Raw genomic sequence first — 56,093 nt, 5'->3', positions numbered from 1 at the left:
AGAACGGCCGGCTGCCGAAGAACCCGCGCGAGGCACTCAGCGGACTCGGGTGCGCCGACGCGACGACCGGCGTGTCCCCCAGGAACGGCTGCACGGACTTCGCCTGCGCGCCCCAGAGCACCGCGACCAGCGGCTGCTGCCGCGCGACCAGCGCCCGGACGGCCTGTTCGGTCACGCGCTCCCAGCCCTTGCCCCGGTGGCTGCCCGCGTCGCCGGCACCGACGGTCAGCACGCGGTTGAGCAGCATCACGCCACGCTCGGACCACGGCCGCAGGTCACCGTGAACGGGCGGGGTGAGACCGAGGTCGTCGTGGAGTTCGCGGTAGATGTTCGCCAGGCTGCGTGGGACGGGCCGCACGTCGGGGTCGACCGCGAACGACAGGCCGATCGGGTGCCCGGGCGTCGGGTACGGGTCCTGCCCGATGACCAGCACCTTCACCTGGTCGAACGGGTACGTGAACGCGCGGAGCACGGCCGGACCCGCCGGCAGGTACGGGCGCCCGGCTGCTGTCTCCTCGCGCAGCCACTGGCCCATGCGGTGGACGTCGTCCTCGACCGGCGCGAGCGCGCGGGCCCAGCCGGGGTCGACGAGCTGGGACAGGGGTGCCGGTTGCATCGGGTGGCGCTTCCGTGCCGGTCGGGGCTAGGCGCCCATGGTTGCGACCGAGACCGACTCGTCCCCGGAGACCACGCGCCAGACACTGCCGGAGCCGCGGACCTCGAGCGCGCCCTCGCCGACGACGAGCACGGTGTCCTCGTCGATGGCCAGCCCTGCCGTGACGAACTCGGCCTCGGCGCTGGCCACGAGCCGCGCGAGCGTGCCCGCCTGCACCGCGTGCACGTCGATCGTCAGGTCGACCAGGCCGAGCCCCTCGCGGAGCTCCACCTCGTCGAGTCCCTCGGAGGCACCTTCGGGGCAGACCTCGACGCCGCCGACACGCCATCCGCCCACCAGGGCACGGTCGGCGGCGATCATCGCGCCGGCCGAGTAGCCCAGGTACGGCAGACCGTCGGCGACGAGCAGCCGGATCTGGTCGACGAGCGGGGCGATCGCGTCGAGGTAGTCGGGCGTGCGGCCACCCCCGATGACGAGTGCGTCGACGTCGCTGAGCACGCTCGTCGTGAAGGGCTGGCCGGGCGCGACCTCGGTCACCAGCACGTCGGCCGTGTCCGACAGCACCGAGGCGATGTCGGGCGTCGACGACGGGGTGGTCCCGTCGGCGCTGCTGACCGACAGCAGTCCGATGCGGGGCGCGCTGCGGCCGACCGCGGCTGCACGGGCGGTCGCCTCGGCGAGGAAGGGCGTGGCGGCGTCGGACGCGGCGAAGGGTCCGCCGCCGACCAGGTGGATGCTCACGACTCGGCCGTCACCGGTGCGAGGGCGCTCCAGGGGAACGTGATCCAGCCGTCGACCCGACGCCAGACGTGGTCGGGCTCGAGCACGGTGCCGGGCTTCGAGTACAGGCACGCGGTGCGCACGTCGGCACCCGCGCGGGTGATGATGTCGACGACGAGCGCCAGGGTGCGTCCGGAGTCGGAGACGTCGTCGACGACCAGGACGCGCTTGCCGGCCAGGCTGGGGGCGTCGAGCGCGGGGGCGAGCACGACGGGTTCCTCGAGCCGCTGTTCGACGTCGGTGTAGAACTCGACGTTGATCGAGCCGCACTCCTTGGTGCCGAGCGCGTAGGCGACGGCACCGGCGATGATCAGGCCACCGCGGGCGACGGCCACGACGACCTCGGGCTCGAAGCCGGCGGACAGCACGTCCTTGGCGAGCAGGCGGGCCGCGTCACCGAACTCCAGCCAGCCGAGCACCTCGGGGCCGCTCGTCACGGTGACCACAGCTGGCGACGGGGACTCGGCGGGTTCGCTGCTGATCGGCATCCGACCACGGTACCGGCAGGGGCGCCACCGCCGCGACCTGCAGTTGCCGCCCGGGCGCGTGCGGGCGGGTGCGGGCGAGCGGGTGCGGGCGGGTGCGGCTACGCCTTCGGCGCCAGGGCGCCGCGGGCGAGCTTGTGCTGTGCCGACTGGGCCACCGGACGGATGGTGATCAGGTCGAGGTTGACGTGCGGGGGCAGTTCGACGCTGTGCACGATCGCCTCGGCCACGTCGTCGGCGCTCAACGGGTCCTCGACCCCGTCGTAGACCGCAGCCGCCTTGGCCGCGTCGCCGCCGAAGCGCACGAGTGCGAACTCGTCCGTCTTCACCAGCCCCGGCGCGATCTCGACCACGCGGATCGGCTCGCCGTTCAGCTCCAGGCGCAGGGCTCCGACCAGGGCGTGCTCGGCGGCCTTCGCGGCGTTGTACCCGCCGCCGTTCTCGTACGACACGAACCCCGCGGTGCTGGTCACGGTGACGATGTCCGCGCTGCCCTCGGCCCGGGCGCCGTCCCGCAGGTGCGGCAACAGCGCGGCGACGACCCGCTTCGTGCCGATGACGTTCACCTCGAACATCGTGCGCCAGTCCTCGACGTCGGACTCCTCGACCGTGGCCGACCCGAGCGCACCCCCGGCGTTGTTGACCAGCGCGTGGACACCCCCGGTCGCGGCCACATGGGCGGCGAGCGCGGCGACGTCGTCGGCCGAGGTGACGTCGACCACCATCGTCTCGGCGCCTGTCTCGGCGGCGAGCGCCGCCAGCCGGTCGGCGCGGCGGGCGACCGCCAGCACGTCCCAGCCCTGCGCGCGGAAGCGGCGGACGGTCGCTGCTCCGATGCCCGAGCTCGCTCCGGTGACGACGACGCGACGTGCCATGTGGTTCCTCCAGCTGTCCGGCGGTGGCCGACCGGTCGGGTCGGCGTGGTGACGTGGCCACCGTACCGACACCGGGCGGCTCGGTTCCCGGTACCGTGACCGTCGATGACGACCGACGCAGCTCCCCCGGCTCCCTCGGCCCCGGCGACCAGCCTGGAGCCGGGCCGCGCCCGCGTGCGGATCCCGATGTGGGACACCGCGCGGTTCCTGGCGGTCACGCTCGTGGTGATCGGGCACGCCATCCAGCGCCAGACGACCGCGAGCGAGCACGCGCTGGCGCTGTACACGTTCATCTACGCGTTCCACATGCCGGCGTTCGGTGTGATCAGCGGGTACTTCTCGTCGGCGGACACCCCGACGGCCAAGCGGATGCGGCGGACGATCACCGACATCGTCGTGCCGTACATCATCATGCAGACGATCTGGACCGTGGTGCAGGGGATCGTCGAGGGTGGCAAGACGTTCAACCCGACCCAGCCGACGTGGACACTGTGGTTCCTGCTGGCGCTCGGGATCTTCCGGCTGATCCTGCCGTACCTGGCGCAGCTGCGGTGGCCGCTGTTCTGGGCGGTCGTGTTCAGCATCGGCGTCGGGTACTTCGACAACGTCGACTCGACGCTCTCGTTGTCGCGGGCGATCAGCCTGCTGCCGTTCTTCCTGCTCGGATGGCAGGTCAAGCAGTGGGGCGTGTTCGACCGCTGGTACGAGGCCGGTCGCCGCACGGTGGTCCGGGTGCGTCTCGCGGCGGGGCTGGTCTTCCTGGCGTGGGCGGTCTCGTGCGTGGTGTGGATCCCGCAGTTCAAGGAGTTCGACCTGCACCACTGGTTCTTCTACGACGACTCGTACTCCGGCCTGGGCGAGGACGCCTGGTGGGCCGGGGCCGTCCGCTTCGGGCTGATGCTGCTGGCGACCCTGCTGACGGCGTCGTTCCTGGTGCTCGTGCCGCGGCGGAACGTGTGGATCACGCAGTTCGGTGCCGCGACGATGTACGTCTACCTGCTCCACACCTTCGTGCTCTACCCGATCCGCGAGTCCGGCGTGCTGGCCGGTCCGCACTCGGCATGGCCGTTCGTGCTGCTGATGGTGGCGATCGCGTGCGCGGTGAGCCTGTTCCTGGCGCAGCCGTTCGTGCGCCGTGCCATGCGGTGGTTGCTCGAGCCGAAGGTCGGCTGGCTGTTCCGGCAGTGACATCTCCGCGCAGGCGGTCGTCTTCGCTGCGCTCAGTCGGCAGCGCGCGACGTCGCGGCAGGCCGCGACCGATCCCCCGTGGTCACCGCCGACGGACGAGCGCACCGTGCGAGGTTTGCGGTACGTGCGAGGTTGACGGTACGTGCGAGATTGCCCGCCCCGTGCACGGCAACAACCGCGCACCAGCCGGCCAGGTGCGCACCACACGCCAGGCGCGCACCGTGCGCGCGGCGGACGGGAGGCCCGGCTCGCGCCCGCAGCGCGCGTTACGTCACGAGTCGGCAGCGCTGGTGCCCGCCCGGCCACGTCCGTAGCGTGAGCCGCGACGCGCACGTGATCCGAGCCTCCCGGCCGGGACGCCAGCAGACGGACAGGAGCCCGACATGACCGACAACGACGCCGCCCAGTGGCGCTTCGAGACCACGCAGATCCACGCCGGCGCGCAGCCGGACCCGACCACCGGGGCCCGTGCGACGCCGATCTACAAGACGACCTCGTACGTCTTCCAGGACTCCGACCACGCGCGTGACCTGTTCGCGCTGGCGAAGCCGGGCAACATCTACTCGCGCATCATGAACCCGACGAACGACGTCCTCGAACAGCGCATCGCCGCGCTCGAGGGCGGTTCGGGCGCGCTGCTCGTCGCGAGCGGCCAGGCGGCCGAGACGTACGCGGTGCTGAACATCGCGCAGGCGGGCGACCACATCGTGTCCTCGTCGTCGATCTACGGCGGCACGTACAACCTGTTCAAGTACACGCTGGCACGCCTGGGCATCGAGACCACCTTCGTCGAGGACCAGGACGACCCCGAGGAGTGGCGCCGCGCCGTCCGCCCGAACACCAAGCTGTTCTTCGCCGAGACGATCGGCAACCCGAAGATCAACGTGCTCGACATCACGACGGTCGCGGGCATCGCGCACGAGGCCGGCGTGCCGCTCATCGTCGACAACACCATCGCGACGCCGTACCTGATCCGTCCGTTCGAGCACGGCGCCGACATCGTGGTGCACTCCGCGACGAAGTTCCTCGGCGGGCACGGCACGGTCATCGGCGGGATCATCGTCGACGGCGGCACGTTCCCGTGGTCCGAGCACCCGGAGAAGTTCCCCGAGTTCAACACGCCCGACCCCTCGTACCACGGGGCCGTCTTCGCCGAGGCGGTGGGCAACGCGCTGGCCTACATCATCAAGGCGCGGGTGCAGCTGCTGCGCGACCTGGGCGCGTCCAACTCCCCCGACACGGCATTCGCGCTACTGCAGGGCATCGAGACCCTGTCGCTCCGCATCGAACGGCACGTGCAGAACGCGCAGGAGATCGCGGAGTGGCTCGACGCGCACCCGGACGTCGCCACGGTGGCGTACGCGGGCCTGCCGACCTCGCCCTGGTACGGCGCCGCCAGCCGGTACGCACCGAAGGGCGTCGGCGCGGTGCTGTCGTTCGAGCTCAAGGGCGGCGTGGACGCGGGTCGTGCGCTCGTGGACAACCTGACGCTGTTCTCGCACCTGGCGAACATCGGCGACGTGCGGTCGCTCGTCATCCACCCGGCGTCGACCACGCACTCGCAGCTCACGCCCGAGCAGCAGCTGACCACCGGGGTCACGCCGGGTCTGGTGCGCCTGTCCGTGGGGCTCGAGAACGTCGACGACCTGAAGGCGGACCTCGAAGCCGGGCTCGCGGCGGCGCGTGCGGTGTCGCAGGCGGGGCTGCGCGCGTAGCTCCCTCGCTGGCGCCGCGCTCGCGCTGCCGGCGGAACGACGATGCCGCTGTCGCACGACAGCGGCATCGTCGTCTCCGTGGGACACCTCCGCTCGTGCGACAGATCCGATGTCGGACGACGTCCACGGTGTCGCACCGGGCGCGACCCGACCACGCGCCCCGGCGGACGTAACACGGCGGCGCCCGGGCCGCCCGTCCACGAGAATGGACGCACCATGGACTGGCAGACGACTCCCGAGGACTCCGTGCCGTCCACCCTGGTCCCGGGCACCGCGCTCGGCACCCTCGGCAAGCCGCCCGTCACCGGAGCCTGGCGTCCGGGCGACCACCCCGGATCGCGGCGGTTCGTGTCGATCGGCGAGCAGTGGGTCCGCGGCGGCCGCCTGCCGAGCGTGCGGATCGCCTACGAGACCTGGGGCGAGCTCGCACCCGACCGCGACAACGCGATCCTGGTGTTCCACGCACTGACCGGCGACTCGCACGTGACGGGCGACGCCGGCCCCGGCCACCGGACCGCCGGGTGGTGGGGCGACGTCGTCGGGCCGGGCCGGGCGATCGACACCGACCGCTGGTTCGTCGTCGCGCCGAACATGCTCGGCGGCTGCCAGGGTTCGACCGGGCCCTCGTCGGTGGCGCCCGACGGGGTGGAGTGGGGCTCGCGCTTCCCGTTCGTGACCGTGCGCGACCAGGTGCAGGCACAGGTCCAGCTCGCCGACGCGCTGGGGATCGACCGGTTCGCGGCCGTCGTCGGCGGGTCGATGGGCGGCATGCACGCGCTCGAGTTCGCGACGGTGCACCCCGAGCGGGTCGAGCGGCTGGCGGTGCTCGCGAGCACCGCACAGACCACCGCGGACCAGATCGCCGCGAACTCGCTGCAGCGGGCCGCGATCCAGATGGACCCGGGGTTCGCCGGTGGCGACTACTTCGAGGCCGACGCCGGCGAGGGTCCCTCCCGCGGGCTGTCACTCGCCCGGCGGATGGCGATGATGACGTACCGCGCCTCGGACGAGCTGAACGGGCGGTTCGACCGGTCGTGGCAGTCCGACGTGTCACCGCTCGGCGACGACGGCCGGTTCTCGGTGGAGAGCTACCTCGACTTCCACGGCAACAAGTTCACCCGCCGGTTCGACGCCTCGACGTACGTCACGCTGACCCACGCGATGGACTCGCACGACCTCGGGGCGGGGCGCGGCGGGGTGGCGGCCGCGCTCGGCCGGATCTCGGCGCGCACCCTCGTCGTCGGGATCTCGAGCGACCGGCTGTTCCCGGTCGAGGACCAGCACCGGATCGCGGCCGGGGTGCCGGGAGCGATCGACGGTGACCGTGCGGCGGTCATCGCGAGCGAGTTCGGGCACGACGGGTTCCTCATCGAGCACCAGGCGGTCGGGGAACACCTGCGCCGACTGCTCGACTGAGCGCGTGCGGTGACGACTCCATCGCGCCCGCGATAACGACTTCGTTGCCAAACCCAACGACCTGGCGCGCCGAACGACCCCCATCGGGTGTCCCCCGTGGAATGATGGCCGAGTGTCGGTCACGACCGAGGCTCGCGTTTCCCAACCGCTCGCGAACCCGAACGGACGGGCACCGGAAAGAGCAGCACCTGCACCACCGCGTGTCGACGACGACACGCGTCCCACGACGACCGACGACATCTCTCTCAGGACACCGATGGAACTCATCGCACAGGAACGTGACCGGCTCCTCCGGTCGACGACCCGTGTCGTCGGCATCGTCTGCACGCTGATCAGCCTGGTCAGCGTCCTCTGCTCGTTCGCGGTGCCGGCCGGTCCCCTGGCGATCGGCGTCGCCTGCATCGTCGTGATGATCGGCGCGCTCGTGGTCTTCGGCTGGAACGGCGCCGTCTGGTGGACCGCCCTGGCGCAGGTCTCGGGCCTGTCCGCACTGCTCGTCCTGACCACCGCGACCACCGGCGAGGACCGGCTCGTCGTCGCGAGCGGCCTGGTCCCGCTGGCTGCCGGTGGGCTGTCCTCGCTGTTGATGGCGCAGCGCGGGCACCTGGCCGGACTCGGACTGTCGGTCCTCGGCGGTGCGGCGTCCCTGGCGATCATGGTGCACGCGACCGGGTCGGTCCTCAACACCACGGTCGGCGGCACCGCGCTCGGCTGGATCCTGACGGCGGTCGTCGCGTACTGGATCTCGCTCAGCATCCCCCGGGTCGCCCGCCGCATCTACAGCATCGGCACCGCCCACCGCGCCGAACGTCAGGCCAGCGAGACCGAGGCCCAGCGCCGACAGGGCGCCCGGCTGCTGCACGACACGGTCCTCGCCACGCTCACCCTGCTGGCGCACTCCGGCCGTGGTGTCTCCGAGCAGGCCATGCGCGAGCAGGCAGCCGAGGACGCCCGCCTGCTCCGGCACCTGCGCCTCGGTGCGACCCCGCAGCCGCAACAGTCCGGCGACTACTCCCTGACCCGCGCCGAGGAGTCTCCGCTCGGGCAGACCCTCGAGTCGGTCAAGCAGCGGTTCGGCCGGATGGGCCTCGAGGTCAGCTGGCACGGCACCGGGCAGGTCCTGCTGCCGTCGCACGTGCTCGATGCGTTCCTGCTCGCGCTGGCCGAGTGCCTCGAGAACGTCCGCCGGCACGCGGGTGTCGCCGAGGCGCACGTCACGATCGTCCACGACAACGACATGGTCCGTGCGATGGTCACCGACTCCGGTGTCGGGTTCGAGATCGGCGCCATCGACGAAGAGCGCCTCGGCTTCAAGGAGAGCGTCGTGAACCGTCTGCGCGAGGTCGGCGGTGACGCGCGGCTGTTCTCCGCGCCGGGCTCCGGCACCACGGTCGTCCTGGAGGCACCACGATGAGCCGACTGCCAGAGGACACCATCAACCGCGGACTCCCGGGCGAGCCGCAGCAGCCCGCTCCGCGGACCCGACGGGAGGCCCGTGAGCGGTACCGGGGCACGGAACGTCGGCAGGCGCGCGGCCTCCCCTCCACCTCCACCGGCGCACGCTCGCTGCGGCAGGCCGCGAAGCCGGGGGCGTCACTCGGTGCGGGGCACCTCGGCCTGGGTGCCGCTGTCCTGACCGCGGTCGAGGCCGTGGCCGGCATCGCGCTCTTCCTGACCCGGTGGAACGACTACTCGATGCCGTGGCTGCCGGCGGCGGCCTGGATCCTCTTCGCCATCGCGTCGGTCGGTGTCGCGCTGAGCGTCATGACGTACGGCGAACGCCTGACCGGTGTCGCGTTCGTGCTGATCTGCGTCGTGCTCGCGTGCGTCGTGACGCTCGACTTCATCGGCGTGTGGCCCGAGCACGACCTGGCCCACACGGCGACCGCGTCGGTCGCGGCCGGGTTCGCCCTGCTGCCCGTCGCGACCCTCCGTCCGGCGCGCGAGGTCGCGACCGCGATCACGGTGCTCGGGCTGGCGTTCGTGGCGATGTCGATCGCCTCCACGCCGATCACGGCCGACACGATCCCGGGGCTGTTCTCGATGCTCGCCCTGGTCGTCGTGCCGCCGTCGGTGGCCATCTTCGTCACGCACCGCTTCCGGCAGCTGGTGCAACGCGAACTCGACCGGGTGCTCGTGCAGTCGAACGTCACGGCACCCCAGTTCGCCGTCGGGATGCTGGCGTCGGACGAGCTCGCGCGCCTCGACCTGGCCGCCGAGAAGCTCCTGGACGCCGTCGCCAACGGGACGGACCCGCTGCCCCTGTCCGACGCGTCCTCGTCGGTCGCCGCCTCACTGGCCACCGAACTCCGCCTGCACCTGATCGAGGGCCGCCGTGAGACCTGGCTCTACCACGCGATCACCGAGTCCGACCACCTGGGACGTGCGGTCAGTGTCGCCGACCCCGGGTCGCTCGCCGGTCACCTGACGCCGGCCCAGCGTGACGGACTGCTGCAGGCGCTGTGGCAGATGGTCGGCGACGGACGTGGACTGCAGCCCGGGGTCCCGATGGTGTCGGTGACGCTCGGGCCCGTCGGCAGCGACGGTCACCCGGTGACCGACGACACGATGGACGTGCCGATCGTCATCGAGTCCCGCGGGATCCCCCGTCGGCGACTCGGACCGGCGACCTGGAGCGGTCTCGCCCGGATCGGCCCGTACACCGACACGATGCGGGACGGCGCGGTCCACGTCCACGCCCACTGCGTCGTGAGCCGGCACCCCACGATGTGACGTGTCCCGACGCGCTTGCCGGACACCCGGACAGCCTGCGCCACCCGAGTGCGCCCGCCACCTAGGCTCGGCCACGCAGACCACGAGAAAGGACGCCAGCATGGCGACTCCAGAGCAACCGATCCGACTCGCCCTCGTCGACGACCACAGGATGCTCCTCGGCGCGCTCACCGAGTGGATCCGCGGTGCCGCCGACGACATCACGCTCGTCGCCGCCGTGACGACCTGGCCCGAGCTGCTCACCAGCCCGGCGTTCCCGGTCGATGTCGTGCTCCTCGACCTCGACCTGAAGGACTCGATCCCGGTCTCGTTGAAGATCTCGACGCTCAAGACCGCCGGTGTGAAGACCGTCGTCATGAGCACGTACTCCGAGCCGAACGTCGTGCGCGAGGCCCTCGGGTCCGGAGCGCTCGGCTACCTGGTCAAGAGCGAGGACGCCGAGATGATCGTCGAGGCGATCCGGTCGGCGCAGCGCGGCGAGCAGTACGTGTCCGCCGAACTCGACCTGGCGATCAACAGCGGCGACGTGGGTGGTGTCCCGAAGCTCAGCGCGCAGGAACGTCGTGTCATGGCACTGTACGGCGGCGGCGAGCCCGTCAAGAGCGTCGCGTACCAGCTCGGCATCTCGGAGGAGACCGCCAAGAGCTACCTCAAGCGCATCCGCGAGAAGTACCGCGTGGCCGGCTTCGACGTGGGCACGAAGGTGGCACTGCGCAAGCGCGCCATCACCGACGGCATCATCTTCGAGGACGGCAGCCCGCACGGGCTGTAGCCCCCGCGGCTCCTGTTCGGCAGTTTCTCCCTCTCGATCGGCCCCGACTGGTCACGACTCCCCGCTCGCCTTCGCCGAGCGGTCACGGATCGTCGGCCGGACCGGGGCCGATCGACGTTCTCCGACCACTCGGTGCAGCGCGGACGGGGTGTCGCGACCACTCGACGGCCGGGTTGACGGGTCGCGCGGCCCTACGATCGAGTCGTGGCACCATCGAACCCGCCGGACGGCACCCGCGGACCCCGACGGCGACCTGCGGCCAGACGACGACACACCGCTTCCACTCTCCGTCGACGTCACCCCGTCGTCACGGCGCTGGCGATGGCCACGTACCTGGTCCTCGCCGCGGTCACCGTCGCGTGTGTCGCCATCACCGTCGCCGAGCGGGCGTCCCTTCGGGAACCGGTCCACTGGGGCACCTTCACGGCGAAGCACGTCTCGTGTGAGCCCGCGCGGTACGGCGAGACGTGCACGGCGTTCGGGAACTGGACCGCCGACGACGGCAACCGCACGCTGCACGACGTCAGCCTGGACGACGGCGGGTTCTCGCCTGACGAGGTACCGACTGCACCGGTGCGCGCCGGGTGGCGCGACGTCGACGCTGAGGACGACGGTCTGCCGACCATCGTGTACGACCGCGAGTCGATCGATCTCGGGTGGGTCGGGCCGGCGCTGACGGCGGTCGGGGTCACCGCACTCGGCGTCTTCCTGGCCGGCCGGTGGGGCGACCTGCAACGGCTCTGGCGGCGATGGCAGCGCCCGCGACGCCGCGGCGCCACAACAGCGTGACCCAGCCGTCCGCTGCTCAGGCGGTGGGGACCGGCGCCGTGATCGGGCCCGTCGACGGGTGCCGGCTGGTCAGCCGCGCGCGCCGGGTCGTCCGACGCTCGACGCTGTAGCTGACCGCCGTCATGCCGACACCGAGGAGCGCCAGGCCGATGCCGAGCCACCCCGGCGCGACGAACCCGAACCCGGCGGCGATGACCGCGCCACCCAGGGCCGCGCCGAGCGAGTTGCCGATGTTGAAGGCCGAGTGGTTCAGCGCCGCGGCGATCGTGCGCGCATCACCCGCGACGTCCATCAGCCGCGACTGGACGGCGGGCGGGATGGCCGACGACGTGGCGCCGAGCAGGAACGCCCCGACGAAGACGCCGACGGTCCACTGCGCCGTCAGCACGATGAACAGCAGCGACGCGATCAGCGCCAGCATGCCGATGTAGATCGTGCGCTTGACGCTGTGGTCGGCCAGGTGCCCGCCGAGGATCCCGCCGACCACCATGCCGAGCCCGACCACGACGAGCACGAGCGGCACGACGGCTTCGGGCAGTCCGGTCACGGTGGTGACCAGCGGCGAGATGTACGAGTACACGGCGAAGAACCCACCGAAGCCGACGGCCCCGAGCCCCATCACGAGCCAGACCTGCGGCACACGGAACGCCCGGAGCTCGCGGCCGATCGACGCGGACTGGTCGCGGGCGGAGCGCGGCACGAACGCGGCGACGGCCAGGAACGTGGCCACGAAGAGCACGGCGACGACGCCGTACGCCACGCGCCAGCCGGCGTTCTGCCCCACCCAGGTGATGGCCGGCACACCGATGACGTTGGCGACGGACAGCCCGAGCAGCACCATCGCGATGCCCTTGCCGCGCTTGCCCGGCCCCATGATGTCGCCGGCGACGATGGACGCGATGCCGAAGTAGGCGCCGTGCGGCAGGCCGGCGACGAATCGTGCCAGGAGCACCAGGCCGAACGAGGGCAGCAGTGCGCTGGCGATGGTGGCCAGGACGAAGCCGATGAGCAGGACGAGCAAGAGGCCCTTGCGGGGGAACTTCGCGCTCATCGCCGCGATGGTCGGGGCACCGACGACGACGCCCAGCGCGTAGGCACTGACGAGCCACCCGGCGTGCGCGATCCCGGCGTCCGGGTCGGCGGCGTACTGCGTGGGCAGCAGCGCCTGCGCGATGTTCGGCAGCAGCCCCATCGCGACGAACTCGGTCGACCCGATGGCGAACCCGCCCAGGGCGAGTGCGGTGATGGCGAGCGCGCGACGCGCCGGCGAGAGCTGGGACATGTGCCTGGTCTTCGAACGTGGTTGGCGGTCGGGTCCGTACCGGGCCCGTCAGGCGGGGTACCCGGTCAGTGTAGACCGCTCCAACGCGTCGATGGAAGCCCCGGCCGAATCGATTCGACCAGAACCGAAGGGCCGTCCTGCAGCAGGACCGTCAGGCGGCGCGGCGCTCTTGCTCGTGCTCGACGACGCGGTGCTCCGGCGAATCGTCACGGTGCACCCACCCGGCACCACACTCCGTGCACGTCGCCCAGGCGCTGCCCGACGCGGCGTCACGATCGACGACGACCGTCTGCGTGTCGCAGTCGTCGCACCAGCCGTCGTGCATCTCGTCGTGCAGCATCGCTGACTCCTCGCCCTGTCGGCGCCACCGGTCGTGACTGCCTGCGGCCATGACACACCCGACCACCGACATCACCGGCAACCCGGGCGGCGTGTCGGACGAGGACTCAGGAACCGTCCCCGAGCGCGGCTTCGAGACGCGACACCTTGCCGTCGAGCTCCCCGGTCCACCCCGGGCGGATGTCGGCCTTCAGCACGAGCGACACCCGCGTGCCGTACTCCCCCACGGCCTCGGTGGCGCGCTTGACGACGTCCATGACCTCGTCCCACTCGCCCTCGATCTCGGTGAACATCGACGACGTGCGGTTCGGCAACCCGGAGTCGCGGACGACCCGCACGGCTGCCGCGACGGCATCGTGCACGGACCCGTCGGACTGTGCGGACGGCCCACCGGAGGGAGCGACGGAGAAGGCGACGATCATGCGTCCATCCTGCCCCTCGGCGGACGCGTCCGCGCAGGACCGTCCGCACCAGACACGCCGTCCGAGCCAGCCGCGCCAGCGGCGGCAGCCGTGCCAGCACCAGCACCGACGCGCCCCCGCGTCCCTCCCAGCCCCATCCGCACCACCGCGACGACGGCCCACACCAGCAGCGCGACCTCGAGCACGTTCCGGAGCGTCAGCACGACCAGGATCCACGGCTGCACGGTGAGCACCTGGTCGTAGTAGCCGGGGTAGATCACCTGCGTCAGCAGCGCCATCGGCACCGCGGCGATCGCGACCGGCAGGAACCGGCGGGCGCTGCCCCGTCCGGCGACCAGTCCCCACACGATCGGCACCGCGAACCACCCGACGTACTGCGGCGACCCGACCTTGTTCGTCGCGATGAGCGCCGCGACGAACAGCAGCGCGAGCACCGGCGCGACGTCCGTACGACGAGCGCCACGGCCGACCGCCCACGCCGCCAGCAGGACCCCGCCGAGCACGACGACCGTCATCAGCGGTGTCGAGAGCGCCGCGGCCAGGTGGGTGCCGGCGCCCGAGACCTCGAAGGTCAGGATGCCCGTGTCGTAGTAGACCGCGGCACCGGGCACGTGCGCGGCGGCGGCCCACATGAACGGCGTCGCGAGCGGCGACTCGATCTGCAGCGCACGGCCGGACTGCTGGCCGACGAACGACAGCAGGTACGCCGCGCCGCCGAACAGCACGTCGACCAGCACGACGACGGCGGTGACGGTCAGCGCCCCGACGACCACACCGCGACGGTGGCCGCGCCGCAGCACCAGCAGCACGCCGACGAGCGCCGCGGGCCACACCTTGACCCACGCGGCGGCGGTGAACACCGCGGAGGCCACGGCCGGCCGGGTCGCGACGAAGCACACGCCGATCATCGCGACGGCCGTCGCGACGGTGTCGATCCGCCCGAGCCCGATCGGCCCCAGCGCGAGCAGGAAGAGCAGCCACCACCACACGACCCGGACGCCGAGCGCGCGGAACCGCCAGAGGAACACGCAGGCGACCGCGTCGAGCACGACCATGAGCGCGAGCCACCCGGTGGCGATGTGCTCGACACCACCGATCGCCGCGGCGGCCATCGGCAGGATCGCCAGGATCGGGTAGACCCAGGCGGTGTCGGTGCCGACCCAGACGTGGTCGGTCAGCCCGGTCGCGATCCACCGTCGGTAGGTGATCTCGACGTCACCGATCGGCTGGTTGGGCAGCGTCGTGGCGAGCCACCACAGCACGGCGTGGACCGCCAGGAACGCGACCGCTGCGCCGACGGGCGCGAACCACCTGGACTGCTGCACCGGACGAGCGTAACTTCCCCGGTGCACGAGACGGACTGGAGGCGCGGTGCCAGCTGGCACCGCGCCTCCTGTCCGTCTGCTGCCGCGGTCGGGCCCGCCGGCCGCGCGCCGAGACTCGGCCCTGCGGACATCCTGCGGGTCGCGCAGGGTCGAAACTGTCCGCCAGACCGAGACTCGGCGCCGCCCCCGCGGCCGCCGCCGCCGTCAGGCCGCGTCGGCGGGCTCGGGCTCGCGGCGCTGCACGCGCTGCCCGACGACCGCGGAGACGCCGTCCTGGCGCATCGACACCCCGTACAGCGCATCCGCGATCTCCATCGTGCGCTTCTGGTGCGTGATGACGATGAGCTGTGAGGTCTCGCGGAGCCGCTCGAACACCGTCAGCAGACGACCGAGATTGGCGTCGTCGAGCGCTGCCTCGACCTCGTCCATGATGTAGAACGGCGACGGCCGCGCGGTGAAGATCGCCACCAGCAACGCCACCGCCGCCAGCGAGCGCTCACCGCCGGACAGCAGCGTCAACCGGTCGATCTTCTTGCCGGCGGGCCTGACCTGCACGTCGATGCCCGTCGCCAGCAGGTTCGTCGGGTCCGTCAGCGTGATCGACCCCGAGCCGCCCGGGAACAGGATCGGGAACACCTCGTCGAAGGCGTCCCGGGTGTCGTTGAACGCGGACTCGAAGATCGTCTGCATCTTCTGGTCGAGCTCGTCGATGATGGTCATCAGGTCGGTGCGGGTCTTCTGCAGGTCCTCCAGCTGCTCCGTCAGGAACGCGTGCCGCTGCTCGAGCGCCTGGAACTCCTCGAGCGCCAGGGGGTTCACCTTGCCGAGCTGCCCGAGGTCGCGCTCGGCGGCCTTGAGGCGTCGTTCCTGCTCCTGTCGGTCGTACGGCACGGTCGCCACGTCGGCGGGGTCGACGTCGTCCGTCGCGTCGAACTCGGGCAGCGCCGGGCCGCCGGGCAGGGTGGACTCGACGGCGAGTTCCGGCAGATCCTCGTCGACGCCATCTGCGTCGAGGTCGTCAGCCACCGCATCGGCCGCCGCCTCGGCGCCGGACTGCATCGCCGCCGCGGCCCGCTCGGCATCCCGGTGCCGCCGTGCCAGGACCCTCGGGTCGATGAGCACGTCGACGGGCACCGGCACGTGGGGTCCGTACTCCGCCACCAGCACGGCCTCGACCAGCCCGAGCTCGCTCTGCGCACGGTCGAGCACGCCGGACACGTGCAGCTTCTTCTCGTAGATCTCCATCTCGAGCGAGAGCACACCGTCGGTGATCGACTGCAGCCGGTCCCGCAGCTCCCGTTCCTCGTTGCGGATGGTCTGCAGCTCGGTGTTGCGCCGGGACCGCTCGGACTCGGCGGTGGCGAGCTGCACCCGGGCGTCGGCGAGCGACCGGTCGACGGCGCCCAGCACCGCCGGCAGGTCGGCCAGCACGCTGTCGGCCGTCGCGATCTGCGCCCGCCGGATCACCGCGAGCCGCGCGGCCTCCTCGGCCGCAGCACGCTCGGCCTCGAGCTGCCGGTCCAGCTGGTCGGCGCGGGTCCGCTCAGACCGTGCCCGCTCGCGCACGGTCTCGACCTGGATGCGCTGCTCGATCTCGGCGGCGCGCGCCTGCTCGAGCGCGTCGAGCAGCGCCGGCCGCGCCGAGGCGTCGACCGTCGGACGTGGTCCGGCAGCGTGTGCGTCACGCGCCTGTTCAGCGGTGGCCAGCTGCGCGTCGGCAGCCTCGACGGCACCGTCCGTCTCGGCCAGGGCCGCACGGAGCCGCTCCACCTCGGCCGCGGCGTTCTCCGCCCCCGCCCGCACGCTCGCGCTGCGACGGTCGTACTCCGCTGCCGCCGCCGCGGACGCGCGGCTGGCACGGTCGGCGTCGTCCGCCTGGCGTCGCGCCTCGTCCGTCGCGGTGCGCGCAGCCTGGAGGCTCGTGGCCGCGTCCTCGGCATCGCTGCGGATCGCGTCGCGCCGGGCCACCGCATCGTCGCGCTCGGCCACCAGCTCGATGCGGGACGTGGTCCGTTCACCACCGCCGGTCACGCGGACGGCCCGCACCAGGTCACCGGAGCGGGTCACGACCGTCGCCTGCGGCGCCGCGGCGAGCACCGCGTCGAGGTCGACGTCGTCCGTCTCGGCGATGAGGGTGTCGGCCAACACCGCGGACAACGCCGGCGGCCCGGACACCAGGTCGAGCGCGCGACGGACGCCTTCGGGGACGGGCGTGTCCGTCCTCGACGCTCCGGCATCCGCGACCACCACGTCGATGCGCCCGATGTCGGCGGCGCGGGCGTGGGCGACGGCGTCGAGCGCGACAGCTCGGTCGTCCGCCAGGACCGCGTCGGCCAGGCCGTCCAGGGCCGTGGCGATCGCGCTCTCCCACCCGGGCGTCACCGTGAGCTGGTCGGCCAGGCGACCGGTGATCCCGGCACGCCCGGCATCGATGAGCGCCTGCGAACCGTCGCGCACGTCGATCGACATGCCGAGCGCGGCGACCCGGGCGTCGAGGGCGTCGCGTTCACGCTCGAGGGTGTGCAGTCGGTCGCGCGCGGCGTCCCGTGCGGTCTGCGCCTGTTCGAGCCGCGCGCGGGCGGCCTCGAGCGCGCGCTGGAGTGCTTCGGGGTCGGCGTCGACGGACGGGTCCCGTCCGACCTCGGCCAGCGCGGCCTGTGCGGCACGGGCACGGTCGGTCGCCTCGGCCAGCGCGCGTTCCCGACGCTCGCGGTCGGCGACGGCGGATCCGCGCCGCGACCGGGCGACCTCCACCGCGCTGGCAAGTCGTTGCGCGTCGAGGTCGTGCTGGGACACCTGCGCTGCCTGCGCTGCGATCTGCTCGTCGAGCGCGTCGAGCTCGGCCCGGGCGCGCTGCACCGCCTGGGCGGCGGCAGTCTGGTCCCCGGCCATCGCCGTGGCCCTGGCGTCGAGGCGCTCGGCCTCGGCCCGCACACCCGCGACCTGTTCGGCGGTGACGGTCGGGCCCTGCTGCGGGGCGTCGGCCTGCTGCGCCAGGAACATCAGCCGCTGGTTCGCCAGGCTGGACAGGCCGCGCAGGCGTTCCTGGACGCTCTCGAGCCGGTGCACCACGGTGCGGGCCCGGTCGACGTCGTCGCCGACCATGCTCTGCTCGACGTGCTGCTGGCGCGCCCGGGTCTGGTCGAGCCGCTCGGTCAGGACGATGCGCTCGGACTTCCGGCCGGCCTCGACCTCCTGGTGCTCGTGGAGTTCGCGGCGCAGGCGGACCACGTCGTCGGCCAGGATGCGGGCCTTGGCGTCACGGGCGACCGCGGCGACCGACTGGGCCTTGCGCGCCACCTCGGCCTGCCGCCCCAGCGGCTTCAGCTGGCGACGGATCTCCCCCGCCAGGTCGGACAACCGGGTCAGGTTGGTCTGCATCGCCTCGAGCTTGCGGAGCGTCTTCTCCTTGCGCCGGCGGTGCTTCAGGATCCCCGCGGCCTCTTCGATGAATCCGCGGCGGTCCTCCGGGGTCGCGTGCAGGACCTTGTCGAGCTGCCCCTGCCCGACGATCACGTGCATCTCGCGACCGAGACCGGTGTCGCTCAGCAGTTCCTGCACGTCGAGCAGACGGCAGTTCTCACCGTTGATGGCGTACTCGCTGCCCCCGTTGCGGAACAGGGTGCGCGCGATCGTCACCTCGCTGTAGTCGATCGGCAGCAGCCCGTCGGTGTTGTCGATCGTCAGCATCACCTGCGCCCGACCGAGCGGACCGCGGGTCGAGGTGCCAGCGAAGATGACGTCCTCCATCTTGCCGCCGCGCAGGGTCTTCGCGCCCTGCTCCCCCATCACCCAGGCCAGGGCGTCGACGACGTTGGACTTGCCCGAGCCGTTCGGGCCGACGATGCACGTGACACCGGGCTCGAATGCGAACGTCGTCGGCTGCGCGAAGGACTTGAACCCCTTGATGGTCAGGCTCTTCAAGTACATGCGGTCTCCGGTGGTCCGGTGGTGCTCCGGGTGGCTCGTGGCTCGCTGTTCGGGCGGTGCTGGGCGTCAGGCTAGCGCGTGCGGAGGCGCGGGCTGGGTTGGCACACGGGGCAACGGTGGCTGGAGCGGTTCATGAAGGCCTCGCGGACGATCGTGGTGCCGCACCGGGGGCACGGCTTGCCCTGCTGCCCGTAGACGTTCAGGCGCTGCGAGAAGTACCCGGACTGCCCGTTCACGTTGACGTACTGCGCGTCGAAGCTCGTGCCGCCGTCCTCGAGGGCCCGTCGCAGCACGCTCCGCACCTCGTCGAGCAACAGCTGCACGGTCGCCCGGGGCAGGCGGTCGGCGGGGCGGTCGTGGTGGAGCTTCGCCGCCCACAGGGACTCGTCCGCGTAGATGTTGCCGATGCCGCTGATGACGCCCTGGTCGAGCAGCACGCGCTTGATGCCGCTCGAGCGCTTGCGGGCCATCTGGACGAACCGGGCGTCATCGAAGGCGGCGTCCAGCGGGTCGCGGGCGATGTGCGACACCTGGCCGGGGATGCGTCGTCGCCACGCGGCGTCGGGCTGCTGCAGGTCGACGACCCCCGCCGATCCGGCCGGAGCGCCGTCGACGGTCGGCACCATGCGGTCGATCGCCATCGACCCGAACGTCCGCTGGTCGACGAACTCCAGCTCGACCGGCGACTCCGGGAAGCCGTCGCGGGTGGTGCCCGCCGGCTGGACCTGCAGCAGGATCCGACGATGCCTGGCGGCCGGTCGATCGCGGCCGAGCAGGATCTGACCGCTCATGCCGAGGTGCGCGACCAGGGCCTCGGGTCCGTCGGCAGCGTCGTCGAGCGGCATCCACAGGAACTTGCCGCGGCGGACCGCAGCCTGGATCGTGCGCCCGGTCAACCGGTGCGCGAAGTCCTCGCCGGGGCCGTCGTGCCGGGTCAGGGCTCGCTCGTCGACGACCTGGACCGCCGTGATGCGGGCGCCGCTGACGGCGGGTTCGAGGCCGGCGCGGACGACCTCGACCTCGGGGAGTTCCGGCACGCCCTAGGCCTCGGCGGGCAGGACGGCCGGGGTGTCGATCGTGCGGCCGGACAGGCGCGTCCACGAGTCGAGCGCGGCGGCCATCTCGGCGGTCTTCTTGCTGGTGCCCGAGCCGGTCGCGATGTCCTCGCCCTGCAGCACGACGGTCGCGTGGAAGACCTTGTCGTGGTCAGGGCCCTCTTCGGTCACGCGGTAGACGGGGTTGCCGAGGGAGAGCGACGAAGCCAGTTCCTGCAGGCTGGTCTTCGGGTCCATCGCGGCACCGAAGCGGTCCGGGTCGATGAGCAGCGGCTGCACGAGCCGCAGGACGAGCGCGGTGGCGTCGTCGGGACCGGCGGACAGGTAGGTCGCACCGATGACGGCTTCGACGGTGTCGGCCAGGATCGAGGACTTGTCGCGGCCGCCGGTGAGCTCTTCGCCCTTGCCCAGGCGGACGTAGGCGCCCAGGCCGATCAGTCGGGCGATCTCGGCCAGCGCGACCGTCGACACCAGGCTCGCCCGGCGCTTGGCCAGGTCGCCCTCGTCGAGGTGCGGGAAGTCGCGGTAGAGCTTCACCGTGACGGCCTGACCGAGGATGGAGTCCCCGAGGAACTCGAGGCGTTCGTTGTGCCCGATCCCGCCGTGCTCGTACGCGAACGAGCGGTGGGTCAGGGCGAGCTGCAGCAGCTCAGGGTCGACCTGCACGCCCAGCAGGGCCTGCAGACGAACGACGTCCGACCCCACGGGGTTGGACCCCGCGGAACCGGACGTCGCCTTCATGCGTGTCGTCACTCAGACGTCGGCGACCTTGCGGCCCTTGTACTCCATGTACAGGGGGGTGCCGGCCGAGTCCTCGACGACCTTCGCGCGGTGCGGGAGGCTGTAGGTGACCTGACCGTTCTCGATCGTCTTCACGAGCTGGACCGGCGCGGCCTTCCACTGCGAACGACGGGCGTGCGTGTTGGCACGGGATTGCTTGCGCTTGGGAACGGCCATGGTGGTTCTCTTTCGGTTGGTCGGTGGTCAGTCGGTGGAGGTGCGGTCGGTCTCGTCGAACGTGAGTCCGTCGAGCGCGGCCCAGCGGAGATCGGTCGGCGCGGACGCCGGGCGATCACCCAGATCTGCCAGTCGCTCACCCGTCACCGGGTCGAGTCCTGGGCAGTCCGGTCGGCAGACCGGCTGGAACGGCAGCGACAGCACCACCGCGTCTCGAACGACCGGTTCACAATCCACGTGGTCTTCGTGAACATGGAAGTCGAAATCCTCCGAGGGATCATACGCGAACAGCTCGGCGAAATCGACCTCGACGGGCTCGGCGATGTCGATCAGGCAGCGCGAGCACTGCCCGGTGGCCTCGGCCGAGGCGTGCCCGGAGACGAGCACCCCTTCGTGGAGCCCCTCGAGCCGGAGCTCGATGTGCATCTCCGCGCCTTCCTGGACCGCGACGACACCGGCACCGAGGGCTTCGGGGACGGTGATGTCGAGCGTGTGCTCGCGCATCTCGCCCGGGCGGTGCGCGAGGTCACGCACGCGCAGGGCGTAGGGGCTGGTCACGGGGGAAGACACGATCGACCATCCTAGCGCGGACCAGAGCAGACGTCGAGGAGCGGCGTGGCGCGCGCGTCGTCAGCCCAGGCGCCGACGGAGCGCCTCGCCGACCACCGCGGGCACGTACGGCGTGACGTCGCCGCCCAGGCTGGCGACCTGGCGGATGAGCGAACTCGACACGTGGGCCCGTGCGGCGTCGGGCAGCAGGAACACCGTCTCGACGTTCGCCAGGTGCCGGTTCATGATCGCCATCGGGGTCTCGTAGGCGACGTCCTCGCCGGAGCGCACGCCCTTCACCAGGACCGAGGCCCCGACCTGGCGGCAGTAGTCGACGAGCAGCCCAGCCGTCCACTCCCCGACCCGGATGTTCTCCGGTGCACCGACCTCGGCCAGGGACTCCTCGATGAGCCGGACGCGGTCGACGGCGTCGAACATCGCGGTCTTCTTGTCGGGGTTGTGCACCACGAGCACGTGGACCTCGTCGAACAGCCCGGCCGCGCGCCCGATCACGTCGAGGTGCCCAAGGGTCACGGGGTCGAAGGATCCGGGGACCACCGCGATCTGCGTCATGGCAGCGACGATACCGAACCGGGCTCTGCTAGTTCTTGCCGAGGAACGCGGCGTCCGACTCGTCGAGGCGCCGGGCCAGCGCGGCGCGGAGCTCCGGCTGGTCCTGGAGGCCCGGGTCGCGTTCCAGTAGCCGCTCGGCTTCCTCGCGTGCGTCCATGATGAGGTCGGCGTCGCGGACGACGCGCAGCAGGTTGAGCGAGGACCGCCCACCGGACTGCCGCTCGCCCAGCACGTCGCCCTCACGCCGGAGCTCGAGGTCGACCCGGGCGAGTTCGAAGCCGTCGTCCGAGGCGGCCACCGCGTCGACACGCTCGCGCGAGGTGGTGTCGGCCTCGGCGGTGGTCACGAGCAGGCACACGCCCGGCCACTGGCCACGGCCGATGCGGCCGCGCAGCTGGTGCAGCTGCGAGACCCCGAAGCGGTCGGCGTCGAGGATCGCCATCATCGACGCGTTCGGCACGTCCACGCCGACCTCGATCACGGTCGTCGCGACCAGGACGTCGACGTCGCCGGACGCGAACGCCGTCATCACGCGGTCCTTCTCGTCGCCGGACATCCGGCCGTGCAGGACCTCGATCCGGCGCCCCTGCAGCACGGGCATCGTGCGCATGCGTTCCGCGGTGGCCAGCACGGTCGCCGGCGCGCGTTTCGGTGCCTCGTCGTCGCCGTCGGGAGCCCCCTGCTCGCGGACCAGCGCAGGGCCGTCGTCCTCGGCGTGCGCTTCGTCGATCGCGGGACAGACCACGAAGGCCTGCCGTCCCGTGCCGAGTTCCTCGGCCATCCGCGTCCAGATGCGGGACTCCCACCCGGGGTGCTCGGCGAGGCCGACCGCGTGGGTCTCGACACCGGCGCGTCCGGACGGCATGCCCGCGATGGTGGAGACGTCGAGGTCGCCGAACACGGTCATGGCCACCGTGCGCGGGATCGGCGTCGCCGTGAGCACCAGCACGTGCGGCGGGGTCTGCCCCTTCGTGCGCAGGGCCTCGCGCTGTTCGACCCCGAACCGGTGCTGCTCGTCGACGACCACCAGCCCGAGTTCGGCGAAGTCGACCCGGTCGCCCAGCAGCGCGTGCGTGCCGACGACCAACCGCGAGCCGCCGGAGGCAGCGGCCAGCAACGCGCGCCGTCGTTCGTCGGTGGACTGCGAGCCGGTCAGGATGACGGGACGGAGCTCGGCCGCCAGGTCGGGGCCCAGGAACTTCACGATCGACCGCAGGTGCTGCGCGGCGAGGACCTCGGTCGGCGCGATGAGCGCGGACTGCCCGCCGGACTCGGCCACGGTGAGCATCGCCCGGATCGCCACCAGGGTCTTGCCCGAGCCGACCTCGCCCTGCACCAGCCGGTGCATCGGCCACGACCCGGCCAGGTCGTGCGCGATCTCGGCCCCGACGCTCTGCTGGTCGTCGGTCAGGGTGAAGGGCAGGGTGGCGTCGAACCGTTCGAGGATGCCGCCGGGTGACGCGGTGCGCGACGTCGAGGCGGTGGCACGGGCCGCGATCCGCCGCTGGACCAGTGCGGTCTGCAGCACGAACGCCTCGCGGTACCGCAGTGCGTCCTGTGCGCGCTTGAAGTCGGCGACCTTCTCGGGGCGGTGCAGCAGCTCGAGCGCGCGACGGAACGGCACCAGGCCCAGCCGTGTGCGCACCGAGGACGGGATCGGGTCGGCGATGTCCGGCAGGGTGTCGAGCACGACGGCCATGGCCTTGGCGATCTGCCACGAGGACAGCGAGGCCGTCGCCGGGTAGATCGGGATCGGCTGCTGCGAGAACCGGATCGCCTCGTCCGACTCGGGGTCGGCCGTGGCCCGGGGGTCGTCGTCGTCGAAGAGCTCGTAGTCGGGGTGTGCCAGCTGCCGGGCGCCGCGGTAGTCGCCGACCTTGCCGGCGAAGATGCCGCGGGCACCCACCACCAGGTCCTTCGTGCGCCAGCCCTGGTTGAAGAACGTCAGCGTCAGCAGGCCCTTGCCGTCGCCGATCTTGGCTTCGAGGATCGACCCGCGCCGCTGCCGCATCGTGCGTTCGCGGACGTCGACCACCTCGGCCACGATGGTCACCGACTCGCCGATCGCCAGGGAGTCGAGCGCGGTGAGTGCCCCGCGCTCGGCGTACCGCCGGGGCGCGTGCTCGAGGAACTCCCCCACCGTGCGGTGACCGAAGGCCTTCTCGACGGCCTTCGCGGTCCGACCGCCCAGCACCGTGGCCAGCCGGGTGTCGAGCGGAGCTGGGCCCCACTCGGTCCGAGCGGGCACCGCGGCGCCAGCGACCCCGTCGGGGGTGTCGGAGGGCGCGTCCGCCGGTGCGGCGGCTCTGGAGGTGACCACACGGCAACGGTACCCGTCACGGCCGACGTGCCCCGAGCCTCCCGGCCGGCCTGTGGAGAACGCTGTCCGGCGGCCCTGTGGGCAACTCCGGTGGGACCGCCTGCGGCCGCTACGGTTGCAGCATGACCCGCATCATCGCCGGCGCCGCCGGCTCCCTGACGCTCCGGGTGCCGAAGTCGGGCACCCGCCCGACCAGCGACCGCGTGCGCGAGGCACTGTTCTCGTCGCTCGACGCCCGCGGGCTGGTGGACGACGCCTCGGTGGCGGACCTGTACGCGGGGACCGGGGCGCTCGGGCTCGAAGCGGCGTCGCGCGGCGCGGTCGAGGTCGTGCTGGTCGACCGCGCTCCGGCAGCGGCGGCCGTCTGTCGTGAGAACGCGCGCGCCGTGCAACAGCGCGTCACGGGCGTGCGGATCGACGTGTACCCGCAGCCGGTGCTCGGCTACCTGCGCGGCACAGTGCGCACCTTCGACCTGGTGTTCATCGACCCGCCGTACGACGTCCCCGAGACCGAGCTCACCGAGGTGCTCGCGACCCTCGCGCCGAAGCTGACGCCGGACGCAGTGGTCGTCGTGGAGCGCAGCAAACGGTCCCCGGAGCCGACCTGGCCCGCGGGCCTGGCGCCGTTCAGCAAGCGCAGCTACGGCGAGACCGTGGCGTGGGAAGCCGTGGCGTCCGAGGCCTGAGCAAGCAAGTCGGCCGAGCGCACGTGCCGGCCGAGCGTGCCCTCAGCCCGCAGCGCCGTCCCAGTCGGCGTAGGGGTCCCACCCCGTCGTCGGCACGGGTCGGTCCCCGAGCAGGACGTCGGCGGTGCCACGCTGCACCACCACGCCCAGCCGCCGGAAGCCGCTCGGCAGGGCGACGTCCGCGGGGAACGTCGCGAGCAGTCCGTGGTCCTCGCCGCCGTGCAGCGCGACGTCGTCCTGCACCGCGTCGGCGTCGAGCGCCAGGGTGACGTCACTCGCACGCGCCAGACGGCCGCCGTCGATGGCGAGTCCGTCGGACAGGTCGAGCATCGCCGTCGCGCCGGCCCGTGCGGCACCCGCCCCGCCGTCGATCGGCGGCACCGGGCGACGCTGCCGTGCCACGGTCGGGTCAGCATCCAGGTCGTTCACCCGCACCGCCTCGGCGGACGGCACCCCGGAGGCGTCGACCCCGGAGCGGAACAACCGCCCGAGCCCACGCGCCGCCTCGCCGAGTTCACCCGCGACCGCCAGCACGTCCCCGACGCGAGCACCCGAGCGGAGCACCGGCGCCCGGCCCTGCAGGTCGCCGAACGCGGTCACCGCCAGGGTGAACGCCGACGACGTCGACAGGTCACCGCCGACGACACCGCACCCGGGAGCGAGTGCGTCGACCGCCAGACGGAACCCGTCCGCGATGCCCTCGAGCACGGCCACGGGGGTGTCCTGCGGTGCGGCGATCGCGACGACGAGTCCGGTCGGCACCGCCCCCATCGCCGCGACGTCGGACAGGTTCGTCGCGGCCGCCTTCCAGCCGACGTCCTCGGGCGTCGACCACGCCCACCGGAAGTCGGGCCCGTGCACCATCATGTCGGTCGTGGCGACGAAGCGTCCGTCGGGCGCCGCGACCACGGCGCAGTCGTCCCCGGGGCCCACGATCGGCGCCCCGGACGGCAGCCGCGCGGTCACGCGGTCGAGCACGACCAACTCCCCGAGCTCCCCCACCGTCGGCCCCGTCCAGGCGTCCACCGGTCCGGTCCGTTCGTCCGTCGCGTCCACACGAGAACGGTAGCCTGGACACCGATGTCCGCCGCACGCCGCACCCTCGTCGCCCTGGGCGTGACCGTCCTGGTCGCCGCCGCGCTGACCGGGTGCACGAACGCCGTCGCGATGACCGCCGCCCCGTCCGCGAACGCCGCCGCGTGCGCCACCGCCCAGGTCCGCCTGCCGGACACCGTGGACACGAAGTACGCCCTGCGCAACACGAACGCCCAGGCGACCGCCGCGTGGGGCGATCCGTCGGCGGCGCTGTACCGCTGCGGGGTCGCGGTGCCGACGGTCTCCGACCTGCCGTGCTTCACGAAGGGCACGGTGGACTGGATCCGCGACGACGAGGGCAAGCGGATCGTCTACACGACGTTCGGTCGTGACCCGGCGGTGCAGGTCGTCATCGACTCGACCAAGACCACCGACCAGGTCCTGCAGGACATCGGCACGGCCGTCGCGTCCCTGCCGAAGGACGGTCACCGGTGCCTCGACCCGTCCGACGTCAACGGCTGACGCACCAGCTTCCGCCGCGCGCCCCGCGCGCCCGGCGCGCCCGGCCAGCCGGCTTTCCGACCGGGCACGACACCCCGCTCAGCTCCGCCGAGTGGTCACGTTCCGTCGGTCACCAGCGCGCGAACCGACGGATGCTGACCGGTCGACGCACACCGCACGGGGTGTCGCGACCACCCACCGGACAAGAGGGCGACAGGAGGCCTGCGGCCGGGCCCGCACCGAGCCTCCAGTCCGACACAGAACCAGCCACAGGCCAGCCACGGGCCCGGCCAGCCGGCTTCCCGACCGGTCACGACACCCCGCTCAGCTCCGCCGAGTGGTCACGTTCCGTCGCTCGCCGACGCGCGAACCGACGGATGCTGACCGGTCGGCGCACACCGCACGGGGTGTCGTGACCACCCACCGGACAAGAGGCGCAACAAGAGGCGCGACGACAGGCGCGACGACAGGCGCGCGGCCGGACCCACACCGAGTCTCCAGGCCGACACGCACCCAGCCACAGGCGCGCGCGGTGCGGTCAGCGGACGGCGGCGCGTCCCAGCTCGATGAGCTCGGTCACGAGCTCCGGGTAGCTGACACCGGACGCGGCCCAGCAACGCGGGTACATCGAGAACGGGGTGAAGCCCGGCATCGTGTTGACCTCGTTCACGACGAAGCCGTCGTCGGTCAGGAAGCAGTCGACGCGGGCGAGCCCGGAGCCGCCGATCGCCTCGAACGCGCGAGCACCGATCGAGCGGATCACGTCGGTCTCCGCCGCGGTCAGAGGCGCCGGGCACAGCAGCTGCTCGTCGCCGCCCAGGTACTTGGCCGCGAAGTCGTAGAAGCCGTCCTCGGCCACGACGATCTCGCCGGGCAGGCTGGTGCGCGGCACGCCGTCGCGGCCCTCGAGCACCGCGACCTCGACCTCGCGGCCGACCACGCGGGGCTCGACGATCACCTTGGTGTCGTGCTCGAACGCCAGGTGCATCGCGGCGGCCAGTTCGTCCGGACCGTCGACGCGCGAGACGCCCATGCTCGAGCCGGCGCGGGCGGGCTTGACGAATAGCGGCCACCCGTGCGCGGCGATCGTCTCGGCGACACCGAGCTCGTCGGCGATCCACTCGCGGCGCAGCACGGTGGTCCACGGGGCGACGCGCAGGCCGGCGTGCTCGAGCACGGCCTTGGCGACGTGCTTGTCCATCGCCAGCGCGCTCGCGAGCACCCCGTCGCCGACGTAGGGCAGCCCGGCGGTCTCGAGCATGCCCTGGACGGTGCCGTCCTCGCCGAACGGTCCGTGCAGGATCGGGAAGACGATGTCGACGGGGACCGTGGTCGTGGAGCCGTCGGGGTGTTCGACGGTCAGCGCGCGGGGTTCGGCAGCGGACGGGAACCGCACACGCGTGCCGTTGTCCGGCACGACGGGGAGCTGCTGGCCGACCAGGGCCCACTGCGCCGGGTCGTCGGGCTGCAGCGTGAACGCGCCGTCCTTGGTGATGCCGACCGGCACGACGTCGTACGCGCCACGGTCGACGGCGTCCATGATGCCGCCCGCGGTGACGCAGCTGATCTCGTGCTCGCTCGACCGGCCGCCGAACAGCACGACGACGACGGTGGTGGCGGGGGCGTTCTCGCTCATGGGCGCTCCAGTCCGGGTGGTCGGACCGGTCACTCGCCCTGGGGCTCGTCGGTCTCGGTGAGGTGCGGCGCGATGTTGCGCGGATCGAGCCTACCGGCGAGGACCTCGGCCACCTGCCCCACGATGGGCATGTCGACGCCGTTCGCCGCGGCGAGTGCCAGGATCGGTGCGACCGATGCGAGTCCCTCGGCGGTCTGGTTCATCTGCCGCACGACCTCGTCGAAGCGGTACCCCTGCCCGAGCAGCCGACCCGCGGTGTTGTTCCGCGACAGCGGCGACTGGCACGTCGCGATGAGGTCGCCCAGGCCCGCGAGCCCGGACAGCGTCGACGGCTGCGCGCCGAGCGACACCGCGAACTCGGTCATCTCGGCCAGTCCGCGGGTGATGATCGACGCCTTGGTGTTCTCGCCGTAGCCGACCCCGTCGACGATGCCGATCGCGACGGCGATCAGGTTCTTCAGGACCCCGCCGAACTCGGTGCCGATGACGTCGGTGTTGATGAACGACCGGAAGTAGGGGTTCGTCGCCACGGCGGCCACGGCGCTGGCGGTGTCCGCGCTCGTCGACGACACGACGGCCGCGGTGGGCTGGCGGCGGGCGATCTCGAGTGCCAGGTTCGGGCCGCTCGCGACGGCGATGCGGTCCTGGTCGATCCCCAGGCCCTCGAGCAGCACCTCGCTCATGCGCAGGCCCGTGGCCTTCTCGACGCCCTTCATCAGGCTGACGACGGGCACACCGGCGGGCAGAAGCTCGCGGATCGCGGCGAGGTTCGAACGCAGGGTCTGCGACGGCACCGAGACGTAGACCTGTTCGGCGCCGTCGAGCACCGCGGCCAGCGACGTCGACGCCGTCAGGGTCCGGGGCAGGTTGATGCCCGGCAGGTACTCGGAGTTGCGCTTGGTCTCGGTGATCTCGCGCGCTACCTCGGGCCGGCGGGCCCAGACGACGGTGGAGGCGCCGCCCTCGGCCAGGACCTTCGCGAACGTGGTCCCCCAGCTGCCGGCGCCGATGACGGCGACACGGGGCTTGTCCGTGGACTGCATGACCACGCGGATCGCCGCGGTGTCGACGGCGCCGCGGGCAGCGGCGGTCGGGTCCGGGTGGTCGTCGTGCGGTCGGAGGCCGGACACGCCGGTCCGGTCGGCTGCGTCACTCAAACCTGCCGGTCTCCTTCTGGTTGTTCGCGGTCGGGTCCCAGCGCACCGCTGGCGCCCGTTCGCCACGCAGCTGTTCGACGAGCGCGGTGATCTCGGCCATCAGCTTGTCGGTGACCTCGTTGAGCAGCTTGGCGTCGAGTGGACGACCCCGGTACGCGGAGAGGTCCATCGGCGTGCCGAACACGACGTCGACGTGGGCGCGACGGAACAGGTTGAGCTTCTTGGAGTACCGCGGCATGATCCGCTGCGTGCCCCAGTGGGCCATCGGGATGAGCGGGACGTCGTTCTCGAGCGCGATCCGGGCCGCTCCGGTCTTGCCGCGCATCGGCCACAGGTCCGGGTCGCGCGTCAGGGTGCCCTCGGGGTAGACGATCACCGCGCCGCCCTGCTCGACCAGGCTGCGTCCACCGCCCAGCGGGTCGTTGAGCCGGGTGCGTCCCGAGCGTTCGACGGGGATCTGCCCCATGCCGGTCATCAGCTTGCCGACCACGGGCACGCGGAAGATCGAGGCCTTGGCCAGGAAGCGCGGCAGGCGCCGACTGACCCACACGGCCGTGCCGACGACCAGCGGGTCGATGTTCGTGTAGTGGTTCGGTGCCACCACGAACGCGCCGTGCTCGGGCAACCGGTTCGGGCCGTGCCAGCGGTACGCCGACACCCACCGGAACAGCGGGATGACGGCGACCGCCGTGATGCGGAAGGCGACGTTGGGTTCGCCGCGCTTCCACCGGCGGCCGGGGTTCGGCAGCCCGGTGGTCACCACGTCGAGGTCGCCACGCACCGGGCGCGCGGCATCGTCCGGCGTCGCGCCGTGGTCGGTGGCCACGTCAGCCTGCGAAGTCGAAGTCCGCGCCGAGCTTCCGCAGCTTCGGGATGAAGTGCTCGTACCCGCGGCTGATGATGCCGACGTTGGTGATGTGCGACTCGCCCTCGGCGGTCAGCGCCGCGATGAGGTGGCTGAACCCGCCACGCAGGTCGGGCACGCGCACGTTCGCGCCGTGCAGCTTGGTCGGACCGGTGACGACGGCGGCCTGCTCGAACGGACGACGCGCGACGCGGCGGTCGTGCCCGGGCAGTCCCTCCTTGTGCACGACGATGTCGGCACCCATCTCGTTCAGGGCATCGGTGAAGCCGAAACGGTTCTCGTAGACGGTCTCGTGCACGACGCTGCGGCCCTCGGCCTGGGTCAGGGCGACGACGAGCGGCTGCTGCCAGTCGGTCATGAAGCCGGGGTGCACGTCGGTCTCGATGACGACGGGCTTCAGGACGTCGAGCTCGCGGTAGAAGCGGATGCCGTCCTCTTGGATGTCGAACCCACCGCCGACCTTGCGGAAGACGTTGAGGAAGGTCATGAGCTCCTGCTGCTTCGCGCCCTCGACGAAGATGTCGCCGTTGGTCGCGAGTGCTGCGGAGGCCCAGCTCGCCGCTTCGTTGCGGTCGTTGATCGCCCGGTGCGTGTAGCCGCGGAGCGTCTTGACGCCCTCGATGAAGATCGTGCGGTTCGGCTCGACCGTGATGATCGCGCCCATCTTCTGCAGGATCGCGATGAGGTCCATGATCTCGGGCTCGATCGCGGCGTTGCGCAGCTCGGTCACGCCCTCGGCCAGGGTCGAGGACAGCAGGACCTGCTCGGTCGCACCGACGCTCGGGTAGGGCAGCTCGATGTTGGCGCCCTTGAGACCGTTCGGGGCCGTGATGTGGATGCCGTTGATCTGCTTGTCGACGACGGCACCCATGGCGCGCAGGGCGTCGAGGTGGAAGTCGATCGGGCGGTCACCGATGCGGCAGCCACCCAGGTCGGGGATGAAGGCCTCGCCGAGCTTGTGCAGCAGCGGGCCGCAGAACAGGATCGGGATGCGGCTCGAGCCGGCGTGGGCGTCGATCTCGGCGAAGTGCGCCGACTCGACGTTCGACGGGTCGAGGATGAGCTCGCCTCGTGCAGGATCGGTGATGCGCACACCGTGCACCTCGAGCAGCGCGCGGACGACCTTGACGTCGGAGATGTCCGGCACGTCCTTGAGGATCGACGGGGTGTCGCCCAGGAGCGATGCGACCATCGCCTTCGTCGCGAGGTTCTTCGCGCCGCGGACCTCGATGCGTCCGACCAGCGGCTTGCCACCGCGGATGACGATCTCGTCTGACTTGAGTCCCACGCGTGCCCCTGCTGCTGCTGCGTCCTGTACGAGAGAGTTCACTACTTCACCGGCAATGTTTTCGGCCGCCAAGTTGCCCGGCGGGATTCGAACTCCGTGATCGAGGTCTCGTCACGGAGGGTGAGCCCGATGTCGTCGAGCCCTTCCATCAACCGCCAACGAGTGTAAGCGTCGATCTCGAAAGCCACGTCCACATCGCCCAGCGACACGCGCTGGGTGCCGAGGTCCACGGTCGCCTGGATGCCCGGGGACGCCTCGATCGCCGCCCAGAGCCGTTCGACGTCCGGTTCGGTGACCATCGCGGTGACCAGGCCCTGCTTGCCCGCGTTGCCCTTGAAGATGTCGGCGAACTTCGGCGACACGACCACCCGGAACCCGAAGTCGCGGAGCGCCCACACGGCGTGCTCACGGGACGACCCGGTGCCGAAGTCCGGCCCGGCGACGAGCACCTGGGCACCCTGGTACGCGGGCTGGTTCAGCACGAACGCCGGGTCCTGGCGCCAGCCGGAGAACAGCGCGTCCTCGAACCCGGTCTTCGTCACGCGCTTCAGGTACACGGCGGGGATGATCTGGTCGGTGTCGACGTTCGAGCGCTTGAGCGGCGCAGCGATCCCGGTGACCGTGGTGATCTTGTCCATCAGTGCGCTCCTTCGAGGACGGCTTCGTCGTGTGTCAGGTCCCACGGGCTGGACAGCGTGCCGCGCACGGCGGTCGCGGCGGCCACGAGCGGGGACACCAGGTGGGTGCGGCCGCCCTTGCCCTGGCGGCCCTCGAAGTTGCGGTTCGAGGTCGAGGCGCAGCGCTCCCCCGGCGCGAGCTGGTCGGGGTTCATCCCGAGGCACATCGAGCAGCCGGCGAACCGCCACTCGGCGCCGAAGTCGGTGAACACCTTGTCGAGCCCCTCGGCCTCGGCTTCGAGCCGGACACGGGCGGACCCGGGCACCACCATCACGCGCACCCCCTCGGCCTTGGTGCGGCCCTTGATGACCGAGGCGAAGGCCCGCAGGTCCTCGATGCGCGAGTTCGTGCACGACCCCATGAACACCGCGTCGACGGCGATGTCCTTCATCGGCGTGCCGGCCTGGATGTCCATGTACTCCAGCGCCCGTTCGGCCGCGGCGCGGTCGTTGGGGTCGGCGTAGTCGGCGGGCGAGGGCACCGTCTGCGACAGCGACACACCCTGACCGGGGTTGGTGCCCCAGGTGACGAAGGGCTCGAGCGTGTCGGCGTCGATGAAGACCTCGGCGTCGAAGACCGCGTCGTCGTCGGTGGCCAGGGTGTCCCAGTACGCCACGGCCTGGTCCCAGTCGGCACCGGTGGGCGCGTGGTCTCGGCCCTGCACGTAGTCGTACGTGGTCTGGTCGGGGGCGACCATGCCGGCGCGGGCACCGGCCTCGATCGACATGTTGCAGATCGTCATGCGCCCCTCCATCGAGAGCGCACGGATCGCCGAGCCGCGGTACTCGAGCACGTAGCCCTGCCCACCGCCGGTGCCGATCTGGGCGATGACCGCCAGGATGACGTCCTTCGCGGTCACCCCGTCGCGCAGGGTGCCCTCGACCGTGACGGCCATGGTCTTGAAGGGCTTGAGCGGCAGCGTCTGCGTGGCGAGCACGTGCTCGACCTCGCTCGTGCCGATGCCGAACGCCATCGCCCCGAACGCCCCGTGGGTGGAGGTGTGCGAGTCCCCGCAAACGACCGTGATGCCCGGCATGGTCAGTCCGAGCTGCGGCCCGACGACGTGCACGATGCCCTGCTCCTTGTCACCCAGGGAGTGCAGCCGCACGCCGAACTCAGCGCAGTTGCGGCGCAGGGTCTCGATCTGGGTGCGGCTGGTCGGGTCGGCGATGGGCCGGTCGATGGCCAGGGTCGGGGTGTTGTGGTCCTCGGTCGCGATGGTCAGGTCCAGCCGGCGCACCGGCCGCCCTGCCTGCCGCAGGCCGTCGAACGCCTGCGGGCTCGTCACCTCGTGCACGAGGTGCAGGTCGATGTACAGGAGGTCGGGGTTGCCGTCCTCACCCTTGACCACGACGTGGTCGTCCCACACCTTCTCGGCGAGCGTCCTGCCCATGACGGTCCTGCCCTTCTTCGCGTCCGACGATGCTAGCACCGTTGGTATACCAACGACGGACCGGCGTGGAGGCTCGACCGACGTTCGCCGACAGGTGTCGCGGTGGGAGGATGGTCGGGTATGCCGACACCCCCGCACTCCCTGCGCACCGTCAACCTCGAGGGCGCCGCGCGCGCCGCCGTGGCCGGCGGCGTCCCGCTCGCGCTGCTCGTCGCCCTCGGCATGCCCCAGTACGCGGCCTTCGCGATGTTCGCCGGCTTCACCGCGATCTTCGGCCAGACCGAGCCGTACCGGCAGCGGGCCGTCACGACGGGCATCGCCGGCGCCCTGCAGACCCTGTGCATGTTCGCAGGGATCGCGGTGTCGATGGCCGGCGCCGCGCTCTGGCTGCAGGCGGTCGGACTCGTCGTCGTGCTGGTGGTCGCCGTCGGCACCCTCAGTGCGCTGCGCACGATCCCCGCGCAACCGATCTTCCCGACCTTCGCGTTCGTCGTGTCGGCACTCGTGCCCCTGCGGCCGGCCGACCTGCCCGTCGTGACCGCGATCGTCCTGGGCTCGGTGGTGTGGGCCTGGCTCGTCGCGATGTCCGGCGCCGTCGTCCGGCGGGTCGGCCACCCCCGAGCGCCACACCGGTTCCGCCCGCTCGCCGAACCCAAGCAGCGGTCCCTGGCCGTGCTGCGCACCCCGGCACTGTGGGAGACCGTGGCACTCAACGTCGTCGGAGCGCTCGTCGCGGGGGCGATCGCCGAGGTCTTCCCCGGGCTCGGCCACCCGTACTGGGCCGTCATCGCCGTGGTGTCGACCTTGCCTGCGCTCCGCCAGCGCCACACCGTTGTTCGTGCCCTGCAGCGCTTCGTCGGCACGATCGGCGGCACCGTCATCGCCGTGGGGATCCTGCTGCTCGAGCCGGAACTCTGGTGGATCGTGGTGATCGCGATCGTCGGCCAGTTCTTCGCCGAGGTCTTCGTCGCGCGGAACTACGCCGTCAGCCTGCTGTTCCTGACCCCGCTCGCGCTCGCCGTGTCGTGGCTCAGCGTGCCCGAGGCGCCGGAGCTGCTGGCACTCGACCGCGTCGCGCAGACCACCCTGGGCGCCCTGGTCAGCGTGGCGCTCCTGGCCGTCGGACGCGCCATCGAACGCCGTCGTGGACGGGCCCTCGGAGCGACGAGCACGATCCGCACCGTCTGATCGGGGGACAGCGGACCGCCCCCTCGCTGCGGACCGGCGGGACGGGCGAGCCTAGCGTGGGAGCGTCATGAGCGCCGATCACCGCAAACCCGTCGAGCCGGACCAGGCTCCCACCGTCCAGCACCACGCCGCGCACCACGCGGCCGCCACCGCGACCCCGCGTCCGCCCGAGCAGCCGACGTCGCCACCGCCGGCCGACGACGCACCGGATCCCAACCGCTGGAAGGCGCTCGTCATCTGTCTGCTCGGTGGTGGCATCGTGCTGCTCGACGTCTCGATCGTGAACGTCGCGCTGCAGTCGATCTCCGCCGGCCTGCCCGGGGCCACCCCCGAGGCCGTGCAGTGGATCCTGTCCGGGTACGCCCTGTCCTTCGGGCTGCTGCTGGTCCCCGGCGGCCGGCTCGGTGACGCCTCGGGGCGCCGTCGGATGTTCGTCATCGGCGTCGGGCTGTTCACCGTCGCCAGCGCGCTGTGCGGGTTCGCCCCGAACGGCCTGGTGCTCGTCATCGCCCGCCTGGTGCAGGGGCTCGCGGGCGGTCTGCTCACCCCGCAGGTCACCGCGCTCATCCAGCAGCTCTTCCGCGGCAAGGAGCGTGGCACCGCGTTCGGGCTCTTCGGCGCGACGGTCGGCATCGCGACCGCGATCGGCCCGCTGATCGGCGGCCTGCTGATCACCGCGTTCGGCAGCGAGAACGGGTGGCGCTTCGTCTTCTTCGTGAACCTGCCCGTGGGGCTGATCACGATCCTCCTGGCCTTCCGCTACCTGCCCGCAGCGGCGTCGTCGGAGCGCGGCAAGCAGCACGACTTCGACCCGGTGGGCATCGCCCTGCTCGGTGCGGCCGTCGTGGCGCTGCTGCTGCCGTTCGTGCAGTCCGAGGTGTGGAAGAGCGGCACGAAGTGGTGGCTCGTGGTCGTCGCCGTGGTGCTCGCCGTGGCGTTCGTGCTGTGGGAGCGCCGGTACGCGCGGACCAAGGAACCGGTGATCGACCTCGGGCTGTTCCGCCGCCGGTCCTTCTCGCTCGGTGTGGGACTCGCCACGCTGTACTTCGCCGGCTTCACCCCGCTGTTCTTCGTGCTGACCCTGACCCTGCAGTCCGGGCTGCACTACTCGGCGCTGCTGGCCGGTGCGACGAGTGTGCCGTTCGCGGTCGGCTCGGGCATCGCGTCGACCATCGGCGGGCGGATCGTGCACCGGTTCGGCCGACAGCTCATCGTGATCGGCACGATCCTGGTGCTGATCGGCCTGGGCGCCGTGGTGTGGGTGGTGTCGAACCACTACGGTCCCGACCTGGGCTGGTGGCTCATCGCACCGCTGCTGGTCGCCGGCATCGGGTCCGGGCTGACGATCTCGCCGAACCAGACCCTCACCCTGTCCGAGGTGCCCGTCGAACAGGGGGGCTCGGCGGGCGGGCTGATCCAGGTCGGCGCCCGCGTCGGCTCGGCGATCGGGATCGCGGCCGTCGGCAGCGTGTTCTACTCGGCACTCGCCAGCTCGAACGGTGACCACACGACCGGGCTGCCGCTCGGGCTCGGCGTGTCGCTGGCGTTCGTCGCGGCGGCCCTCGTCGCGGGGATCGTCGACGTCGTGGTCGGACGCGTGCACGGCACCCAGGCCACGGTCTGACGCGCACCCCGCCCCCGCCCCCGCGGCTGACTCGGAACGACATCGCCGACGTCGTACGACATCGATCGTGTCGTCCCGCTGGCGGCCTCCCGTCCGGCGGGTTCCGCGGCTAGCGGGGCTGGATGTTCCAGGCGTCGATGACGGGGCGGCCGTGCTCGTAGCCGAGCACGCTCACCGAGGCGGTCGACAGTGCCAGCACCGCGCCGTCCTGGGGGGCGAGCCGGATCCACGCCGCGCCGATCGCCCGCAGCACGTGGCCGTGCGCGACGAAGACGGCGTCCTGGCCCTCGGCCAGCACCAGGCGCGCGCGGTCGAGCACGCGTTCCGCCCGGACACGCACCTCGGCCGCGGACTCGCCCGGGGTCGCTCCGGCGGGCACACCGTCGGTCCACAGGTCCCACGGGCCGTGGCGCTGCACCTTGATCTGCGGGGTCGTCAGGCCCTCGTACGCGCCGTAGTCCCACTCGTACAGGTCCTCGTCGAGCTCGGGGTCCAGGCCGATGAGCGCGGCGGTGTCGCGGGCACGCCGGAGTGGGCTCGAAAGCGCGAGCGCGAAGTCCCGATCGGCCAGGTACCGTCCGGCGCGCTGCGCCTGCTCGATGCCGTTGTCGGTGAGCGGGATGTCCGTGCGGCCGGTGTGCTGACCGCTCTTGGACCACTCCGTCTCCCCGTGACGGACGAGGACGAGTTCGCCGGGGCGTTCCGAGGTCATGTGTTCCTTCCGAGCCAGAGGCCGAGCGCGGCTGCGCCGACCGAGACGACGAGCATGCCGAGGCTGTTCAGGACTGCGGAGCCGGTCTTGCCGGCCTGCACGAGTCGCACGGTCTCGACACTCGCCGTCGAGAACGTCGTGTACCCACCCATCATGCCCGTGCCGAGCACCGCGACGGGCACGAGAGCGAGCGTCCCGGCCTGGCCCAGGCCGGTCAGCAGCCCCAGGACGAGCGATCCGCTCACGTTGATGACCATGGTGCCGAGCGGGAAGCCGCTGACGCGGGACTTCACGACGCCGTCCAGGACGAAGCGCAGCGCTGCCCCGAGCCCGCCGCCCACGGCGACCAGCAGCACCTCGAGCGGGCTCACCGTCCGCTCCCGGCGGTGCGCCCCCGGGTGGCCACGACCAGCCCGACGACCACCGCTGCGAGCCCGAGCACCACGGAGAGCAGCGCGTACCCGGCCCCGGCGCCCCATCGGCCGTCGACGAGCAGCCGTGCGGTGTCGTCCGCCAGGGTGCTGTAGGTCGTGAACCCGCCGAGCACCCCCGTGCCCACGAGCAGCCGCACGGTGCGCCGCCGTCCGACGTCGGGGCCGCGCCGCGCGAGCGCCTCGAGCAGCAGCCCGAGGCAGAACGCCCCGACGACGTTGATCGCCAGGATCGTCCAGCTCAGGCCGTCGACCGCGGGTGCCAGGTCGGACAGCACGGCTCGCACGGCGGTGCCGATCGCGCCGCCGAGGGCCACGAGACCGATCAGGTGCCAGCGGAGATGGGGTGGTCGGTCGTCATGCACGGGACAATCCTGGACCCTCGTCAGCCGCACGTCCTACGCTCGGGCGCAGACGGCACCGCGCCGCTCGGTGAACAAGGGACCACCATGAGCATCAACGACGACGACATCACGACCGACCCGCAGAGCGCCGGCGAAGGCCCGGCGGACGGCGGCGCGAACCCGAACGGCCACGACGGCGGTGCGGACGGCTCCGCCGACGCCGGTGAAGGCCCCGCGGACGGCGGCGCGAACCCGAACGGCCACGACGGCGGTGCGGACGGCTCCGCCGACGCGGGCGAAGGCCCCGCGGACGGCGGCGCCAACCCCAACGGCCACGACGGCGGCGCGGACGGCTCCGCGTGAGCCGAGGGCTCGAGACGGTGGGGACGGCGAGCGCACTCCAGCGGTGCGTCGCCGTCCCGGCCGACGACTTCGCCGACCGGTACTGGGGCCGGCAGGCGCTCCTGAGTAGCGCCGACGACCTCGGGTCGACGTTCGACGACCTGTTCTCCACCCAGGCGGCCGACGAGCTGCTGAGTGTCCGGGGGCTCCGGACGCCGTTCATCCGGATGGCGAAGGACGGCTCGGTGCTGTCCCCGCAGGCGTTCACCGCACCGGGCGGCTACGGCGCCGAGGTCGGTGACCAGGTCAGTTCCGAGAAGGTGCTCGCCGAGTTCGCCGCCGGGTCCACCATCGTGCTGCAGGGTCTGCACCGCACCTGGCCGCCGCTGCAGGAGTTCACGCGGCGCCTGGTCGCCGAGCTCGGGCACCCGGCCCAGGTCAACGCGTACATCACCCCGGCGTCCTCGCGCGGGTTCGACCCGCACTACGACGTGCACGACGTGTTCGTGCTGCAGATCGCCGGCGAGAAACGCTGGGTGATCCACGAGCCGGTCCACGAGCTGCCGTTCGGCGACGAGCCGTGGAGCGACCACCGCGACGCCGTGGCCGCCCGCGCTGCCGGCACGCCCGCGATCGACACGGTGCTGGCACCGGGCGACGCCCTCTACCTGCCCCGTGGGTACCTGCACTCGGCGACCGCGCTCGGCGGCACCACCATCCACCTGACGATCGGCATGCCCGCCGTCACACGGTCGGACCTGGCCCGGGTGCTCGTCGAACGCGCCCTGCGCTCCGATGCGCTGCGGGCGTCGCTGCCCCTCGGCATCGACCTCGGCGACCCCGAGCAGATCGCCACCGAGGTCCGTGCGGCCGCCGACGAACTGGTCGCCGCGCTGACGACGACGGAGGACCCCTCGCCCGCCGTCGCCGCCACGGTCGGAGCCCGCTTCGCTCGGTCCACCCGGCCCGAACCCGTCCGTCCCCTGCACACGGTCGAGGTCGCGGCGGCGCTGACCGGCACCGACCGGGTGCGCTGGCGCGAGGGCATGCCGGCGGACGTCCGCACCGAGGGCGCCCAGGTCGCGATCACGCTGCCGAGGACGACCGTGCGGCTGCCCGCCGTGTGCTCCGACGCACTGCATGCGCTGTCGGACGGCACCATCCACGCGGTCGGCACGCTGCCGGGGCTCGACGAGGACGACGCCGTCGTCGTCGTGCGACGCCTGCTGCGGGAAGGCGTGCTGGTACCGGCCTCGTGACCGAGTGGCGTCGTACCGGACCGACCGACCCCGGACTCCCCCGCTCGAGCGGCGGTCCGGCCTGCAGCGCGGGCGCCCGTCTGCGCGACGAGGACGTGTCGGCCACGGCGTCCCCCGGCAAGCGCTGGCTGCTCGTCGAGGTCGCCGGCGCCTGGGGCTGGAACGTGTGGACGGACTCCCCCGTGCTCGACCCCGAGCTGGGTGCGGCGATCGCCCGGCGGGTGCAGCACGCCGGCATGCGGATCCTGGCCGTGCGTCGACCGGGGCGCTCCCGCGGCTCCGGCCGGTGGCGGTGGGCCGTGGTCGACGCCGAACGCGCGACGACGCACTGGGGCGAAGTCTCGTCCCCGCACGAGTTCCTGACGCTCCCGCTCGACGGCAGCTCCGGGGTCCCGTCCGACCAGGCGCTGTTCGTGGTGTGTGCACACGGGCGCCACGACGCGTGCTGCGCGGTGCGGGGTCGGGCGGTCGCCGAGCGGCTGTCCGAGGCCTACCCCGACGAGACGTGGGAGTGCTCGCACCTGGGTGGTGACCGCTTCGCCGCCACCATGATGCTGTTCCCGCACGGGGTGAACCACGGTCGTGTCGACGACCACGACCCGGTGGCGATCGCGGATGCGTACCTGCAGGGTCGGGTCCTGCAGGACGGGTACCGCGGGCGGTCGACCCTGTCGCACGTCGAGCAGGCAGCCGTCGCCGCCGCGGTCCGGCACACCGGCGACACGCGCCTGGACGCGTTCCGACCGATGTCCGCGACCGAGCTGCCGAGCGAACCGGGTGGGTGGTCGGTCGACGTGGCCGGCGACGACGGCGTGCTGCGCGTGCGGCTCGAACACGTGCGGACGGGGCCGACCTTCACCACGTGCCGCGCGACGCTGGCGGTGGAGATCCCGCGCTTCGTCGTCCGGGACGTCACGGCGGCGAGCTGAACTGGTCACGCGCAACACGTGCGGCCTGAACGCGAGAACTCCCGCCGGACGATGTCCGACGGGAGTTCTGGTGGTGACCCCAGCGGGATTCGAACCCGCGTTACCGCCGTGAGAGGGCAGCGTACTAGGCCGCTATACGATGGGGCCGCGGCATACTTGTTGTCGGACTCGGAGGAAGCCACCGTGGTGACCCCAGCGGGATTCGAACCCGCGTTACCGCCGTGAGAGGGCGACGTACTAGGCCTCTGTACGATGGGGCCGTTCCGACAACTAGACAAGTATTGCACAAGCCCGGCAGCGCGCCAAAACGAGGCGTGTCGCAGGCCGGCCACGCCGTCACCACCGCCCGGTCAGAGGGCCATCGACTCCCCCGGGCGCAACACGACGAGTTCCCCGGCGGGCTCCACGACCTGCCGCAGGCGCCCGACGTGCATGTCGAACCCGATGTCGGACAGTGTCGCCTCGTGCACCGGGTAGGCGCGGCGCGGTGCGATCGCGGTGACGTAGTCCATCATCTCGGCGACCTTGAGCCACGGCGCACCCACCGGGGCCGCGAGCACCTCGACGGGGACCCCGGGCACCGTGTAGCTGTCCCCGGGGAAGAAGAGCCGCCCGCCCACCAGCACGCCGGTGTTGTCGACGACCGGAACGGACGCGTGGATGACGGTGTGCTGCGTGCCGTGGAACGTCAGGTCGAACGGCCCGACCGAGTGCCGCGCACCGTCCGTCACGACCTCGACGTGCACGCCGGTGTCGGCGAGTGCCCGGGCGACCCCGGGCGGCCCGAACACCCGCGCACCGGGGTTCGCTCCGAGGATCCGGGTGAGCTGTTCGGGCATGACGTGGTCCGCGTGTTCGTGGGTGACGACGACCGCCACCACCCCGTCGACGTCGACGTCGCGCGTGAAGCCGCCGGGGTCGATGACCAGTCGGGCACCGTCCTGCTCGACGATCTGGCACGCGTGTTCGAGCTTCGTCACCTGCATGCCGCGAGCGTACGCGCCGGCGGGCGGCGAACGTCCGCGCCGGCAGGCAGCGAACGTCCGCGCCGGCAGGCAGCGAACGTCCGCGCCGGCAGGCAGCGAACGTCCGCGCCAGCACGCCGCGCAGGGACCGAGCCTCAGATCCGCGGCGCCGCGGTGCTCCGCCGGACCACCAGCCGTGCCGGGGCCGCGGGCAGCAGGTCGGCCGGAGCGCCGTCGACCTCGGCCAGGACCGCGAGCGCGGCGGTCCGCCCCTGCGCCTCGGGGTCCTGCGCGACGGTCGTCAACCCCGCCGGAGCGCCGTACTCGTGGCCGTCGATGCCGACCACCGACAGGTCCTCCGGCACGCGCAAGCCCAGCCGGGCGGCGGTGAGCAGCACGCCGAGCGCCATCTCGTCGGACGCACAGGACACCGCCGTCGGCCGGTCCCGAGCGGGGACGTCCAGCAGCGCAGCACCGGCGGCCACTCCCCCGGCGAACGAGAACCGGCCGTCGACGAGCCACCGGTCGGCCACGGGGCACCCGGCGGCGCGCATGCCGTCCAGGAACCCGTCGCGCCGCCGGTAGGGCACCGCCACGTTCATCCCGGCCTCGTCCTGCCCGCCGACGTAGGCGATCCGTCGGTGGCCGAGTGCGAGCAGGTGTCCGACGGCGAGCCCCTCGACGTGCAGGTCGTCCACGCCGACGTTCCGGATGCCCGGGGCCGGCCCGCCGATCACGATCATCGGGTGGCGGCTCAGCTGCAGTTCGTTCCGCTCGGTCGCGTCGAGCACGAGCGACAGCAGCACGAGGGCATCGACGCGGTGCCGCAGCATCGAGCGCCGGAAGGCACGGTCACGGTCGCCGTCCGGGCCGCCCAGGTTGTAGAGCACCAGGTCGTACCCGGCGCGGCGCAGCTCGGCGTCGACCCCACCCATGGCCTTGACGTAGAACCACCGGTCGATCACCGGCACGACGACACCGACCGCGCGCTGCCGTCCGGTGGCCAGACCGGCCGCCGCCGAACTGGGGACGTACCCGAGTTCGTCGGCGACCCGCCGGACCTGGTCGATCGTGGTGTCCGCGACCGTCGGCAGTCCGCGCAACGCGCGGGAGACCGTGGCCTTGGACAGCCCCGTGACGGTCGCGATCTCCTGGATCCCCATCACACGGCCTGGAGGCCCGTCAGCCGTCCGCGCTCGCGGTCCGCCGGAGCACCCGCACCCGCCAGACGTCGAGCACGACCACGGCGAGCACGCAGGCCAGCAGGGTGAGTGCCCAGCCCAGGGCGGGGCGTCCCGTGAACTCGCAGAACACCGTGACGAGCAGGAACGCGATGCCGAAGAAGCCGACGAAGCCGATCGCCTCCTCGATGGGCGCCGAGGGTCGACGCGGGGAACGCAGGGCCATGGCCGTCAGCCCTTCACGCCGCCGGCGGTCAGGCCGGCCACGATGCGTCGCTGGAACACGAGCACCAGGATGACGAGCGGGATCGTGACGATCGTCCCCGCCGCCATCACGGCGGTGTACGGCTCCTGGTGGGGCTGGGAACCGGCGAACGACGCGATGGCGACGGTCACGGGCTGAGTGGCGTCGCTCGACAGCTGCGACGAGATGAGGTACTCGTTCCAGGACGAGATGAACGCCAGGATCGCGGTCGTGAACACCGCGGGCGCGGCGAGCGGCAGGATGATCCGCCGGAAGGCCTGCACGCGGGTGCACCCGTCGATGCGGGCGGCCTCTTCGAGGTCCCACGGCATCTCGCGGAAGAAGCTCGCGAGCGTGTAGACCGTCAGCGGCAGCACGAACGAGATGCTCGGCAGGATCAGCGCCTGGTACGACCCCATCCAGCCGATGTCCGTGAAGAGCTGGAACAGCGGCGAGATGAGCGCGACGCCCGGGAACATCGACGCCGCCAGGATCGCACCGGCGATGAGCGACTTGCCCTTGAACTCCAGCCGGGCCAGCGCGTAGGCCGCGCTCGTGCCGACCAGCAGCGCGATGATCGTGACGACCCCACCGATGAGCAGGCTGTTCGCCAGCGCGCGCCCCAGGTGGTTGCCGAGCGCGGTGGAGAACGCCGTCGTGTAGTTGTCGAGCGTGACGTGGGTCGGCCAGGGGGTGGCGTCGAACGTGAACCCGACGTCGCGGAAGCTCGTGACGACCATCCAGTAGAACGGCAGCAGGCACCAGACCGCGATGACGATCGCCTGCACGGCCGTGCGGACACGAGGACCGGTGTCGCGCTTGATGCGGACGTCGGCGCGGTCGATCGACTTCTCGCGCGAGCGGGTCGTGGACCGGGGGCGATCGGCTGCGAGCGTCACTTGAGTTCACCCTTCTGCTGGGCTGCCTGCGTCTGCACGACGTTCGCTCCGAGGAAGCGCACGAACAGGAAGGCGACGATGAAGATGACCAGGAACGTGATCGTCGACAGGGCCGATGCGGAGTTGAACCCCTGCCGGATCTGGTCGACCACCAGGATCGACAGCGTCGTGGTGGCGTTGCCGGACCCACCACCGCCGCCGGTCAGGATCGCAGGCAGGTCGTACATGCGCAGCGCGTCGAGCACGCGGAACAGGATCGCGACCATGAGCGCGGGTCGCAGCAGCGGCAGCGTGATCAGCCAGAAGCGCTGCAGCGTCGACGCACCGTCCATCTTGCCGGCCTCGTAGACGTCCTCGGGGATGAGCTGCAGGCCCGCCAGGATCAGCAGCGCCATGAACGGGGTGGTCTTCCACGTGTCGGCGATGATGACCGCCCACCGCGATGCCCACTCGCCGCTGGTCCACAGGATCTGGTGACCGATGACGTGGTTGAGCACGCCGTTCGCGTCGAAGATGAAGTACCAGAGCTTCGCGGTGACGGCCGTCGGGATCGCCCACGGTACCAGGATCGCGGCGCGGACCAGGGCGCGGCCCGTGAAGTTGCGGTTCATGATGATCGCCATCCACACGCCGATCAGCGTCTCGAACGCGACGGTGACGATCGTGAAGAAGACGGTGTTGCCCATCGACACCCAGAACTGCGAGCCGAGGCTGCCGGGCGGGCAGGTGACGTTGCCGCACTGCTGTCCGAGCCAGTGCGCGTAGTTGGTGACCCCGGCGAAGCCGCCCTGCACGAACAGGCCGGTCGCCTTGTCGAGTCCGGCGTCGAGCTGGAACGACTGGATGATCGCACTGACGACCGGGTAGCCGATCACGATCGCCAACAGCACGATCGTCGGGCCGATCAGGTACACGGCCCAGCGGCCGTGCTCGGCGTTCAGGCCGCCACGCCGCCGCTTCTGCGGTTCGAGCCCCGTGGGGTTCGGGACGGCGGCGGGGATCTCTGTTGCTGCTGACACTTCACGGCCTCCTTGCCGGTGTCGGAACACGAGTGGGGGCGGACTGGTGGGGGGGGGGGGGGGGCCCCCCCCCCCCCCCCCCCCCCCCGTCCGGTTCGGTGGGACTACACTGGATACCCCTGTCCCGAAGGGTTGCGTGTGTCCGAACCGACCGAGATCGACCGCGAGCGCGGGTACGTCGACGGGCTCTTCGCCCGCCTCGACGAGCTGACCGCCGAGGCCGAACAGCGACTCGCCGAGACCCGCCGCCAGGCGGTCGGTGGGAACCACCAGAGCCGTAGCGAGCGCGACGCGTTCGCCAAGCTCTACGAAGACACCATCCAGACGCTCGAGCGCGTGGGCGACCGCCTGGTGTTCGGGCGGCTCGAGGTCGCCGACCCGTCCGACGGCGAGAGCGCGTTCCGCTACATCGGCCGCGTCGGGCTGCGCGACGCCGAGCACCGGCCGCTGCTGCTGGACTGGCGCGTCCCCGGTGCCAGTGCCTTCTACCAGGCCACCGCCGCGCACCCGATGGGCATGCGCGCCCGCCGGCACCTGTCGCTCGAGGGCCGCAGGGTCGTGGGCGTCGAGGACGAGGTCTTCGACGCCACGCTCTACGACGACGAGCGCACCCACCTGCAGGGCGAGGGTGCACTGCTGGCTGCCGTCACCGCCGAGCGCACCGGGCGCATGACCGACATCGTCGCGACGATCCAGGGCGAGCAGGACCGCATCATCCGCTCCCCGCTCGAGGGCGTCCTGATCGTGCAGGGCGGCCCCGGCACCGGCAAGACCGCCGTCGCACTGCACCGCGCGGCCTACCTGCTGTACTCGTACCGCGAGCGCCTGCGGGGCTCGGGCGTGCTGGTCGTCGGACCGTCCCCGGCGTTCCTGACCTACATCGAGCAGGTGCTCCCCTCGCTCGGTGAGACCGGCGTCGTGATGGCCTCGCTCGGGTCGCTGTACCCGGGCGTCCGGACCTCCACCCACGACCGCCGTGACGTCGCCGCGGTGAAGGGGTCCGGCGAGATGGCCGACCTGCTGCGCCGTGCCGTGCGGTCCCGCCAGGTCGTCCCGACCGAGCCCACCACGCTCGACGTCGAGGGCGAGCGCCTGGTCGTCCCGCCGCAGCTCGTCGCCGACGCGATGCACCGTGCGCAGGACCGGGGCAAGCCGCACAACGTCGCCCGCATCACGTTCAACAAGTCGGCGCTCGACGCGATGGTGAAGCTGCTCGCCGACCAGCTGCGCGAACGTGGCACGACGGTCGACGACGCCGACCTCAAGGTGCTGCGCGAGGACATCCGCTCGTCGTACGACGCCCGCGTGCTGCTCAACACCGCGTGGCTGCCACTGCCGGCCGAGAAGCTGCTCGAGGACCTGTACGCCCGACCGAACTGGCTCGCGTCCCTGACCCCGAACTGGTCCCCGGAGCGCCGTGCCCTGCTGACCCGCGAGCGGGGCGTGGGGTTCACGGTCGAGGACGTCCCGCTGCTCGACGAGGCCGCCGAACTCCTCGGCACGTTCGACCCCACGGGCGGTGCCGCCAAGCGCCAGGCGAAGGCCAGCCGCAACCGGGACATCGAGAACGCGCGCCAGGCCATCGAGAACATGGGCGTCGAGGGCATCGTGTCCGCGGAGCAGGTCGCGGGCGCCTTCGCCGAGGGCGGCGACCCCCGCACCACCGCCGAGCGCGCCGCCGAGGACCGCGAGTGGACCTACGGCCACATCGTCGTCGACGAGGCCCAGGAGCTCTCGCCCATGCAGTGGCGGGTGCTGGCGCGACGCAACCCGCTGCGTTCGTTCACGATCGTCGGTGACATGGCGCAGGGTTCGTCGCCCGGGGCCGCGCGCACCTGGGACGACGTCATCGGGGCGCTTGCACGCCGCCGTCGTGGTCGCGCGCCGCAGGTCCCGCTCGCCCACCGGGTCGAGGAACTCACCGTCAACTACCGCACGCCGCGCTCGATCGTGCAGGCCGCGGGCGAGTTCGCCGCCTCTGCCGGTCTGACCGTGACCGCCAACCAGGCCGTGCGCGACGGCGACCCGGTGGTGCGCCTGCGGGTGCCGCGTGCCGAGGTGCTCGACACCATCGCCCGCACGGTGGAGACGGAGCGCGCCCACATCGGCTCCGGCACCACCGGCGTGATCGTGCCGGACGCCCAGGTCGAGGCCGTCCGGCGGCACCTGGCCGACACCGACTCGGACGTCCGGTCCCTCGGCGCGCCGCGGGCTGGTTCGGTCACGGTGCTGACCGGCGCCGACGCCAAGGGCCTGGAGTTCGACGGCGTCCTGCTGGTCGACCCGGACGGGGTCGGCGCGGACGCGGCCCGCGCGGCCGCGGCCGTCTACGTGGCGATGACGCGCCCGACCCGTCGCCTGACGGTCATCGACGTCGACTGACGGCACGGCGCGAAGCCGTCGCCGGGGCGCTCCGAGGCCGTCGCCGGCGGTTCGCACCCCGTCGCGGACGTCGCGCCCCGTCGCACCGGGGCGCAACGTCCGGCAGGGGGTGCGATCCGCAGGACCGCTCCGAGTGCGGTGCCGGACGGGAGGCCCGGCGCGGCGCCGTCAGGCCGGCTCGCCCTCCGCGCGCACCCGCTCCACGAGCGCGGCCCACTGGCCGTCCAGCTGGCTGCCCGGCACCCGGACGGTGGTGCGGGCGACGGTGATCGTCCACTCGAAGTCGTCGGGCACGGGCTGCGGGCGGACGGGCGGTTCGTCGGGCAGCCCGTCGACCAGGGTCGACCAGGCGTCGGGGTCGGCACACGACTCGGTGTCGATGCGCCAGCTGCGGGTCATGCCGGCGATCCCTCCGGTCCGGCGGACGACGATCTGCATGTGCCCGACGGTACGCGCAGTCCGTGCCCGCAGTTGCGCCCGGGTCAGGCCAGGACGCCGACGTCCTTCCATGCGGCACTGACGGCCTGGGACTCGCTGGACCCGGCACCGAACCGCGCGTCGGCCGCCGACACGGTGACGCGGGCGAACCCGGCGAAGTCGATCGACGCCGTCACCGCAGCCGAGGTCAGCGCGTCCCACCAGACAGCGCCGGCGCCCTCCCAGGCCTTGCCTCCGATCGCCGTGGCTGCGAGGTAGAAGGCGTGGTTCGGGATGCCCGAGTTCGTGTGCACTCCGCCGGCGTCGTCCGTGGTGTCGACGTACCCGGCCATCGTCGCCGGCTGTGGGTCCTTGCCCAGCACCGGGTCGTCGTACGCGGTGCCGGGGGCCTTCATGGAGCGGAGGGCGACACCGTGCACCGCGGGCAGGAACAGCCCCTCGCCGATCAGCCAGCTCGCCTGGTCGGTGGTCTGTCCCTTGGCGTACTGCGCGACGAGGGACCCGAACACGTCGCTGATCGACTCGTTCAGCGCCCCGGACTGCCCCTGGTAGGTCAGGTCGGCGGTGTACTGCGTGACGCCGTGGGTGAGCTCGTGGCCGATGACGTCGAGCGCGATCGTGAAGCGGGTGAAGACCTCGCCGTCCCCGTCGCCGAACACCATGCGGCTGCCGTCCCAGTACGCGTTGTCGTAGTCCTGCCCGTAGTGCACCGTGGCGTCGAGCGGCAGACCGGCCCCGTCGATCGACACGCGCCCGAACACGTCGAGCCAGAACGCGTGCGTCGCGCCCAGGCCGGCGTAGGCCTCGTCGACGGCGGCGTCACCGGTGTCGGGATCGCCCTCGGAGCGGACGAGCGTACCGGGCAGCGTGGTCGTTCCGCGGGCATCCGAGATGCTGCGCTGCGGCGACCGGTCCGGTGCGGTGAGCCGCTGCGGGGCGACCCGGGCCTGGTGCTTGGGTGCCTGGACGACGTCGAGCGAGGCAAGCGCTGTGCGCGCGGCCGGGGTGGCGCGGGGGAACGCGTCGGACGGCGCGTCCGCGATGGCGCGCAGCAGGTACGGCGGGACGACGGATCGGAGCTGGGCGGCGGTCATGGTGCCCATGCAACCCCGGTGCACCGACATCGGGAGCCGACCCCGCGCTGCTGTGCGTGTTCTGTCACCCCTTGCGGTTCGCGACCAGTGCGAGCGCGTACGACTCCCACCACTGTCCGGCCGCCGGACCGCCGTTGCAGGTGCCGTCGCTCAGGCCGGGGGTCTTCACCCAGAGCAGGGCGTCGAGGCGCGAGGACCCGGCGGCCACGTGCGGGTCCTGGCCGAGGCCCGCACCGGACGGGTTGCACCAGGTGCCCTTCCACCCCTGACCGTTGCGCGAGACGTCGATGACGAAGTGCGGATCGCCCCCGATGGCGTCGGCGAGGTGGTCGGCGTAGGCGCGTTCCTGGTCGACGCGGTAGAAGTTCGACACGTTCGTGAAGAAGCCCTGCGTCTGGTCGACCCCGGCCTGCCGCAGCCACTTCGCCATCGTCGCGGTGGGCACCCGGTTCTCGTTGCCGCCGTCCAGGTACACCGTCAGGCCGTGCCCCGTCAGCGCGCCGACCGCCTTCCGCAGCAGGGGGAGCCGTGTGTCGGTCAGGCGCTTGCAGTTCTGGATCTGGGCGATGGCGTCGGGTTCGACGAGCACCACGGCGTGCGACCCGGCCATCGCCCTGACGGCCGAACGCACCCACGGCACGTACGCGGAGCGCTCCGTCCCGCCCTTCGAGTAGCTGCCGCAGTCGCGGTCGGGCACGGCGTACAGCACGAACACCGGCGTCTTGTCCTGTGCCTTCGCGCTCGCCACGACGCGCTGGATCGTCTGCCGGGTCACCGTGGTCGAGGAGTTCGTCAGCCACGTCGCGATCGGCTGGTCTGCGATGACGGCCAGGCGGTCGGCGGTGTCGTCCTGCCCCTCGGCACGCGCGCTGGTCATGAACCGCGCGGCCTGGTTGTCGGCCGAGGGCTGTCGTGCGAGACCGCCCGGGAAGACCTGGGCGGGCGTGCGGCGCTCGGCGATCCGCCGACCGTCGGGTCCGGACGCGCTCGGCAGCCAGAGCACGACCGCGGCGACGACCGCGACCACCACGACGGCGGCACCACCGATCCACAGCCACTGGCGGCGTGCACTCGTCCGCCGTGCGGGTGTCGGTGATGATGTGTGCGTTCCGTGGTCCGGCATCGAGCGGTCCTCCCTGGTCTGACCGTGCTCCGTCGGCGCTGCCGGGCGGCCCTGTCCCGCCCTGCGCCCATGCTTCCACCCCGGGCGTGCACGGTGCCACCCCGTGCAGGCGATCCCACAGGTGGGGTGCCGGTCCCGCTCAGGCGCGCACCAGGTCCCGCGCAGGGCGCACCCCCACACTGTCCGGATGCTCCGGAAACTCCTGCTGCTCGCCGTGACGGCCGCCTACGCCTGGGTGATCTGGCGGATGACGCTGACGCCGCACGTGTTCTCGCACGCCGAGGACACGCTGGTGCTCCGGGCGCTGTCGTTCGCCCGACAGCTGCCCGGTGGCACGTGGCTGACCTACGACCGCACGGAGTTCCTGGCGAACATCGCGATGTTCGTGCCGGTCGGTGCCATCGCCGCGCTGTGGTTGCCCCGGCGCTGGTGGGCCGTCGCCGCGGTCATCGCCGTCGCCCTGTCCGCGGGCATCGAGCTCGCGCAGGCCGAACTGCTGCCGTACCGTGTCGCCGATCCCCGCGACGTGCTGGCGAACGGCCTGGGCGGGCTGCTCGGGGCCACCCTGGTCGGCCTCGTCCGCAGTCTGATGCCGGTGCGTCCACGCCGTCGGGGTCTGCGAGCGAGAACCGTCTGAGACCCGCCGTTCTGGTAGAGTCTCCAGGTTGCCGTCGAACGGCCGCGGATCAAGAGCGCTCATGCATCCGGCATGGGCACCGCGCAACGGACACGTTCTCATCGAGAACAGAAGGGGATCACCATGGCACTTGATGCACAGGTCAAGCAGGAGATCATCGAGCAGTACGCGACCCACCCGGGCGACACCGGATCCCCCGAGGTCCAGGTCGCCGTTCTGACGCGTCGTATCAACGACCTGAACGAGCACCTCAAGGAGCACAAGCACGACCACCACTCGCGTCGTGGTCTGCTGCTCATGGTCGGCCAGCGTCGCCGCCTGCTCGGCTACCTCTCCGACGTCGACATCGCCCGCTACCGCACGCTCATCGAGCGTCTCGGCCTGCGCCGATGACGTCAGCGCCGCTGGTCGTCGTCTGACACTCGCTTGACCGAACGCCCCGGTCCTCCTCGTGAGGACCGGGGCGTTCTCGCGTTCGGGCGGGGCGCGGGGAATGGTTGCGGGGGCGCGCGGGTTCGGTAGGGTGTTCATGCAAACGCATTGAAAGATCGGACGTCACCATGACCACCATCGCCGTCGTCTCCGCCGGGCTCTCCGAGCCGTCGTCGACCCGCCTGCTCGCCGACCGTCTCGCCGAGTCCGCCGTCGCCGCCATCGAGCAGCAGCCAGGAGGCTCGGCTCGCGTCGTGCACGTCGACCTGCGTCCGCTGGCGCACGAGATCATCGACGCGATGCTCACCGGGTTCCAGGCGCCCGCGTTGGCCGCCGCGACGGCCGCGGTCGTCGAGGCGGACGCCCTGGTCTTCGTCACGCCGGTGTTCACCGCCGGCATGAGCGGCCTGGCGAAGTCCTTCCTCGACATCACGGACAAGGACGCCCTGCAGGACATGCCGGTCCTCATCGCGGCGACCGGGGGCACGGCACGCCACTCCCTGGCGATCGAGCACGCCATCCGTCCCGTGTTCGCGTACCTGCGCGCGGCCGTCGTGCCGACCGGGGTGTTCGCGGCGACCGACGACTGGGGCACCCAGGGTGAGCAGGTGGCCCTGGACGGACGCATCCGCCGGGCCGGAGCCGACCTGGCCTGGGCGATCGGGGCCTCCCGTCGGGTCCCGCAGCAGGCGGACGCACTGCCCGAGGTGCGCGACTTCGCGAGCCTGCTGGGCGGGCTGGGCCACTAGCCCGACCGGTGCGAGGTCCGGCCTGGGTGCACGCTTGACGGCTCCGTGCGTGGTTGTTGCCAGGCACCAACCCGTCGACCTCGCACGATGCCGGGCAGGCCCCCGCTCAGTACCAGTGCGGGTTGACGCTCATCTCGTGGTTCCACGCACCGCACGGGGTGCCGTAGCTCGACTTGATGTAGGACAGGCCCCAGTTGATCTGCGTGTCCTGGTTCGTCAGCCAGTCGGCCCCGGCGGCGGACATCTTGCTCGCCGGCAGCGCCTGGGGGATGCCGTAGGCAAGACTCGAGGAGTTCAGGGCGTTGGCGCGCCAGCCGGACTCCTGCGTCCAGAGCGACACCAGGCACCCGTACTGGTCGTCGCCCCAGCCGTAGTTGCCCAGGACGCTGCGGGCGTAGGCCTTCGCGCCGGCCGGGTCGACCGTCACGCCGCCGGTGTCCGGGAACGAACTGCCGGAGGACGCAGCACTCGCCTGCCTTCCCTGCTGGGCTGCGAGCGCCTGCTCCTGCGCTGCCGCCTGCGCCGCCCGGGCCTGCGCCGCTGCCTGCGCGGCGACGGCCTGACCCACGGCGTACTGCTGCTCGGCCTTCGCCGTCGTGTCCTTGAGTGACGCCAGCTGCGCGTAGAGCTCGTCGCTGTGGTCCTTCGTCGACGCGACGGCGGCATCGGCCTTCGCCTGGGCGGACTTCGCCGCTGCCGACCGGTCCTCGGCGGCCTGGGCCAGCCGTGCGCGTTCGGCCTCGGCCCGGGTTGCCTGGTCGTGCAGCGACGACGCGGTGCCGGCTGCGACGGAGGCGTCGTCGAGGACGCTGGTCCACGTGGTCGTCAGCTGGTCCATCGCGCCGAGCTGGTACAGCAGCTCGTCGGGGTCCTTCGCCGTGGCGATCTTCGTGGTCATCTGGTTGGTCGAGCCGTCGCGGTACAGGTTGGCGGCCAGCTGGCCGGCGCGCGTCTGCGCCCGCTGCGCGGTCTGTGCGGCCTGGTCGGCCTGGGCCTGGAGGCTCGTGGCGGTCTGGGCGGCCTCGCTGAGCTCGGCGTCGGCCTGGTCGGCCTTCGCGGCCGCGTCCAGCGCGACCTGTGACTTGCCCGCGGCGTCGGCCTGCACGGCCTTCAGCGCGTCCTGCACCTTCGACACCTCGGCCTGCTTGGCCTGCTCGTTGCCCTTGGCTGCCTGGACGTCCTGCCACGTGGGGTAGTCGGTCGCGCTGGCGGGGGAGGCGGTGACGGCGGGGACGACGAGCGCACCGAGGAGGACGGCGGCCGCGACGAACGCGCGTCCGGAATGGCTTCGACGCATGCGGTCAGGCTAGCGAGGACACGCCCGTTCGCGACGAGCCTCGCCGTCGATTCACCGGCGACTGCTAAAGTCAGGGCGTCCGGGGACCGTTTCCCGTGACGACACACAACATCGCACGCAGACCGGCACGAAGCTGGTCATCGGTGGTGGCATGCGGGCCGAGGCATCCCGACTGTTTCTACTGCTGGCCAGACATGCGTTCCGCGTCGTGGAGCGCACGTGCACGCGTGTGCCCGAGGCCGGGTCTGCTGCATCCAGAACACAAGGAGGCATCCTCTTGGAGGGTCCCGAGATCAAGTTCGCGGAAGCGATCATCGACAACGGTCGCTTCGGCACCAGGACGGTCCGGTTCGAGACCGGTCGTCTCGCGCAGCAGGCACAGGGTGCCGTCGCCGCGTACCTGGACGAAGAGACCATGCTGCTGTCGGCCACCAGCGCCGGCAAACACCCGCGCGAGGGCTTCGACTTCTTCCCCCTGACGGTGGACGTCGAAGAGCGCTCGTACGCAGCCGGCAAGATCCCCGGTTCGTTCTTCCGCCGTGAGGGCCGCCCGAGCACCGAGGCGATCCTGGTCTGCCGTCTGATCGACCGGCCGCTGCGCCCGTCGTTCGTCGACGGCCTGCGCAACGAGGTCCAGATCGTCATCACCGTCCTGAGCATTGCTCCGGACGAGTTCTACGACGCGCTGGCGATCAACGCCGCCTCGGCATCGACGCAGATCTCCGGTCTGCCGTTCTCCGGCCCGATCGCCGGTGTGCGTCTGGCGCTCATCCCGGGCGCCAACGGCACCGACCAGTGGGTCGCGTTCCCCAAGGCATCGCAGCTCGCCGAGGCCGTCTTCGACCTCACCGTCGCGGGCCGTGTCGTCACGGACGAGGCCGGCAACCAGGACGTCGCGATCATGATGGTCGAGGCCGAGGCCACCGAGCACAGCTGGGACCTCATCCAGGGCGGCGCCACCAAGCCCGACGAGGCCGTCGTCGCCCAGGGCCTCGAAGCGGCGAAGCCGTTCCTCAAGGTCCTGGTCGAAGCACAGGCCAAGATGGCCGCGCAGTCGGCCAAGGAGATCCAGGACTACCCGGTCTTCCCGGCCTACGAGCCCGAGGTCTACGCCGCGGTCGAGTCCATCGCCCTCGGCGAACTCGGCGACGTCTACAAGATCGCCGGCAAGGTCGAGCGTCAGAACGCCGACGATGCCCTCAAGGCCCGCGTCAAGGACGCCATCGCGGCGAAGGTCTCCGCCGGTGAGCTGCCCGACAGCGCCAACGGCCAGGTCAGTGGCGCCTACAAGTCGGTCACGAAGAAGGTCGTCCGCGGCCGCATCCTGACCGAGCAGGTCCGCATGGACGGTCGCGGCCTCGCCGACATCCGTCCGCTCGACGCCGAGGTCGCCGTGATCCCGCGCGTCCACGGTTCCGCGATCTTCCAGCGCGGCGAGACGCAGATCCTCGGCGTCACCACGCTGAACATGCTCAAGATGGAGCAGCAGATCGACTCGCTGTCGCCCGTCACGAAGAAGCGCTACCTGCACCACTACAACTTCCCGCCCTACTCGACCGGTGAGACCGGCCGCGTGGGTTCGCCGAAGCGTCGCGAGATCGGGCACGGCTTCCTGGCCGAGCGCGCCCTCGTGCCGGTGCTGCCGTCGCGCGAGGAGTTCCCCTACGCGATCCGTCAGGTGTCCGAGGCGCTCAGCTCCAACGGTTCGACGTCGATGGGCTCCGTCTGCGCCTCGACCCTGTCGCTGCTCAACGCGGGTGTGCCCCTCAAGGCCCCCGTCGCCGGCATCGCGATGGGCCTGGTCTCCGACACCGTCGACGGTCAGACCCGGTACGCGGCGCTGACCGACATCCTCGGTGCCGAGGACGCCCTCGGTGACATGGACTTCAAGGTCGCCGGTACCTCGGAGTTCGTCACCGCGATCCAGCTCGACACCAAGCTCGACGGCATCCCGTCGTCCGTGCTCGACGCCGCGCTGAAGCAGGCCAAGGAAGCGCGCTCCGCGATCCTCGGTGTGCTGACCGAGGCGATCGACGCGCCCGACGAGATGGCGGACACCGCGCCGCGTGTCATCTCGGTGCAGATCCCCGTCGACAAGATCGGCGAGCTGATCGGCCCGAAGGGCAAGACGATCAACGGGATCCAGGACACCACCGGTGCCGACATCTCCATCGAGGACGACGGCACCGTGTACATCGGTGCCGTGGACGGTCCGTCGGCCGAGGCAGCGCGCCTGCAGGTCAACGCGATCGCCAACCCGACCAACCCGGAGATCGGGGACCAGTTCCTCGGCACCGTCGTGAAGATCGCCACGTTCGGCGCCTTCGTGTCGCTGCTGCCGGGTCGCGACGGTCTGCTGCACGTCTCCGAGGTCCGCAAGCTCGCCGGTGGCAAGCGTGTGGAGAACGTCGAGGACGTGCTCGGCGTCGGCCAGAAGGTCCTGGTCGAGGTCACCAAGGTCGACGACCGCGGCAAGCTCTCGCTCGCACCGGTCGTGGCGGACGAGGTCGACACGGCCGGTGGCGAGGGTCACACCTCGCACGCCGAGGCGCCGGCCGAGGGCTGAACGCCCCTCGCCTGACTGCACGAACGGCCGTCGCCCCTGGGGGCGGCGGCCGTTCCGCGTGTGTGAGATGCCCTGGCGGTCAGGTGCGACTCGGAACGACACGATCGTCGTCGCACGACATCGACGGTGTCGTTCCGAGTCGGAGAGGGGCAGGACTTCAGGACCCCGGGGTCTCCTGCGTGCCCATGAGCTGCGCGCGCCCGAGCAGGTGCTCGCGCAGCATGAAGCCGACGACCGCGGGGGTGGCGTCGGCCGGGACCTCGAGCACGGGGACGTCGAGCGCGCTCAGCGTGAAGAAGTACCGGTGTGCGCCGTGTCCGGCGGGCGGAGCCGCACCCAGGAAGGTGTCGGTGCCGTACTCGTTGCGGCGACGCATGGCCTCGGCGGGCAGCAGGGCGTCGTCCGTGCCGGCACCGGCGGGCAGCGAGGTCGCCGACCCGGGGATGTCGGACACGCTCCAGTGCCAGAAGCCGGAGCCGGTGGGGGCGTCGGGGTCGTACACGGTGAGCACGTAGCTCTGCGTGCCCTCGGGAGCGCCGGACCACTCGAGTGCGGGGGAGCGGTCCTGGCCCCCGACGTCGGAACCGCGTGCCGAGGTCGGCAGCACGTCGCCGTCGGCGAAGTCGGGGCTGGTCAGGGTGAAGGTGGGCACCTCGGGGAGGCGCCAGAGCGGGTCGTTGGCCATGTGCCCAGGCAACCACCCGTGCCCGGGTGGTGACCGGGAGGTCACCCAGGTGACCGGGGGACGGACAGGAGGCACGGTGCGGGCCCGCACCGCGCCTCCTGGCCGTCAGGTGGTCGCGCTCACGGCGACCCGATGGATCAGGCGGGACCGGTCGCGCTGCCGGGGTTGCCGCTCGCGACGATCGGGCCGTTGA

The 56,093-nt window shown here is 71.9% G+C and carries 55 protein-coding genes and 2 tRNA genes (2 of these 57 only partly in view); 19 read left to right on the top strand and 38 right to left on the bottom strand.

The features are described 5' to 3' along the window. From MT346_RS06065 to MT346_RS06050, 4 genes are all read right to left on the bottom strand, one after another. Positions 1–616 carry the 5' portion of a uracil-DNA glycosylase gene (locus MT346_RS06065; protein ID WP_243561926.1) on the bottom strand. The gene continues 71 nt to the left of window position 1, outside the view, so 616 of the gene's 687 nt are visible here — the first part of the coding sequence; it begins with the start codon at positions 614–616; its stop codon lies beyond the left edge, outside the window. Positions 617–643: 27 nt separating this feature from the next. Then, entirely contained in the window at positions 644–1,357 is a 714-nt protein-coding gene (locus MT346_RS06060) for a Type 1 glutamine amidotransferase-like domain-containing protein (RefSeq protein ID WP_243561925.1), read from the bottom strand. Continuing rightward, on the bottom strand, positions 1,354–1,884 hold the full coding sequence (locus tag MT346_RS06055; RefSeq protein ID WP_243561924.1) for a phosphoribosyltransferase: 531 nt from the start codon (positions 1,882–1,884) through the stop codon (positions 1,354–1,356). Before MT346_RS06055 ends, MT346_RS06060 begins: the two co-directional genes overlap by 4 nt. A gap of 98 nt (positions 1,885–1,982) precedes the next feature. Then, positions 1,983–2,756: an SDR family oxidoreductase gene (locus MT346_RS06050; protein WP_243561923.1), complete on the bottom strand. Its 774-nt coding sequence runs from the start codon at positions 2,754–2,756 to the stop codon at positions 1,983–1,985. A 105-nt stretch (positions 2,757–2,861) separates the two neighbouring features. Between MT346_RS06050 and MT346_RS06045 the strand changes: the two genes are divergently transcribed. The 7 genes from MT346_RS06045 (at position 2,862) to MT346_RS06015 (ending at position 11,369) form a co-directional block, all read left to right on the top strand. Further along, positions 2,862–3,944, top strand: a complete 1,083-nt coding sequence (locus MT346_RS06045; RefSeq protein WP_243561922.1) for an acyltransferase family protein — start codon at positions 2,862–2,864, stop codon at positions 3,942–3,944. 383 nt (positions 3,945–4,327) lie between these two features. Continuing rightward, positions 4,328–5,659: a bifunctional o-acetylhomoserine/o-acetylserine sulfhydrylase gene (locus tag MT346_RS06040; protein WP_243561921.1), complete on the top strand. Its 1,332-nt coding sequence runs from the start codon at positions 4,328–4,330 to the stop codon at positions 5,657–5,659. A 216-nt stretch (positions 5,660–5,875) separates the two neighbouring features. After that, complete coding sequence (locus tag MT346_RS06035) at positions 5,876–7,075, top strand: homoserine O-acetyltransferase (RefSeq protein WP_243561920.1); 1,200 nt, start codon at positions 5,876–5,878, stop codon at positions 7,073–7,075. A 256-nt stretch (positions 7,076–7,331) separates the two neighbouring features. Further along, complete coding sequence (locus MT346_RS06030; protein ID WP_243561919.1) at positions 7,332–8,489, top strand: sensor histidine kinase; 1,158 nt, start codon at positions 7,332–7,334, stop codon at positions 8,487–8,489. Then, complete coding sequence (locus MT346_RS06025; RefSeq protein WP_243561918.1) at positions 8,486–9,808, top strand: hypothetical protein; 1,323 nt, start codon at positions 8,486–8,488, stop codon at positions 9,806–9,808. Before MT346_RS06030 ends, MT346_RS06025 begins: the two co-directional genes overlap by 4 nt. A 100-nt stretch (positions 9,809–9,908) precedes the next feature. Next, positions 9,909–10,580 carry a response regulator transcription factor gene (locus tag MT346_RS06020; protein WP_243561917.1) on the top strand — a complete coding sequence of 224 codons (672 nt, stop codon included), beginning with the start codon at positions 9,909–9,911 and terminating at the stop codon, positions 10,578–10,580. A gap of 321 nt (positions 10,581–10,901) precedes the next feature. Further along, positions 10,902–11,369 carry a hypothetical protein gene (locus tag MT346_RS06015; RefSeq protein ID WP_243561916.1) on the top strand — a complete coding sequence of 156 codons (468 nt, stop codon included), beginning with the start codon at positions 10,902–10,904 and terminating at the stop codon, positions 11,367–11,369. Between the two features lie 16 nt (positions 11,370–11,385). Here the strand turns inward: MT346_RS06015 and MT346_RS06010 are convergent, their stop codons facing one another. From MT346_RS06010 to MT346_RS05960, 11 genes are all read right to left on the bottom strand, one after another. Beyond that, on the bottom strand, positions 11,386–12,651 hold the full coding sequence (locus MT346_RS06010) for an MFS transporter (RefSeq protein ID WP_243561915.1): 1,266 nt from the start codon (positions 12,649–12,651) through the stop codon (positions 11,386–11,388). Positions 12,652–12,802: 151 nt separating this feature from the next. After that, the gene (locus MT346_RS06005; RefSeq protein WP_243561914.1) at positions 12,803–12,991 is read right to left on the bottom strand and encodes a hypothetical protein; all 189 of its coding nucleotides are present in this window, start codon (positions 12,989–12,991) and stop codon (positions 12,803–12,805) included. 106 nt (positions 12,992–13,097) lie between these two features. Then, positions 13,098–13,412 (bottom strand): thiamine-binding protein, encoded by a 315-nt coding sequence (locus MT346_RS06000; RefSeq protein ID WP_243561913.1) that lies wholly within the window; start codon positions 13,410–13,412, stop codon positions 13,098–13,100. Continuing rightward, entirely contained in the window at positions 13,409–14,737 is a 1,329-nt protein-coding gene (locus MT346_RS05995; RefSeq protein ID WP_243561912.1) for a hypothetical protein, read from the bottom strand. Before MT346_RS05995 ends, MT346_RS06000 begins: the two co-directional genes overlap by 4 nt. Before the next feature lie 204 nt (positions 14,738–14,941). Next, complete coding sequence (locus MT346_RS05990) at positions 14,942–18,667, bottom strand: AAA family ATPase (RefSeq protein ID WP_243561911.1); 3,726 nt, start codon at positions 18,665–18,667, stop codon at positions 14,942–14,944. Positions 18,668–18,738: 71 nt separating this feature from the next. Next, complete coding sequence (gene mutM, locus MT346_RS05985) at positions 18,739–19,704, bottom strand: bifunctional DNA-formamidopyrimidine glycosylase/DNA-(apurinic or apyrimidinic site) lyase (protein ID WP_243561910.1); 966 nt, start codon at positions 19,702–19,704, stop codon at positions 18,739–18,741. A gap of 3 nt (positions 19,705–19,707) precedes the next feature. Further along, positions 19,708–20,463: a ribonuclease III gene (gene rnc / locus MT346_RS05980; protein WP_243561909.1), complete on the bottom strand. Its 756-nt coding sequence runs from the start codon at positions 20,461–20,463 to the stop codon at positions 19,708–19,710. A 12-nt stretch (positions 20,464–20,475) separates the two neighbouring features. Further along, complete coding sequence (gene rpmF, locus MT346_RS05975) at positions 20,476–20,679, bottom strand: 50S ribosomal protein L32 (RefSeq protein WP_056126067.1); 204 nt, start codon at positions 20,677–20,679, stop codon at positions 20,476–20,478. A 27-nt stretch (positions 20,680–20,706) separates the two neighbouring features. After that, positions 20,707–21,249 (bottom strand): DUF177 domain-containing protein, encoded by a 543-nt coding sequence (locus MT346_RS05970; protein WP_308221877.1) that lies wholly within the window; start codon positions 21,247–21,249, stop codon positions 20,707–20,709. 60 nt (positions 21,250–21,309) lie between these two features. Then, positions 21,310–21,801: a pantetheine-phosphate adenylyltransferase gene (gene coaD / locus MT346_RS05965; protein WP_243561908.1), complete on the bottom strand. Its 492-nt coding sequence runs from the start codon at positions 21,799–21,801 to the stop codon at positions 21,310–21,312. Positions 21,802–21,829: 28 nt separating this feature from the next. Then, positions 21,830–24,049: an ATP-dependent DNA helicase RecG gene (locus MT346_RS05960; protein WP_243562123.1), complete on the bottom strand. Its 2,220-nt coding sequence runs from the start codon at positions 24,047–24,049 to the stop codon at positions 21,830–21,832. A gap of 194 nt (positions 24,050–24,243) precedes the next feature. On the opposite strand from MT346_RS05960, the gene MT346_RS05955 reads away from it, so the two are divergent. Then, positions 24,244–24,807 carry an RsmD family RNA methyltransferase gene (locus MT346_RS05955; protein WP_243561907.1) on the top strand — a complete coding sequence of 188 codons (564 nt, stop codon included), beginning with the start codon at positions 24,244–24,246 and terminating at the stop codon, positions 24,805–24,807. A 42-nt stretch (positions 24,808–24,849) separates the two neighbouring features. Here MT346_RS05955 and thiL read toward each other — a convergent pair whose 3' ends face one another. Next, positions 24,850–25,863, bottom strand: a complete 1,014-nt coding sequence (thiL, locus tag MT346_RS05950; RefSeq protein ID WP_243561906.1) for a thiamine-phosphate kinase — start codon at positions 25,861–25,863, stop codon at positions 24,850–24,852. A gap of 24 nt (positions 25,864–25,887) precedes the next feature. Between thiL and MT346_RS05945 the strand changes: the two genes are divergently transcribed. Continuing rightward, the gene (locus MT346_RS05945; protein ID WP_243561905.1) at positions 25,888–26,364 is read left to right on the top strand and encodes a DUF3515 family protein; all 477 of its coding nucleotides are present in this window, start codon (positions 25,888–25,890) and stop codon (positions 26,362–26,364) included. 517 nt (positions 26,365–26,881) lie between these two features. Here MT346_RS05945 and MT346_RS05940 read toward each other — a convergent pair. The 6 genes from MT346_RS05940 to leuC all read right to left on the bottom strand — a co-directional run bounded on the left by MT346_RS05940 (position 26,882) and on the right by leuC (position 33,360). Beyond that, entirely contained in the window at positions 26,882–27,979 is a 1,098-nt protein-coding gene (locus tag MT346_RS05940) for a D-alanine--D-alanine ligase family protein (protein ID WP_243561904.1), read from the bottom strand. 29 nt (positions 27,980–28,008) lie between these two features. After that, entirely contained in the window at positions 28,009–29,022 is a 1,014-nt protein-coding gene (locus tag MT346_RS05935; protein WP_243562122.1) for an NAD(P)H-dependent glycerol-3-phosphate dehydrogenase, read from the bottom strand. 106 nt (positions 29,023–29,128) lie between these two features. Beyond that, entirely contained in the window at positions 29,129–29,962 is an 834-nt protein-coding gene (locus MT346_RS05930; protein ID WP_243561903.1) for a 1-acyl-sn-glycerol-3-phosphate acyltransferase, read from the bottom strand. A gap of 1 nt (position 29,963) precedes the next feature. Further along, positions 29,964–31,331, bottom strand: a complete 1,368-nt coding sequence (gene murA, locus MT346_RS05925) for a UDP-N-acetylglucosamine 1-carboxyvinyltransferase (protein ID WP_243561902.1) — start codon at positions 31,329–31,331, stop codon at positions 29,964–29,966. Next, complete coding sequence (leuD, locus tag MT346_RS05920; protein ID WP_243561901.1) at positions 31,331–31,927, bottom strand: 3-isopropylmalate dehydratase small subunit; 597 nt, start codon at positions 31,925–31,927, stop codon at positions 31,331–31,333. The genes murA and leuD overlap by 1 nt, the downstream gene beginning before the upstream one ends. Beyond that, a complete protein-coding gene (gene leuC, locus MT346_RS05915) occupies positions 31,927–33,360 on the bottom strand; it encodes a 3-isopropylmalate dehydratase large subunit (protein WP_243561900.1) in 1,434 nt (477 codons plus the stop codon). The genes leuD and leuC overlap by 1 nt, the downstream gene beginning before the upstream one ends. A gap of 120 nt (positions 33,361–33,480) precedes the next feature. Here leuC and MT346_RS05910 point away from each other — a divergent pair, with 120 nt between their 5' ends. Together MT346_RS05910 and MT346_RS05905 are read left to right on the top strand one after the other, a co-directional pair. Next, positions 33,481–34,548 (top strand): FUSC family protein, encoded by a 1,068-nt coding sequence (locus tag MT346_RS05910; RefSeq protein ID WP_243561899.1) that lies wholly within the window; start codon positions 33,481–33,483, stop codon positions 34,546–34,548. 67 nt (positions 34,549–34,615) lie between these two features. Further along, the gene (locus tag MT346_RS05905; protein ID WP_243561898.1) at positions 34,616–36,172 is read left to right on the top strand and encodes an MFS transporter; all 1,557 of its coding nucleotides are present in this window, start codon (positions 34,616–34,618) and stop codon (positions 36,170–36,172) included. 109 nt (positions 36,173–36,281) lie between these two features. On the opposite strand, the gene MT346_RS05900 is transcribed toward MT346_RS05905, so the two are convergent. The 3 genes from MT346_RS05900 to MT346_RS05890 are packed head-to-tail and all read right to left on the bottom strand — an operon-like array spanning position 36,282 to position 37,680. Then, positions 36,282–36,884 carry a histidine phosphatase family protein gene (locus MT346_RS05900; RefSeq protein ID WP_243561897.1) on the bottom strand — a complete coding sequence of 201 codons (603 nt, stop codon included), beginning with the start codon at positions 36,882–36,884 and terminating at the stop codon, positions 36,282–36,284. After that, positions 36,881–37,255, bottom strand: coding sequence for a fluoride efflux transporter CrcB (gene crcB / locus MT346_RS05895; RefSeq protein WP_243561896.1), 375 nt, complete (start codon positions 37,253–37,255; stop codon positions 36,881–36,883). Before crcB ends, MT346_RS05900 begins: the two co-directional genes overlap by 4 nt. Then, a complete protein-coding gene (locus tag MT346_RS05890; protein ID WP_243561895.1) occupies positions 37,252–37,680 on the bottom strand; it encodes a CrcB family protein in 429 nt (142 codons plus the stop codon). The genes crcB and MT346_RS05890 overlap by 4 nt, the downstream gene beginning before the upstream one ends. Positions 37,681–37,764: 84 nt before the next feature. On the opposite strand from MT346_RS05890, the gene MT346_RS05885 reads away from it, so the two are divergent. From MT346_RS05885 to MT346_RS05875, 3 genes are read left to right on the top strand one after another with little or no spacing between them, the layout of a single operon-like run. After that, positions 37,765–38,022, top strand: a complete 258-nt coding sequence (locus tag MT346_RS05885) for a BatC protein (protein ID WP_243561894.1) — start codon at positions 37,765–37,767, stop codon at positions 38,020–38,022. Continuing rightward, positions 38,019–39,260, top strand: coding sequence for a JmjC domain-containing protein (locus MT346_RS05880; RefSeq protein ID WP_243561893.1), 1,242 nt, complete (start codon positions 38,019–38,021; stop codon positions 39,258–39,260). The genes MT346_RS05885 and MT346_RS05880 overlap by 4 nt, the downstream gene beginning before the upstream one ends. Then, on the top strand, positions 39,257–40,189 hold the full coding sequence (locus MT346_RS05875) for a sucrase ferredoxin (protein ID WP_243561892.1): 933 nt from the start codon (positions 39,257–39,259) through the stop codon (positions 40,187–40,189). Before MT346_RS05880 ends, MT346_RS05875 begins: the two co-directional genes overlap by 4 nt. 71 nt (positions 40,190–40,260) lie before the next feature. On the opposite strand, the gene MT346_RS05870 is transcribed toward MT346_RS05875, so the two are convergent. The 7 genes from MT346_RS05870 to MT346_RS05840 all read right to left on the bottom strand — a co-directional run bounded on the left by MT346_RS05870 (position 40,261) and on the right by MT346_RS05840 (position 44,497). Beyond that, a tRNA-Glu gene (locus tag MT346_RS05870) sits at positions 40,261–40,336 on the bottom strand. A gap of 37 nt (positions 40,337–40,373) precedes the next feature. Then, positions 40,374–40,449 (bottom strand) — tRNA-Glu (locus MT346_RS05865). 90 nt (positions 40,450–40,539) lie between these two features. Next, a complete protein-coding gene (locus MT346_RS05860; protein WP_243561891.1) occupies positions 40,540–41,175 on the bottom strand; it encodes an MBL fold metallo-hydrolase in 636 nt (211 codons plus the stop codon). A gap of 134 nt (positions 41,176–41,309) precedes the next feature. After that, positions 41,310–42,317, bottom strand: a complete 1,008-nt coding sequence (locus MT346_RS05855; RefSeq protein ID WP_243561890.1) for a LacI family DNA-binding transcriptional regulator — start codon at positions 42,315–42,317, stop codon at positions 41,310–41,312. Positions 42,318–42,336: 19 nt separating this feature from the next. Continuing rightward, positions 42,337–42,561 (bottom strand): hypothetical protein, encoded by a 225-nt coding sequence (locus tag MT346_RS05850; protein ID WP_243561889.1) that lies wholly within the window; start codon positions 42,559–42,561, stop codon positions 42,337–42,339. A gap of 5 nt (positions 42,562–42,566) precedes the next feature. Continuing rightward, entirely contained in the window at positions 42,567–43,478 is a 912-nt protein-coding gene (locus MT346_RS05845) for a carbohydrate ABC transporter permease (protein WP_374202509.1), read from the bottom strand. Next, positions 43,475–44,497, bottom strand: a complete 1,023-nt coding sequence (locus MT346_RS05840) for a carbohydrate ABC transporter permease (protein ID WP_374202508.1) — start codon at positions 44,495–44,497, stop codon at positions 43,475–43,477. Before MT346_RS05840 ends, MT346_RS05845 begins: the two co-directional genes overlap by 4 nt. A gap of 138 nt (positions 44,498–44,635) precedes the next feature. Here MT346_RS05840 and MT346_RS05835 point away from each other — a divergent pair, with 138 nt between their 5' ends. Beyond that, positions 44,636–46,879 (top strand): ATP-binding domain-containing protein, encoded by a 2,244-nt coding sequence (locus MT346_RS05835; protein WP_243561888.1) that lies wholly within the window; start codon positions 44,636–44,638, stop codon positions 46,877–46,879. Between the two features lie 168 nt (positions 46,880–47,047). Here the strand turns inward: MT346_RS05835 and MT346_RS05830 are convergent, their stop codons facing one another. The 3 genes from MT346_RS05830 to MT346_RS05820 all read right to left on the bottom strand — a co-directional run bounded on the left by MT346_RS05830 (position 47,048) and on the right by MT346_RS05820 (position 49,534). Beyond that, the gene (locus MT346_RS05830; protein ID WP_243561887.1) at positions 47,048–47,317 is read right to left on the bottom strand and encodes a protealysin inhibitor emfourin; all 270 of its coding nucleotides are present in this window, start codon (positions 47,315–47,317) and stop codon (positions 47,048–47,050) included. Between the two features lie 44 nt (positions 47,318–47,361). After that, a complete protein-coding gene (locus MT346_RS05825) occupies positions 47,362–48,411 on the bottom strand; it encodes a M4 family metallopeptidase (RefSeq protein ID WP_243561886.1) in 1,050 nt (349 codons plus the stop codon). 64 nt (positions 48,412–48,475) lie between these two features. Continuing rightward, positions 48,476–49,534 carry a glycoside hydrolase family 6 protein gene (locus MT346_RS05820; protein ID WP_243561885.1) on the bottom strand — a complete coding sequence of 353 codons (1,059 nt, stop codon included), beginning with the start codon at positions 49,532–49,534 and terminating at the stop codon, positions 48,476–48,478. Positions 49,535–49,721: 187 nt separating this feature from the next. Here MT346_RS05820 and MT346_RS05815 point away from each other — a divergent pair, with 187 nt between their 5' ends. The 3 genes from MT346_RS05815 (at position 49,722) to MT346_RS05805 (ending at position 51,352) form a co-directional block, all read left to right on the top strand. Further along, a complete protein-coding gene (locus tag MT346_RS05815) occupies positions 49,722–50,171 on the top strand; it encodes a VanZ family protein (protein WP_243561884.1) in 450 nt (149 codons plus the stop codon). Positions 50,172–50,294: 123 nt separating this feature from the next. Continuing rightward, positions 50,295–50,564 (top strand): 30S ribosomal protein S15, encoded by a 270-nt coding sequence (gene rpsO, locus MT346_RS05810; RefSeq protein ID WP_243561883.1) that lies wholly within the window; start codon positions 50,295–50,297, stop codon positions 50,562–50,564. 167 nt (positions 50,565–50,731) lie between these two features. Then, the gene (locus MT346_RS05805) at positions 50,732–51,352 is read left to right on the top strand and encodes a CE1759 family FMN reductase (protein ID WP_243561882.1); all 621 of its coding nucleotides are present in this window, start codon (positions 50,732–50,734) and stop codon (positions 51,350–51,352) included. A 106-nt stretch (positions 51,353–51,458) separates the two neighbouring features. Here MT346_RS05805 and MT346_RS05800 read toward each other — a convergent pair whose 3' ends face one another. Further along, positions 51,459–52,649, bottom strand: a complete 1,191-nt coding sequence (locus MT346_RS05800) for a hypothetical protein (protein WP_243561881.1) — start codon at positions 52,647–52,649, stop codon at positions 51,459–51,461. A gap of 277 nt (positions 52,650–52,926) precedes the next feature. Here MT346_RS05800 and MT346_RS05795 point away from each other — a divergent pair, with 277 nt between their 5' ends. Next, complete coding sequence (locus MT346_RS05795; RefSeq protein ID WP_243561880.1) at positions 52,927–55,215, top strand: polyribonucleotide nucleotidyltransferase; 2,289 nt, start codon at positions 52,927–52,929, stop codon at positions 55,213–55,215. 157 nt (positions 55,216–55,372) lie between these two features. On the opposite strand, the gene MT346_RS05790 is transcribed toward MT346_RS05795, so the two are convergent. Next, positions 55,373–55,900 (bottom strand): YbhB/YbcL family Raf kinase inhibitor-like protein, encoded by a 528-nt coding sequence (locus MT346_RS05790; RefSeq protein WP_243561879.1) that lies wholly within the window; start codon positions 55,898–55,900, stop codon positions 55,373–55,375. Between the two features lie 137 nt (positions 55,901–56,037). After that, a protein-coding gene (locus MT346_RS05785) for a ferritin-like domain-containing protein (RefSeq protein ID WP_243561878.1) crosses the window boundary here: on the bottom strand, positions 56,038–56,093 show its final stretch. It continues 910 nt past the right edge of the window; only the last 56 of its 966 coding nucleotides appear in the window; its start codon lies beyond the right edge, outside the window — the gene reads right to left on this strand; it ends in the stop codon at positions 56,038–56,040.

It is taken from the genome of Curtobacterium sp. VKM Ac-2922 (genome assembly GCF_022815645.1).
Taxonomy (GTDB): Bacteria; Actinomycetota; Actinomycetes; order Actinomycetales; family Microbacteriaceae; genus Curtobacterium.
The sequence above is the reverse complement of the archived record's forward strand: the minus strand, read 5'-3'. Positions and strand labels throughout refer to the sequence as shown.

What these genes read in the sequence shown, in the direction of transcription:
- MT346_RS06045 (WP_243561922.1), top strand. Translation starts at nt 2,862, where the DNA reads ATGACGACCGACGCAGCTCCCCCGGCTCCCTCGGCCCCGGCGACCAGC.
- MT346_RS05940 (WP_243561904.1), bottom strand. Translation starts at nt 27,979, where the DNA reads ATGAGCGAGAACGCCCCCGCCACCACCGTCGTCGTCGTGCTGTTCGGC.
- MT346_RS06040 (WP_243561921.1), top strand. Translation starts at nt 4,328, where the DNA reads ATGACCGACAACGACGCCGCCCAGTGGCGCTTCGAGACCACGCAGATC.
- leuD (WP_243561901.1), bottom strand. Translation starts at nt 31,927, where the DNA reads ATGGACAAGATCACCACGGTCACCGGGATCGCTGCGCCGCTCAAGCGC.
- MT346_RS05935 (WP_243562122.1), bottom strand. Translation starts at nt 29,022, where the DNA reads ATGCAGTCCACGGACAAGCCCCGTGTCGCCGTCATCGGCGCCGGCAGC.
- rpmF (WP_056126067.1), bottom strand. Translation starts at nt 20,679, where the DNA reads ATGGCCGTTCCCAAGCGCAAGCAATCCCGTGCCAACACGCACGCCCGT.
- MT346_RS05800 (WP_243561881.1), bottom strand. Translation starts at nt 52,649, where the DNA reads ATGCGTCGAAGCCATTCCGGACGCGCGTTCGTCGCGGCCGCCGTCCTC.
- leuC (WP_243561900.1), bottom strand. Translation starts at nt 33,360, where the DNA reads ATGGGCAGGACGCTCGCCGAGAAGGTGTGGGACGACCACGTCGTGGTC.
- MT346_RS05805 (WP_243561882.1), top strand. Translation starts at nt 50,732, where the DNA reads ATGACCACCATCGCCGTCGTCTCCGCCGGGCTCTCCGAGCCGTCGTCG.
- MT346_RS06035 (WP_243561920.1), top strand. Translation starts at nt 5,876, where the DNA reads ATGGACTGGCAGACGACTCCCGAGGACTCCGTGCCGTCCACCCTGGTC.
- MT346_RS05850 (WP_243561889.1), bottom strand. Translation starts at nt 42,561, where the DNA reads ATGGCCCTGCGTTCCCCGCGTCGACCCTCGGCGCCCATCGAGGAGGCG.
- MT346_RS06015 (WP_243561916.1), top strand. Translation starts at nt 10,902, where the DNA reads ATGGCCACGTACCTGGTCCTCGCCGCGGTCACCGTCGCGTGTGTCGCC.
- MT346_RS05820 (WP_243561885.1), bottom strand. Translation starts at nt 49,534, where the DNA reads ATGCCGGACCACGGAACGCACACATCATCACCGACACCCGCACGGCGG.
- coaD (WP_243561908.1), bottom strand. Translation starts at nt 21,801, where the DNA reads ATGACGCAGATCGCGGTGGTCCCCGGATCCTTCGACCCCGTGACCCTT.
- rnc (WP_243561909.1), bottom strand. Translation starts at nt 20,463, where the DNA reads ATGAAGGCGACGTCCGGTTCCGCGGGGTCCAACCCCGTGGGGTCGGAC.
- MT346_RS06050 (WP_243561923.1), bottom strand. Translation starts at nt 2,756, where the DNA reads ATGGCACGTCGCGTCGTCGTCACCGGAGCGAGCTCGGGCATCGGAGCA.
- MT346_RS05815 (WP_243561884.1), top strand. Translation starts at nt 49,722, where the DNA reads ATGCTCCGGAAACTCCTGCTGCTCGCCGTGACGGCCGCCTACGCCTGG.
- MT346_RS05825 (WP_243561886.1), bottom strand. Translation starts at nt 48,411, where the DNA reads ATGACCGCCGCCCAGCTCCGATCCGTCGTCCCGCCGTACCTGCTGCGC.
- rpsO (WP_243561883.1), top strand. Translation starts at nt 50,295, where the DNA reads ATGGCACTTGATGCACAGGTCAAGCAGGAGATCATCGAGCAGTACGCG.
- MT346_RS05945 (WP_243561905.1), top strand. Translation starts at nt 25,888, where the DNA reads ATGTCCGCCGCACGCCGCACCCTCGTCGCCCTGGGCGTGACCGTCCTG.
- MT346_RS06020 (WP_243561917.1), top strand. Translation starts at nt 9,909, where the DNA reads ATGGCGACTCCAGAGCAACCGATCCGACTCGCCCTCGTCGACGACCAC.
- MT346_RS06010 (WP_243561915.1), bottom strand. Translation starts at nt 12,651, where the DNA reads ATGTCCCAGCTCTCGCCGGCGCGTCGCGCGCTCGCCATCACCGCACTC.
- MT346_RS05855 (WP_243561890.1), bottom strand. Translation starts at nt 42,317, where the DNA reads ATGGGGATCCAGGAGATCGCGACCGTCACGGGGCTGTCCAAGGCCACG.
- MT346_RS05900 (WP_243561897.1), bottom strand. Translation starts at nt 36,884, where the DNA reads ATGACCTCGGAACGCCCCGGCGAACTCGTCCTCGTCCGTCACGGGGAG.
- MT346_RS06025 (WP_243561918.1), top strand. Translation starts at nt 8,486, where the DNA reads ATGAGCCGACTGCCAGAGGACACCATCAACCGCGGACTCCCGGGCGAG.
- MT346_RS05885 (WP_243561894.1), top strand. Translation starts at nt 37,765, where the DNA reads ATGAGCATCAACGACGACGACATCACGACCGACCCGCAGAGCGCCGGC.
- MT346_RS05790 (WP_243561879.1), bottom strand. Translation starts at nt 55,900, where the DNA reads ATGGCCAACGACCCGCTCTGGCGCCTCCCCGAGGTGCCCACCTTCACC.
- MT346_RS05905 (WP_243561898.1), top strand. Translation starts at nt 34,616, where the DNA reads ATGAGCGCCGATCACCGCAAACCCGTCGAGCCGGACCAGGCTCCCACC.
- MT346_RS06030 (WP_243561919.1), top strand. Translation starts at nt 7,332, where the DNA reads ATGGAACTCATCGCACAGGAACGTGACCGGCTCCTCCGGTCGACGACC.
- MT346_RS05990 (WP_243561911.1), bottom strand. Translation starts at nt 18,667, where the DNA reads ATGTACTTGAAGAGCCTGACCATCAAGGGGTTCAAGTCCTTCGCGCAG.
- MT346_RS05860 (WP_243561891.1), bottom strand. Translation starts at nt 41,175, where the DNA reads ATGCAGGTGACGAAGCTCGAACACGCGTGCCAGATCGTCGAGCAGGAC.
- MT346_RS05955 (WP_243561907.1), top strand. Translation starts at nt 24,244, where the DNA reads ATGACCCGCATCATCGCCGGCGCCGCCGGCTCCCTGACGCTCCGGGTG.
- MT346_RS06055 (WP_243561924.1), bottom strand. Translation starts at nt 1,884, where the DNA reads ATGCCGATCAGCAGCGAACCCGCCGAGTCCCCGTCGCCAGCTGTGGTC.
- MT346_RS05830 (WP_243561887.1), bottom strand. Translation starts at nt 47,317, where the DNA reads ATGCAGATCGTCGTCCGCCGGACCGGAGGGATCGCCGGCATGACCCGC.
- MT346_RS05910 (WP_243561899.1), top strand. Translation starts at nt 33,481, where the DNA reads ATGCCGACACCCCCGCACTCCCTGCGCACCGTCAACCTCGAGGGCGCC.
- MT346_RS06005 (WP_243561914.1), bottom strand. Translation starts at nt 12,991, where the DNA reads ATGCTGCACGACGAGATGCACGACGGCTGGTGCGACGACTGCGACACG.
- MT346_RS06000 (WP_243561913.1), bottom strand. Translation starts at nt 13,412, where the DNA reads ATGATCGTCGCCTTCTCCGTCGCTCCCTCCGGTGGGCCGTCCGCACAG.